Source organism: Bradyrhizobium sp. 164 (assembly GCF_023073715.1).
Classification (GTDB): domain Bacteria; phylum Pseudomonadota; class Alphaproteobacteria; order Rhizobiales; family Xanthobacteraceae; genus Bradyrhizobium.
Genome location: NZ_JADPKA010000014.1, coordinates 1 through 56,429 on the forward strand (window position 1 = coordinate 1; position 56,429 = coordinate 56,429).

Genomic DNA, 56,429 nt, shown 5'->3' on the forward strand with positions numbered 1-56,429 from the left:
CGTTGTTCGGCTCCTGCTCGAACTTCACCAATTGATTGTCGACGGTGTCCAGGCTCTCGCTGGTCTCCGTCAAAAACTCCCGCAACAGATCATCCATGAGGTACGCCTTACTGAGCTGGACTTCCGCGGCTGAGCCGCCCTTGGCATCGACAGAAGCCCTCTTTCGATCGTTAGACATCCCCTTTCACGGTCCCGTTAATTTCAGCCTCCGTGCTAATACGGATATTGAAGACAAGTTTGCCGTTCGGCGGCATGCCAGGGCACATTTCGGCAAAACCGGCACCGGGCCGCGACGGCGAAGGGCGTGAGGTAAAGGCGCCAATTACGGCGCACGGCGCGCGCGAGAAAGTCCTGTCCGTGAAGGCGATAGGCACGGCCTGCGTGAAATTGAATGGAGCCGGCGCGCGATCGCGCTCGCCCTCGCGAGGCTCGCTTCGTGCTTTGCCGAGATCCGCGAATTTCGCATATTCGGTAAACGAACCGTTACCCCATGGCCGGTGCGGCTCGTTCCGCGCTAACCAGCCGCGCGGACGAGTCGATCTCAGCGCCGGCGGGCGCCGCGCTGACGCACGTCTACTTTCCGCACGGCGTGTCCTCATGCCGACGCCGGACATCTTGTCCCAATTGCCAACATAGCCCGACGTGAACATGATGGAACTTACTCGCACAAGGAGCGATGGTTCAGAAGGCGAGGAGGCAGCTTTGGAAACGACGGGGCGCCCATCCAACGGTTTCCTGTCTGCGCTGTCGGCAGACGATTATGAGCTGATCCGCCCGCACCTGCGTGCGGTCGATCTGCCCCATGACGCGGTGCTGGTCGAAGCCGGCGAGACGCTCAAGCGCGCCTATTTTCCTCACCGCGGCGTCATCTCGCTGGTGGTGAAGCTCGCCAAGGGCGAGCATGTGCAGGTCGCGATGATCGGCCGCGACAGCCTGCTCGGGACACTCTCGACCATGGGCGATGCATGCGCGCTGAACACGGCCGTCGTGCTGATTCCCGGGGTCGCGTCCGTGATGGATCTCGACCGGCTGCGCGGCGCGGCCGACCAGAGCAGCAGCTTGCGGACCTTGCTCACGCGCCACGGTCTGGCGGTCTACGCGCAGGTCCAGCAGACCGCAGGCTGCAACGCCGCCCATTCGGTGGAGTCGCGGCTGTCGCGCTGCCTCCTGCACACTCACGACCTGTCGGGCGACTACCGGCTGCTGCTGACCCAGGAGGCCATGGCACAGATGATAGGGGCGCGGCGCAACAGCGTGTCGCTGGTCGCCAACACCTTGCAGCAGGCCAATTTCATCCACTACAGCCGCGGACACATCCAGATCATGAACCTGGACGGCCTGCGTCAGACCGCGTGCGAATGCTACGCCACCGTGAAGGCGCATTACGACCGGCTGCTCGGCCCGCGCTGACCCGCACGCGTGGTAAACCGACGGCTAATGCCGGCCTGCAAACAGGAGTCGTCCTGCTTCCGGAACTGAAATCTGGATGCCGTAGACATGGCGGGCCTCGCACCGATTCCGGCCCGCGCGGCATCGAATCGTGATCGAGGCAGGCCAGGCCATGTTTGAAGTGAGCGTCGCGCCGGCGCAGAATGTGCTCGATGGCGCGCCCGCGCGCGACCCGAATGCTTATGCGACGCTGGTGCGCGAAATCGGCGAGAACGGGGCCCGCGAGGTGCGTGCGGTGTTCTGGACCGAGACCTGCGCGCGCCTGCAACTGTTCCGCACGCTCTCGGGCGAGCAGCACCAGGCGAGGTTCGCGCGCGAAGCACATTCGTTGAAGAGTGCGGCCGGCACGTTCGGCTATGCCAGGCTGGCGGCGCTGGCGCTGCGGTTGGAGAAGTCAGCGCAGACGCTTCACGACACTGAACTCCGCGAGCTCCTGGACCTGATGGATGCGGCCTACGCCGCGGCGCGCGCGCAGGAACCGGAAGGCTAGAGCCATTTCCGTTCCGAGGGAATCGAAGCGGACGTTGTGTTCCTGGTTTGACGCGTTTTCTTGACGCGAACCGGCTCCACTTCGCTCGAAAACGCTGTAAACCACCCGCGCGTGTATTCCCGCCGTACTTCTACGGCTTGGAATTTTCACAGATGGCTAATCATAGCTGGCGATAGTCGCGAGAAACCAGGAGGGTTTCCATGTTCACCTACGAGACTGCGGACCAGAAGGAGGTCCGTCGCTTCCGCATCGCTCAGTTCAACGGCCGGATGGCGACCGTGAAGTCTGGCGGGTCGACGGTGACTGGCTTCGTGCGCTCGGTACTCGAGCAGGAATCGAGCATCCCTCCCCGCTGGACCATCACGATCATCCCGAACGCACCGAAGGACGAGCCCAAGCCGCTGCGGCCCGTATCGCGCACGCGCCCCTTCGCCGAAGACTATTTCTGAGCGGGATCGGCTTTCTCCCGGGCCGCGCCGCCGGCCGGGCACAAAGCGACCATCAACCTCAATCGATCGAATGCAGCAGCGCCGCACGGACGAGGTCCGCGGTGTTGCGCGCACCGAGCTTGCGCATCGCCTCGGCGCGGTGGCTTTCGAATGTACGTGGGCTGATCTGCATCCGAAGCGCGCCCTGCTTGTTCGAATAACCTTCGCTGATCAGCCTCAGCACCTCGCGCTCGCGCTTGGTCAGCCGCTTCTGGCCGGACAGGCCAATCAATTCGGCGCTAGGCACGCGTTGCGGCAGCGGCACGCGCGGGATCCGCGCTGCGGCGTCCCCGGTCCCGGATGGGGTCGGCAGGCCGCCCTTGTGAGGACCGGCAAGCTGCTTGACGAGGCCACAAACGCGCTCGGTCTGCGCCAGCGCATTCTCGACCACGCGCTGCAAATAGGCGCGATCGCCGGTGACGGGCGCGAGCTGATCGCTGTGATGCTTGATCTCGCCCATGTAGAGCAGGAGCGCAGTCAGGGGGCCGTTGAGCTCGCGGGCAATGGCGGCGGCCATTTCGTCGGCGGCCTTGGCACGGACGGCGTTCAGGCGGACGAAATCGAGCTCTTCAGCTGGAGCAGCGCTGCGTTCGTACCATTCCGACGGCCGCGAATCAGTGGCCGTATCATTCTGTGACGCCATGTCACTCGTTTAGCGGAACCGAGCCCGGTCTGTGATTAACTTTTTGCTCCGTAAGACTACGGTGATTTCGGCAGCTTTGCGCTAAATCCGCGGCATCGGCACAATTTATGCTTGCACGGCGCCGTCGCCGACCGCGCAGAGGTTGAGATTTCGCCTCAAATTCTGGAGCACGCGGGCGAAGAACCCTCAACCGGCACCTCCGCTCCTGCCAGTCCCCCGGATTTTACGGATTAATTAACGGCGACTTGCTTCTCTAAGCGAGGTTGAGAGCGCGCAAATGCCTCCACGCATTGGGCCCGCAAGCCTGCGGGAGACGCTGCGAAAGATTGCGTGCCATGAACGAGATCGATCGGCTGTCGGAATTCTTGCAGAGGCTGACGCCGATGTCGCGGAGCTGTCTGCTCAGCGAACTCGAGCGGCTTGAGCTGTGTGGCATCGACATGCCGGGCTCCGCCGACATTCAGTCCCGCTTGCGCGCCGAGTTTCGCAAGGACGGATCGGCCCATTCGCGCGCCACCAGCCCCTCGCGCTATTTCTTCGCGCCGCTCGAGCTCCTCCTGATCGATGGCGCACCCGAGCACGCCAATGCGGGGCGGATCTCACGCAACACCCTCACCCCGATCTGGGAGTGGATCTGCCGCGACCTGCTGCCGACCATGGCGCGCGACTACATCAAGGCGATCAACGACCAGATTGCCGCCAACAACCTGAAGGAAGTGCAGAAAATCGCATCGACCTTCCAGACCAAGGTCCTCAAGGTCCTCGAGAGCACCCTGGCGTCGGCGGACAGCACCCAGCTCGCACGCGCCAAGCTCGCGCAGTACACCGCATCGCGCACCGCCTTCGACGACGTGATGAAGATGCTGGACGTGCTGCGCGCCGGCGACGCGCTGCCGAAATTCAACGCGAAGCTGCCCGAACGGATCGCGAAGTTCGATGACAACCAGGTGGCCCAGATCACCTGGCAACTCGACGCCTTCGGGAAGTCCCATCCCCGCGCGCTGCCCTTCGCGCTGACACTGGTGGCAAGGCGCCTGAAGACGCCCTGGCAATTGGTACGCCTTGCCACCAAGGCCGCCGCGAGCAAGTCCGCCGCAGACGTCGCCGCCGCGCCCTATGCCTGCGTCGTCCCCATGGTGCTCGACCGCCTCGACGACAAGCGCCTCGCTCTTCGGGTCGCGCTCCGGCACAACCGCGTGCTGGTCGCCCGCGACCTGCTTGCCGAGATCTACGACACCGAATACGCGCTCAAGGTCCGCATCGACGGCATCGAACATTGCGATTGGGGCATCCGCCTCCAGCAATTGATGGACGCGATCGCGGCGCTGGTGTCCGCCGAGGTCAGCCGCTTCCCCGCCAATGTCGGCCACATTCTCGGATCGCGCCGGCTGCGCAGCCACGATACGTTGGGCGGCAAGTTGACCTATCTGGCCTGGAAGGGACGCGACGCCATGCAGGACGGCGCGGCGGCGTTTCGCAAATTGATCGGGCAGACCTGATATCGCGCAGTCATCAAAGCGCGAGAGGCTTTCGCGTTATCGGTGAGCGATCATGTCCTAATGCGCGCGCGGCAGGCAGAGGAAGCGATCGAGAAATCGCCCCGACAGCACGAATCTGAACCACCAATACATCATTCGCCGCATTGTCATTGCTGCAATCCTCGACAGCCCACCACCGGCTGGCGGAGCAATAGCGCAGGAGCAGCAATGCGCATGTGATGTGTTTCACATTTGGGTCGAACACGCGCGGACGCATCGTCGCAGAACTGTCACGAGCGAAGGTAGAACGTGCGCGCATCGCGCGAAAATGAGTTCCACGGCCACAGCTGTCGCTCCTATCCTCCGATGCAACGAAAGAACGAACCGTAAGGAGGTCGTGATGAGATCGAACCGATTGATCCTGACGATGGTGACGTTGCTCGTGAGTGCGCTCGCGCTCACATCGACGACGATGGCGCAAACGACGCCGCAAGGCGATGCTGCGCCGACCGCCGACAACGCGGTGCTGCTGACCGTCTTCTTCAAGCACGATCAATCCCGGCCGCTTCACGAGCTGAATACGCAACTCGAAAAGCAGGGCTTCTACAAGGCGTTTCCGCCGCCCGGCGTCGAGGTCTTGAGCTGGTATGTGATGATGGGCATTGGCCAGGTGATCACGCTGCGCCTGCCGGCGTCGCGGCTGCGCGAGGTCAACCGCGTGATCGAGGACACGGCATGGGGCCCTTACCGCACCGAATTCCATCCGACCTATGACTACAAGGCGGTTGGCGTGGCACAACACGAAAAAGCCGCCGGAAATTAATTCTCTAATCGCCCTGTCATTGCAGCGAACGGCTACGCAACCGCATCGCTCGATGCGTGGCATCGGCGAGCCGCGCTTCGATCGATCGCGCGGGAGAAATTCCGCATGCGCTGGCTGTCGTTGTCCGTGCGGTGCCTGAGTATGCAAATTCTTTTCGAAGATTCTGTCGACAAATTAGCTCGAATTGCAGCGCTTAACGTTACTCAGATAATTCAACAACGATGTGAAGCTCTCCTTATTTGAACCCACGCTCGCCGTTTAAGAAACTGTCACGGAACGGGAGTGGTATGAGATGAACGATGGGATTATTGAACTCGTCGGACGAAGGCCTGTGACCTTCGGACGGCGAAAGGTGACGCCGCGCGCCTGCGTGGCCGACAGCAAGCGCCACTTGCGTGCATTCCTCAGCGAGGTGCTCGAGGATCTGGGCTTCGTCACCAGCGAATGCGCCAGCGCGGACGAGCTGCAAACCATGCTCGCCACCGAATTGCCGGACCTGATCCTGCTCGGCGTCGCCACCGATGGCATCGAGCCGGGAAGATTCCTGGAGATTTTGGTGCGCGAGGCATTTGCGGGGAAGGTTCTCGCGGTCGGCGCCCGCGAATCGATCATCGTCAGGGCCGTGCGGCAGGTCGGCGAGGAATATGGCCTTGCGATGCTGCCGCCGCTGACCACCCCCTTTGCCGCGGAGACGCTGCGCGAGCGTGTCGCGATGCTGCTGCCGGAGGAGCCGGCGCCGAGCCCGGCCGTGCATGTCGGCGAGGCCTTGCATGCCGGCTGGCTGGAGCTCTGGTACCAGCCCAAGATCGACGCCCGCACGCTGATCCGCAGCGGCGCCGAGGCGCTGGTGCGAATGCGCCATCCGACCTGGGGCGTCGTGCCGCCGGCCTATTTCATTCCCGAGGAGCACGATCCGCATCTGCGTGACCTCTCGGAATTCGTGATCGAGCGCGCCATGCAGGACTGGCACTATCTGCTGGAGCAGCAGAGTCCGGTCGATCTCTCGATCAACCTGCCGGCGTCCTACCTGAAGGAGCCGCAGGCGGTGCGCGATCTCTGCCGCCGCATGCCGACGCATCCGGCCTTCGGCGGCTTGACGATCGAAATCGACAGCCAAGACGCGACCCGCGATCTCGACCACCTGACGGAGATCGCGCGCGAGGTGGGTCTGCACAATATCGGCCTCGCCGTGGACAATCTCGGCGCCGACTGGCCGGCGCTGATGGGCCTCGACAAGATTCCCTTCGTCATGCTGAAGGCGGACCGGCATTTCGTCACCGGCAGCGGCAATGACCGGCTGAAGCGCACGGTGTGCCGTCACATCGTCGAGCTCGCGCAGGGCTACGGCGCGCGCGTGGTCGCCGAGGGCGTCGAGAGCCGCACCGACCTCGTCGCCGCGAACGAGCTCGGCTTCGATCTCGTGCAGGGCTTTCTGTTCGGCAAGCCGATGCCGCTGAAGAAGTTCGCCCGCTCGACGCTGACGAAAACGGTGATGGAGTGAGCTCGTTCGCGGCTCGTATGTCGCTGGAGACGCGCGAGAATCGTCAAGCTCGCGCGTGTTCGCCGGTCTGCCTGGCCGGGCACTTACGCTATTGCGGCGCTGACATCGGTCGGCGACTGCACGGCGCCCGGCTCACCATGCGAGACGCGCGCCTCGGCTCGCTCGAGGTGAAGCGCGAAACCACTCGCCTCGGGAGGCTCGAGCCCGGCGCGCAGCTGCATGCTCGGAATCAGGTAATCGCCGCCGTTTTGGCGCCGATAGGGAATGGGCGAGGCCGTCGCAAGCGTTCTCATCCTCTCGCGCAAACGTTCGGCGATCGCTTCGAAACCGGCTTCGCCGAGCTTGTCGGCCTTGTAGACGACGAACGGCGGAAGGACGTCATAGCCGGGGTAATAGAGGATGCCGTGATTGATCGGAAACAGCAGGTCCTCGATCGGCCCGTTGATCCCCCGGGCCGAATAATGCTCCTGCCAGCCGCCGGCCGTCACGATCAGCATCGCGCGCTTGCCCGCTAGCGTGCCCTCGCCGTAGCGGTCGCCCCACCGCTTGTCGCTGTGCTCGCCGACGCCATACGCGAAGCCGTAGGCGAACACGCGGTCGACCCAGCCCTTGAGGATCGCCGGCATGCTGAACCACCACAGCGGGAATTGCAGAATCAGCACGTCTGCCCACAGCAGCTTCTCGATCTCGCGCTTGACGTCAGGAGTGAGTGTGCCGGCCTCGAAGGCCTGCTTGGATGCAGCGGCGGGCGCCAGCCGCGCGTCCGCTAGCAGTGACGGGAAGTCGGCGCGATCGACCTCCGATTTCCAGCCTTGGGCATAGAGGTCCGTCGCCCGCACCTCATGGCCCTGGGCCTCGAGCTCTCTGGCGGCAACATCCCGGAGCGAGCCATTGAGCGAACGCTGTTCGGGATGCGCAAAAACAATCAACACTTTCATGATCAGCACCATTCGTTGACGATGTCCCGCAGCTAGCGCGGCGGGCTGCAAACCGGTAGATGTCGGCAATGAATAGGATTATGCCGGAAAATGGATAAATCGGAGGTCACGCTCGAGCGCATGCGCAGTTTCGTGCGGGTCGCCGAGCGCGGAAACCTGTCGGCCGTCGCACGCGAGCTTGGGTTGGGCCAATCCACGGTGACACGGCACATCCGCGAACTGGAGCAAGCCGTCGGCGTGCCGCTGCTCACCAGGACCACGCGCAGGGTGACGATGACGGAGGAGGGGCGCCGCTACTATGCCGACTGCGTGCAGATCCTGCGCCTGGTCGAGCACGCCGGCGACGAGGCGCGCAGCACGCGCGATGCGCCCGCTGGAATGGTACGGATATCCTGCACTGCGGCCTTCGGCGTGCTCCACGTCAGCCGTTTCATCTTCGCGTTCCAGGACCGTTATCCGGACGTGTCGGTGGATCTCAGCCTGACCGACGAACGGATCGACCTTGTGAGGGAAGGTGTCGACGTCGCACTCCGTCTGGGGCCGCTTGCCGAGAGTTCGATGAAGCTCAAGTCCCTGGGACAGTCGCGGCGGGTGCTTGTCGCCGCACCGACCTATCTTGCCGAGTGTGGCAGGCCCGCGCGTCCGCAAGACCTCGCCAATCACCAGGCAATCAGGATGTCCGACATCGCCGGCAGCGATGTGCTTGTCCTGCAAGGACGTCGTGGCGGCCGCCATGCGGTCCCGTTCGCCGGACGGTTGCGCGTCGATCACGGACTTGCCGCGCGAGAGGCGCTCGCGGCGGGCCGCGGGATTGCACCCGCACATCTTTGGCTCGTCGGCGACCTTCTCGCGACCGGCCGACTCGAACACGTGCTTGCGGACTATTCGCCGCCTCCCGTTCCACTGAAGATGCTGATCGTGCCGGAGCGGTCCGGCGTCGCGCGGGTGCGGCTGCTGGTCGATTTTCTCGCCGAGCAGATCGCGCGAATCCCTGGGATCGAAAAATCGCCGGGCAGAAGGCAGAACTAGCTGGCCATCGTCACGCAAACCGCCGCGCGAAGAAGACGCAAACGACCACGAGGAGAGTCGCGGCGATCATGCTCCAGGCAACCGGCTCGTGCAGCAACAGGCCGGCAAGCGCGAGACCGAAGAATGGCTGGAGCTGCTGCAACTGGCCGACGCGGGCGATGCCGCCGAGCGCGAGCCCGCGATACCAGAAGATGAATCCGACGAACATGCTGAAGACGGAGACGTAGGCAAGCCCGACCCAGGCGGGCGCACTGACGCCGCTCCATGTCGGTGGCCAGGTCCAAATCACGACGGGCACCATCAGCGGCAGCGCGAGCAGCAGCGCCCAGGAGATCACCTGCCAGCCGCCGAGGCGGCGCGACAGCGCGGCGCCTTCGGCATAGCCGAGGCCGCACAAGATGATCGCAGCCACCATCAGAAGATCCCCGGTCAGCGAGCTTGAGCCGTCGTTCGACAGGGCAAAGCCCGCCACGGTCGCACTGCCGAGGACGGCGAACAGCCAGAACAGCGGCTGCGGCCGCTCACCGCCGCGCAATACGCCGAATATCGCGGTCGATAGCGGCAAGAGGCCGATGAAGACGATCGAATGCGCCGAGGTGATGTGCTGGAGCGCGAGCGCAGTCAGCAAGGGAAAGCCGACCACGACACCGATGGCGACGATGGCGAGCGAGGCGAGATCCTGCCTCCCCGGCCGCGCCTGACGGAGCAAGCCGAGCACGGCCAGGCCTATCAACGCCGCAATGACCGCGCGCGCGGATGTCAGGAACAGCGCGGAGAAGCCGCCGACCGCCACGCGCGTCGCCGGCAGCGAGCCGCTGAAGATGATGACGCCGAGAAGCCCGTTGCCCCAGCCGCTGCCGGAAGATTGCATTCCTGTCTCGCTTTTGGCTCGCGATCCTGGGGCATCGCAGATGACAAGGCCAGCGACAGTTCAGTACAATCTGGCGAAACTGTATGGATATGGAAGGCACTACACTTGGACAGCGACGCATCAGCGAGAGGGCGCAACGGAACGCGGACCGCAGACGTGATGAGCGCGATCCGGGCCAAGGTCGCGGGCCGCGCGCTCGGCGCCGGCGACCGCTTGCCGTCGATCCGCAGCCTTGCCGCGACGATGCGGGTTTCGCCTTCGACCGTCGTCGAAGCCTATGACCGTCTGGCTGCGGAAGGGTTGATCCGCGCCCGCCGCGGCTCGGGCTTCTACGTCTCGCCGGCGATTATGCCGCCGCTCGCATTGACCGAGGCCGAGCCGCGCCGCGACCGGGAAGTCGATCCGTTCTGGGTCTCGCGGCAGTCGCTCGACGCCGATGCAGTCGCGCCAAAGCCCGGCTGCGGCTGGCTTCCTCCGGAGTGGATGCCCGAAGCAGCGCTCCGACGCGCCACCCGCGCGCTGGCACGCACCGACGCCAGCCTATTGACCAACTACGGCAGCACGCGCGGTTTGCCGGCGCTGCGCCGGCTGTTGCTCACGCGCCTGGCCGAAGATGCGATCGAGGCATCGATCGACCAGCTCATGCTGACGGGGTCAGGCACGCAGGCGACCGACTTGATCTGCCGCTTCCTGCTCCGTCCCGGCGACACCGTGCTGGTGGACGATCCCTGCTACTTCAATTTTCGCGCCTTGCTGCGGGCGCATCAGGCAAGAATCGTCGGCGTGCCCTACACGTCATCGGGTCCTGATGTCGCAAGCTTCGAGCAGATCCTCGCCAGCGAGCGGCCGCGGCTGTACATCACCAATTCAGCGCTCCACAATCCGACCGGCGCGACGCTGTCGCTTCCGACCGCGCATCGGCTTTTGACCGCGGCCACCGCGCACGACCTCACTATCATCGAGGACGACATTTTCGGCGACTTCGAGCCGGAGCGGTCGCCGCGCTTGGCAGCGCTCGACGGGCTCAACCGCGTGATCCGCGTCGGCAGCTTTTCCAAGACGCTCTCCGCCTCGCTTCGCTGCGGCTATATCGCCGCGCGTGCCGACTGGATCGAGCATCTGGTCGATCTTCAAGTCGCAACCAGCTTTGACGGCCCGAGCCCGGTCGCGACGGAGGTCATCGCAACGGTGCTGGCCGGCGGCAGCTATCGCAAGCACATGGACGAGCTCAGGCAAAAGCTCATGCGCGCCCGGCGCGACGTCGCGCGTAAGCTTCAGGCGCTCAGCATCGAGCCATGGCTGATGCCGCGCGGCGGCTTCTTCCTGTGGTGCCGTCTCCGGGACAGCCAGGATGCTACGGCCGTTGCACGCGCGGCTCTCGAGGTGGATGTGGTGCTGGCACCCGGCAACGTGTTCAGCGTGTCGCAGACGGCGTCGCACTTCATGCGGTTCAACGTAGCGCAGATGAGCGATCCGCGAGTTTGGGACGTGATGCGGCGGGCGTTAAAGGCGGGTGGCGCGGCGTGACTTGGGCAGCCCCGTGTCAGTCAGGATCAGTTCGCCCGTCCAGCGATCCCTGCCCCTCCAACATTGACAGCGCGGACCGGACTCTCTCTCGGAATCAATACACCTTCTTCGTGCGGGCAACCGATAATTCCGTCGACCACCGCTATCGATGCGCACCGAATGCCGCTTAAGAAAACCGACAATTTCCGCAAGCGTGGTCTTATCCGACCGCACATCTGCGGATTCGAAAGCAAACGGCGCAACTCAGGCTCGGCTCCTTCAGCCCGGATGCAGGAGAGACAGCAACCTTGGAAGCGAACGTGTTGTCAGGACCGTAGAAGGCGATCGTCCGGACGGCAAAACCGCGCATGCGCTGGTTCGCTTTTCTTTCGCAGCCATTTGTCAGGACGCGGCCCGATCTTCATTGGCGTGACCAAATCCGCTCGCGGAATTCCTTGACCGGTACGCTCCGACGTCGCTGGATGAAATGGCGGAGAGGGAGGGATTCGAACCCCCGATAGGCTTGCACCTATGCCGCATTTCGAGTGCGGTGCATTCAACCACTCTGCCACCTCTCCTGAAGGTGCCGATAAGAGGTAGGAACCCCCTGTGGTCGGGGCGTGTAATAGGCGAGGATGGCCGGCCAGACAAGGCGCGAAAGGCGAAAATCCGCCGCCTGTTTCATCTCTTGGCCTGGAGCTCCGCTCCGGTGAATCGGAACGGAGCTTTAGATTTTAGTTTTGACGCGTTTTCTTGACGCCAACTGGTGTCACTTCGCTCGAAAACGCTGCTGCATTCCGAAAGGAACCGCCGTGGAGCATCTGACCGTCCCCGCCAATGGCGCCAATTTCCACCTGGTCCGCGCCGGGCGGGGCCAACCGCTGCTTTTGCTGCACGGTTGGCCGGAATTCTGGCTGACCTGGGAGCCGGTGATGATGCGGCTTTCGGACCGCTTCATGCTGATCGCGCCCGATTTGCGCGGCTTCGGTGACAGCGACAAGCCTGACGGCCCTTACGGGCCGGATGGCCACGCGGCGGACATGCTGGCGCTGATGGACCGGCTCGGCATCGAGCGATTCGGCGTCGTGGGTCATGACGTCGGTGGCGCCGTGATGCAGCCCCTGGCCCGGCGGGCACCGACGCGGCTCGCCGGGCTGCTCTTCTTCGATTTCGTCTATCCCGGCATCGGGCCGCGCATGGTGGCGCCCGACCGGCTCAACCACATCTGGTACCAGTCCTTTCACCAGATGGAGATGGCAGCCAGCCTCGTCGGCGCCAGCCGCGAGACCTGCCGGCTCTACATCGGCCACTTCCTGAAAGGCTGGGCGCACCGGAAGAGTGCTTTCGACGACGTGCTCGACGCCTTCGCCGACAACTTCCTCAAGGACGGCAATCTCGCCGGCGGCTTTGCGCATTATCGCGCCTCGCATGCCGGGCGCGTCGCGATGATGAAGGGTGAGGCGCCGCGCCTGCCGCCGATCAATGTGCCGACCTGCGTGCGCTGGGCCGAGCACGACCCGCTGTTTCCCTATGCCTGGACCGATCGGCTCGGGGAAACCTTCAGCGAGCTCGATCTGGCGATGTTTCCGGACGTGGGGCACTTCCCACATCGGGAAGATCCGGAGCGCGCGGCTGCGGAGATCGCGGCGTTCTTTCAGCGCATCGGCTGGAGCTGAATCAAGGGGAGCTCGTGCGATGATGGAGGTGCACTCCCTCTCCCGCTTGCGGAAGAGGGTCGGGGAGAGGGTGTTTCCGCAATGGGATTGTTGGATTGCTGAGGACGTCCCGACGCGGCGAGAACCCTCACCCGCCGCGCTCTGCGAGCGCGTCGGCCTCTCCCGCTTGCGGGAGAAGCGGGGGCAAGCCCGAGCTACGTCTGATCGCATATACTTCCAAAAACGGGGTGGGACCGCCAGACGCGGTAAACACTGGCGGTCCCGATGCCGCTCATTGAAATACTGGCCAGGAAGGGCGGCTTCGCCGGCCGAGTGAAGCGACGGTTCGACGGTAGCGCGCAGCCGGCATGGCGCAACGCAATCCGCCCCTTAACCTTGCCAGTCAAGGTTACTCCTTGTTGTCCTTGCCCTTTTTCTTCCCGTTCTCCGTGGAATCACGGTCTTTGCCGTTGCCGTTGTCCTTGCGGCGGTTGGTGAAGCGCGCATTGCCGAGCCCGGTGCCGATGGTGAGGACGCCCCAGCGGTCGACATCCTGCATGAACGGTACTTCCGAAAGGCCCTGAACCACGCCGTCATTGTGCATCAGGATCGCGGTGTCGTGCTCGCCGATCTGCGGGATGGCTTCGGTGAGGCTCGCCGGCAGGTTGAACTTGCTGCTCTCCCAATTGCCCGGGAGATTCTGCGCGCCCTTCTCGATGGAGCCGTCCGCGTTGATCACTCCGGGACAGGCGATGCCGATGAACGGCGCGAGCTTGAAGCCTTCGGCTTCGGCATCCTCGATGAGGCCTTCGAGCATCTTGACGAGCCGCTTCACCGCGGCCTCGCGGCTCGGCTCATCATCGGCATGGCGCCACAGATCGGATTTGAAGACGACGGCCTTGGACAGATCGGGCGCCTTCTTCCAGCGCGTCTCAACGATCCCGCAGCGGATGTTGGTGCCGCCGATATCGACCGCGAGGATGCTGTCATAGGCCTCGAAAATCCAGGACGGCGCAAGGTGCAGGGCTCCAATCAAGCCGGCGTCGTCAGGATCGAAGCGGATCGGCACCAGATCGACCTTGAAGCCTTCCGACTTGAGGATGATCTCGGCCCGGGCAATGGCGATTTCGCCGAGCCGGCTCGCACGAAAGCCGCCGCCGACCACGATGCACTCGGTCTTGGCCCAGGCCTTGGTCTTGAGGAACCGCCGCGTCACGTAGGCGAGCTCCTGCGCGAAATCCTCGATCGCGCTGTGCACGACGGCCGTGGCCTCGGTATCGTCGCCGACCAGAACGGCATCGAGGACCTTCTTGCTGATCTTGTCGGACGGTTCGTCGCCGAAGGGATCCTCGCCGCTCTTGCGAAGCGGTTTGCGCCACTCTTCAAGGATCTCGCGAAATGCGCCCTTGCTGGCGCGATCGCCCAGAAAGCCCTCGTCGTCCTTGATCTCGATGTTGAAGCTGTCGACGTCGACCGACGGCAGGCGGCTCGCCCCGTGCTGGGCGATGCCCGTCGTCTTGACCAGCTCGTCTGTTGCCATGATAGCCCTTGCCCGCGTGTTCGATTTGCGAGGACACAACGGGGAGGGAACTCGTTGGTTGCAAGCCGGCCGCAGATTCAGCCCAAGCACCGCAACGGGCCCAAAATCCTTCAAATCCTGGCCGTTTTCGGCGGTTTTCCTTGACTTGCGGCGTCCGGCGGCTATAAGTCCCACAACCGGCGCGGGGCGTTTCTCGCGCCGCTCGTTTTTGCGTGGGTTTTCAATGGGATAAGTCCCGCCCGCACAAAACTCGCATAAACCCGTAGCGACTGACAAAAAGCCGGCCCCGACGCTTCTCGTCGCGAGGCCGGGATTGAACACGAAGGAAAAAACGATGTTCGCAGTCATCAAAACCGGCGGCAAGCAATACCGCGTCGTGCCGGATGATGTTCTCGAAGTAGGCAAGATCGAAGGCGAAGTCGGCTCGATCGTGCAGCTGAATGACGTTCTGGTGGTCGGCGGCGACACGCCGGTCCTGGGCGTCCCGACGGTCGCAGGCGCGTCCGTTGCGGTCGAGGTGCTCGACCACAAGCGCGGACCGAAGGTCATCGCGTTCAAGAAGCGCCGCCGCAAGAACTCGCGCCGCAAGCGCGGCTACCGCGACGAGATCACGGTGCTGCGCGTCAGCGAGATCCTGACGGACGGCGCCAAGCCCACCAAGGGCCCGCGTCCGAAGAAGGAGAAGGTGGCCAAGGAGTCCGCACAGGAAGCCGCCGAATAAAAGATTTGATCACGCCAATTCACGAATTGATGCGTGAGAAATCGTGAAATGATTCCGTCAAGGAATTGATCTAGACATACGTAGGATTTCGGAGACGAGCCATGGCTCACAAAAAAGCAGGCGGTTCATCGCGTAACGGACGCGATTCGAAGGGCAAGCGCCTCGGCATCAAGGCGTTCGGCGGGGAGATCGTCACCCCCGGCAACATCATTGCGCGTCAGCGCGGCACCACCTGGCACCCCGGCCTTAATGTCGGCATGGGCACGGACCACACTTTGTTCGCCAAGGTCGAGGGTCGTGTTGCGTTCCAGGCCAAAGCCAACGGCCGCACCTTCGTATCGGTGCTCCCGATCGCTGAGGCGGCTGAATAGACGGTGGACCAAATTGGAGTCCGCCGGGTCCTGACCAAACCGGCGGAGTCCTAGAGATCAAGTGATCGAAGGCTCCAGGGGAGGCGGGAAACCGGCCTCCCCTTTTCTTTGACTTACTCACTTTGGAATTAGTGACTTTCCAGGAGCCGGACATGTTGCAGGATTTCTCGAGCGTGACCTTGCAGGAGGCGAGACCGAGCGTCGTCGCCACCGAGCGGCTGACGTTGCGGCGGCCGACACTGGCCGACGTCAGGACCATCGCGCGGCTCGCCAACGACCGCCGCATCGCAGAAAACACCCGCCGCCTCCCGCATCCCTATTCGCAGGATGACGCTGTTGAATTCATCCGCGCCACCGCCGCGCTCGGCAGCGAGACCGTATTCCTGATCGAGCACGATTCTGGGCCGATCGGCATGGTCGGCATCGACTGCTCCACACCGGACAATGCCGAGCTCGGCTACTGGCTCGGCGTCGAGCATTGGGGCCAGGGCTTTGCCACCGAGGCCGCGCGCGGCGCGATCGACTTCTTCTTCGAGGAGTTCGAGGACGACCAGCTCTATGCCGGCGCGCGCGTCACCAACCCGGCCTCGCGCAAGGTACTGGAGAAGTGCGGCTTCCAGTGGAGCGGCGTCCAGCTGCACCGCTTCCTGGCGCTTGGATCGTCCACGCCCGTCGATTGCTTCCGCCTGTCGCGCGGCGTGTGGGCGTCGCTCAAAAGCTGGAGCAGTGCAAGGCGGGTGAGGTAGTGGGCGAATCACCCTCCCCTGGAGGGGGAGGGTCGATCGCGCGAAGCGCGAGCGGGGGGTGATCTCCCCACTCGGGTAGCGTTCAATGCGGAGAGAGCGTCACCCCACCCCGCTACGCATTGCGCTTCGCTGCATGCGTAGCGACCCTCCCCCTCCAGGGGAGGGTGGGGATCAAGCCGGCGGATTCACTTCTGCGCTTTCACGCCCGAGATCGCGCTCCCGCAAGTAGATATAGAACCCGGCACCGATGATGATGGCTGCGCCGACGAGCGTTGCGACCTCAGGCACGTCGCCGAACACGACGAAGCCGAAGATCACGGCCCAGACGATCATCGAATATTGGTAGGGCACCACGACGCTGGCCGGCGCGAGCTTGAGCGAGCGGTTGACGCAGAACAGCGCGGTGACCGAGACGCATCCCGCCAGTGCGAAGATCAGGAGGCTGCCCGATGTCGGCGGCACCCAGTGAAATGCAGAGAGCACGGCCCCCAGCGAAAACGTGCCGATGAATTGCGAGGACGCCATCACGATGTCAGGCGTCTTGCGCAGGCTGCGCGTGATCAGCATCAGCGTCGCAAACGACAGGCTGCCGCCGAGCGCGATCAGCGCCGGCAGGCTTACGGTCTGCGCGGATGGCCGCAGCGCGATCAAGACGCCGCAGAAACCGATCAGGATCGCGGTCCAGCGCCGCCAGCCGACCCGCTCGCCCAGAAAGATCGCCGACATCGCGGTGACGAAGATGGGGCCGGCCAGATAATAAGTGATGACGTCGGCGAGCGGCAGATAGACGGTCGCGAGGAAGAAGGCGGCCACCTCCAGCGTCGACAGCACGACGCGAAACAGCTGCAGCCGCGGCCGCTCCAGCTCCAGGAATTGGCGACGCTGCCGCCAGATCAGCGGCGACAGCAAGAGCAGCGCCGCGCAGGCGCGCAGGAACAAGAGCTGCCCCACCGAATAGGTGCCGACCAGGAACTTGCCCATGGCGTCGCCGAACGAGAACAGGAAGATCGACAGCACCATCAAGGCGATGCCGGCGAGCCGTGCCGAGCGGTCGTCATAGGCGGAGAGAGACTTGAAGAAGGGCATTTGCGTCGTTTTAATCGCGTGGGCGCGCCGGACAAGTCCACCTCTGGTGAATTGAACGCATTGTCGCACTGCGCGGAGCGCGATAGGGATCATGCACCGGGTCCGTTCCGAATGGTGTAGCGCATGACCGACTTCGATCCCTCCCAGCACCGCATGATCCCCACGCAACGCTGGTTTGAGGATTTCGTCCTCGGCGAGCGCTTCGTGCTGCCCAGCCGCACCCAGACGTCCGCCGTGTTCGCGGCGTTCCAGACCGCGAGCGGCGACACTCATCCGGTGCACTACGACGTGGAATATTGCCGCAGCCGCGGCATGCCGCATCTGCTCGCCCACGGCTTTCAGACCTTGATTCACACCGCGCCAGGGGCCGGCCTGTTTCCGTTCATGGTCGAGGAGTCGCTGGTCGGCTTCCTCGAGCAATCAAGCCGGTTCCTCAAGCCCGTGTTCGCCGACGATACCATCTATCCCACGCTTGAAATCACCGAGCTGGTGCCGGGGCGCACGACCGGCGCCGTGACGCTCAGAAGCACCGTGTTCAACCAGCGCAAGGAGCTAGTGCTGGAGGGCACGCAGAAATTCCTGATCCGGCGGCGACCAGCGGGTTAAGCACGGGGCAAAATCGCCGAAATTCGGCCGATTGACGGAGAAGTTCGGGTTGCCGCGCGGGATCGGCTGGCCTACCTATGGCCCATGAAATTCCTCGACGAAGCAAAGGTCTATATCCGCTCCGGTGACGGCGGGAACGGCTGCGTGGCGTTCCGCCGCGAGAAGTTCATCGAATTCGGCGGCCCCTCCGGAGGCAATGGCGGCCGCGGCGGCAATGTCATTATCGAGGTCGCCGATGGCCTCAACACGCTGATCGACTATCGCTATCAGCAGCATTTTAAAGCCCAGAAGGGTGAGAATGGCTCGGGCTCGGACCGCCATGGCGCCAATGGCAAGAACATCGTGCTGAAAGTGCCGATGGGCACGCAGATCTTCGACGAAGACCGCGAGACGCTGATCCACGACTTCACCAAGGTCGGCGAAAGATTCGTCCTTGCCGAGGGCGGCAATGGCGGCTTCGGCAACGCGCATTTCAAGACCTCGACCAACCGCGCCCCACGCAACGCCAATCCCGGCCAGCCCGGCGAGGAGCGCTGGATCTGGCTGCGGCTGAAACTGATCGCGGATGCCGGACTCGTCGGCCTGCCCAATGCCGGCAAGTCGACCTTCCTCAGCAAGGTCAGCGCAGCAAAGCCGAAGATCGCCGACTATCCCTTCACCACGCTGCATCCGCAGCTCGGTGTCGTGAATGCCGACGGCCGCGAATTCGTGCTGGCGGACATTCCGGGTCTGATCGAAGGCGCGCATGAAGGCGCCGGTCTCGGCGACCGCTTCCTCGGCCATGTCGAACGCTGCCGCGTGCTGCTGCATCTTGTCGACGCGACCTGCGAACATGCCGGCAAGGCCTACAAGACGGTGCGGACCGAGCTCGATGCCTATGGCGGCCAGCTCACGGACAAGATCGAGATCGTCGCGCTCAACAAGATCGATGCGGTCGAGCCGGACGAATTGAAAAAGCAGAAGGACCGCTTGAAGCGCGCCGCCAAGAAGACGCCGCTGCTGCTGTCCGCCGTGACCGGCCAGGGCGTCAAGGAAGCGCTGCGCGCGCTGGCCGACGTGATCGGCGAGAACCCGGTCTCCGCCAAGGCCAAGAGCGCCGCCGAAGCGGAGCCGTGGTCGGCTTGAGGAGAGCGACGCGCTCCCTCCACACCTCTGCGCAGCGGGCCAACGTCCGACAAGAGAGCGGACCCCTCACCCGGCGCCGTAGCCGAAGCTTGCTTCGGCGTTCTGCTAAGTACGGCCGCCAAGGTCGGCCGATGCCGACCTCTCCCTTCGGGAGAGGTTTTCTTCGCGGCATCGATAGCGCAATATCCAGCAAACGAAGTCAGGAGCGAGACGCATGGCGGGCGCGAAGAACGTTCTCTGGATCATGTGCGACCAGCTTCGCTATGACTATCTCGGCTGCACCGGCCATCCCACGCTGAAGACGCCCAACATCGACGCCATGGCCAAGCGCGGCGTGCTCTTCACCAAGGCCTACGTGCAGTCGCCGATCTGCGGTCCGTCGCGGATGTCGTTCTACACCGGACGCTACATGCGCTCGCACGGCTCGCACTGGAATGGCTGGCCCTTGCGCGTCGGCGAGCCCACGCTCGGCGATCACCTCAACAAGATCGGCGTGCGCAACGTGCTGGTTGGCAAGACCCACATGGCGCCCGATCTGGAAGGCATGAAGGCGCTCGGCATCCCGCCGAAATCAGTCATCGGCGTGCATGTCTCCGAATGCGGCTTTGAACCTTACGAGCGTGATGACGGCCTGCACCCGACCGGTCGGCCGCGCCCGAAATACGATGAATATCTGCGCCAGCAGGGCTTTGAGGCTACTAATCCTTGGGAGCATTGGGCCAATTCCGGCGCGGCCGACGACGGCTCGTTGCAGAACGGCTGGCTGCTGGTGCATGCCGACAAGGCCGCGCGCGTGCCGGACGAGCACTCCGAGACGCCCTACATGACGCGGCGTGCGATGGACTTCATCACCGAGGCCGAGACCGATGGCAGCCCGTGGTGCCTGCATCTGTCCTACATCAAGCCGCACTGGCCCTATATCGCGCCAGAGCCCTACGCCAGCATGTATTCGACGTCAGACATGATTCCGGTGATCCGCTCCGAGCGCGAGCGCCAGAATCCGCATCCGGTGTTCGGCGCCTACATGGACATGCGCTACTCCCGCAACATGGCGCGCGACGATGCCCGCGAGAAAGTGATCCCGACCTATATGGGCCTGATCACCCAGATCGACGACCAGATGGGCGTGCTGATGAAGTTCCTGGAGGCGCGCGGCCTGTTGGAGACAACCATGATCGTGTTCACCTCCGATCACGGCGATTATCTCGGTGATCACTGGATGGGCGAGAAGGACCTGTTCCACGAGCAATCAGCGAAGATTCCGCTGATCGTGATCGATCCGTCGCAAGAGGCCGACGCCACGCGCGGCACACGTAGCGATGCACTGGTCGAGGCGATCGACCTCGCGCCGACCTTCCTCGACTATTTCGGTGGCAAGGTGCCGGGACACATTCTCGAAGGGCGTTCGCTGCTGCCGCTGCTGCGCGGCCGCACGCCATCAGATTGGCGCAGTGTGGCGTTCTCCGAATATGACTACGCCATGCAGGATGTGCGGCTGAAGTTGAACCAGCCCATCGAGCGCTGCCGCCTGTTCATGGTGTTCGACGGCCGCTGGAAATATATCCACGCCTCCGGCTTCCGCCCCATGCTGTATGACCTCGAAACCGATCCGGACGAATTTGTGGACCGCGGCGATGACCCCGGTTGCGCCGGCATCATCGCGCGGTTGCAGGCCGAGCTGTTCGACTGGGCGCTGCATCCGAACGACCACATCACGACGCCGCGCGAGAAGATCGCGGCCTATGCGGACAACCAGCTCCAGGTGAAGGGCGGCATTCTGATCGGCGTCTGGGACGAAGCCGAACTGGCGACGATCAAGGACGGCATTGCGCAGCGAGGGAAGCTCTAAGCCCCTCATGGTGAGGAGGCGCGAAGCGCCGTCTCGAACCATGCAGGCCTCGCTGCGACAGCGCGGGCCTTTCATCCTTCGAGACGCCGCTTTGCGGCGCCTCAGGATGAGGGATAGAGAGCGCGCTGCTCGCTCAGCTCGTCATGCCCGGGCTTGTGCCGGGCATCCACGTCTTGCGTCGAGCGCGGAAGCGCATGGATGGCCGAATCAATCCCGGCCATGACGGCGGGGTGCGTTGTGCGAGCAACGCCTTAATTCTCGATCCTGTATCCCGTCGCCTTCACGATCGGTTGCCATAACGCGATGCTTGCTGCGAGCTCTTTCGTCAAGCCTTCCGGTGTCGACCCGACCGGAATGAGCCCGATCGCCGTCAGCTTCTCCTTCACCTCGGGCTTGGCGAGCGCGGCGCGCGCGGCGGCGCCGAGCTTGCTCGCGAACTCCTGCGGGCTGCCCGCCGGAAGCCACATGCCGTACCAGGCGTCGGCGACAAGATCGATGCCGCTCTCCCTCAGCGTCGGAACGTCTGGTGCAAACGGCGATCGTTCCGCGCTCGCGACCGCGATGATCTTCACGCCCTTGGCACGATGTTGCGGCAGAGCATCGGCCAACGTGGTGATGCCGAACGAGATGTGGTCGCCGACGATGTCGTTGAGGATGGGTGCGCTGCCGCGATAGGGCACGCGGGTCAGGGGAATGCCGAGGTCCTTCTCGAGCTTGGAGCCCATGAAATGTGGGATGGTGCCATTGTTGGGCACCCCGAACGAGGTCTTGTCCGGATGCGCCTTCAGCCATGTCACAAAGCTCTTGAAATCAGTGGCGTCGACCGCCGGGTTGATCACCAGCGCAAATTCGAACCGCGCCAAGAGCGACACCGGCAAGAAGTCCTTCGCCGTGTCGAAGCTCGGCGTCGTCTCCACCATCGGCAGCAGATACATGGTCGGCCCCGTCGTCACCAGCACCATGCTGCCGTCGGGACTGCCGCCTTTGACCGCCTTGATGCCGATCAGCCCGTCGCCGCCGGTGCGGTTCTCGACCACGATGGTCCGTTGCAGCACCGGCGCCATCTCCAGCGCGATCAGCCGGCACAGCGTGTCGCCGCCTGCTCCCGCTGCGAACGGGAAGATGATCTTTGTGAGCCCGGCCTGCGCTTGCGCCCCACCCGCCTGCGCCAGCAGCGGCAGCCCGAGACATCCGGCCATGAATTTGCGGCGATCCATTCGTTTCCTCTTCGGCCCTTTATCGTTGACCGCAATTAGAGCCGGGCGGACGCCCGACACAAGGCCGACATTCGCCGTTTACCATGGCGGCTGCCTTGCGCCCGTCACCGTCCTGCTGCAAAAGCAGGGCTCATCGGCGCCGTCTGCTCCGCCGTTTTCCGAACAATCGCATCCAGCGCCAACACATCTACCCACATGGCCAGCCCCGAACTCAGTCAATTCCGCCGTATCGTCGTCAAGGTCGGCTCCGCGCTGCTGGTCGATTCCGACAGGGGTGAGGTGCGCGCGTCCTGGCTCGCGGCGCTGGCGGACGACATGGCCAAGCTGCACCGCGAGGGCCGCGATGTGCTGGTGGTCTCCTCCGGTTCGATCGCGCTCGGCCGCAGCCGCCTCAAATTGCCGCGCGGCCCGCTGAAGCTCGAGGAGAGCCAGGCCGCCGCCGCCGTCGGCCAGATTGCGCTGGCGCGAATCTGGTCGGAAGTGCTCGGCGCGCACGGCATCGAAGCCGGCCAGATCCTGGTGACGCTTCAGGACACTGAGGAGCGCCGCCGCTATCTCAATGCGCGCTCCACCATCGGCAAGCTGCTGGAATGGCGCGCCATCCCCGTGATCAACGAGAATGACACGGTGGCCACCAACGAGATCCGCTACGGCGACAATGACCGCCTTGCCGCGCGCGTCGCCACCATGGCGAGCGCCGACCTGCTGGTGCTGCTGTCCGACATTGATGGCCTCTACGATGCTCCGCCCAAGAACAACCCGAACGCAACACTCATTCCTGTGGTCGAGAGCATCTCCTCAGAGATCGAGGCGGTGGCCGGGGACGCCGAGTCCGAGCTATCGCGCGGCGGCATGCGCACCAAGGTCGAGGCGGCCAAGATCGCCACCACGGGCGGCACGCACATGCTGATCGCCTCCGGCAAGATCGAGCACCCCCTCCAGGCCATCGCCGATGGCGGCCGCTGCACCTGGTTTCTGACGCCGGCCAATCCCATCACCTCGCGAAAGCGCTGGATCGCGGGCACGCTGGAGCCGAAGGGCACGCTGACCATCGATGCGGGCGCGGTGACGGCGCTGCGCGCCGGCGCCAGCCTGTTGCCGGCCGGCGTGATCAAGGTCGAGGGCCAGTTCGCCCGCGGCGACGCCGTGATCGTGCGCGGTCCCGATGCCAGCGAGGTCGGCCGCGGCCTGATCGCCTATGACGCCGAAGTCGCCGAGCGGATCAAGGGCCGCTCGTCCCCGGACGTGATGGCGATCCTCGGCATCAGCGGGCGGTCGGAGATGATCCACCGCGACGACCTGGTGGTGGGCGGTTAAGGCCTTTGCCGTCAGGCCGGGCTTGTCCCGGGCATCGACGTTCTTCGAGCCGCAAAAGGCGTGGATGGCCGGGTCAAGCCCGGCCATGACATCGCGGTTGGGCCAATGGCCTTGTTGCACCAGTTCGCCGGGAGACCAGCCATACCGTCCCCGCCCTTCGCAGACGCAGGATTTCCGTGCTAGGACACCGCCTTAGCAGAAGGTTGACTCCCATGGCCGCCCCCCTCAAAGCCGTTGACGGCAATGCCGATCTCCAGGCGCTGATGTCCGATCTCGGTACCCGTGCCCGCGCAGCCGCGCGCGTGCTCGCGCTGGCGCTGCCGGAGCAGAAGAACCGGGCGCTGGAAGCCATGGAGCGGGCGATCCGCGGCAACGCTGCGGCGATCCTCGCCGCCAATGCCGAGGACGTCGCTGAAGCCCGCGCCTCCGGCAACGCGACCGCCTCCTTCATCGACCGCCTGACGCTGACGCCGGCGCGCGTCGCAGGGATGGCGGAGGGCATCAGCACCGTGCGCGGCATTGCCGATCCGATCGGTGTCGTTACTGAAAGCTGGCAGCGGCCGAACGGCATGACCATCGAGCGCGTGCGCGTGCCGCTCGGCGTCGTCGGTGTGATCTTCGAGAGCAGGCCGAATGTTGCGGCCGATGCCGGCGTGCTGTGCCTGAAGTCCGGCAATGCCGTGATCCTGCGCGGCGGCTCCGACAGTTTCCGCTCCTGCCGCGCCATCCATGAATGCCTGGTGCAAGGCCTGCGCGAAGCCGGCCTGCCCGAAGCCGCGATCACGCTGGTGCCGACGCGCGACCGCGCGGCGGTCGGCATGATGCTGTCAGGATTGAATGGCGCGATCGACGTGATCGTGCCGCGCGGGGGCAAGAGCCTCGTCGCGCGCGTCGAGCAGGAAGCGCGCGTGCCGGTGTTCGCGCATCTCGAAGGGGTCAATCACGTCTACATCGATGCCAGCGCCGACCTCGCCATGGCAAAATCGATCGTGCTCAACGCAAAAATGCGCCGCACCGGTGTCTGCGGCGCCGCCGAGACGCTGCTGGTCGATCGTGCGGGAGCCGCAAGGAGCCTGAAGCCGCTGGTCGAGATGCTGTTGGATGCCGGGTGCGAAGTGCGCGGCGACGATGCGGTGCAGAAGACCGACGCACGCGTAAAGCCTGCCAGCGAAGACGATTGGAATACTGAATATCTCGATGCGATCATCGCAGCGAAAGTGGTCGACGGCGTCGACGGCGCGATCGCGCACATCCGGAACCACGGCTCGCATCACACCGACGCCATCGTGAGCGCGGACGAGGTCGCCGCGAAGAAATTCCTGAGCGAGGTCGATTCCGCGATCGTGCTGCACAACGCTTCGACGCAGTTTGCCGATGGCGGCGAGTTCGGCTTCGGTGCGGAGATCGGCATCGCCACCGGCCGCTTCCATGCCCGCGGACCTGTTGGCGCCGAGCAGCTGACGAGCTTCAAATACCGGGTCCTCGGCACCGGGCAGACGCGGCCGTAGCCGCTCGGGGCGGGCATTGAGCAACAATTTCGTCGTGCCGCGCTTCGTGGCGCAAGCGATCCCGCCCTACACCCAGGGCATGCGCGTCGGCCTGCTCGGCGGCTCGTTCAATCCGCCGCACCAGGCCCATCGCGCAATCAGCCAATTCGCGCTGAAGCGATTACAGCTCGATCGCGTCTGGTGGCTGGTGACGCCAGGCAATCCGCTCAAGGAGAACGGCACGCTGCATGAGGTCGGCGCGCGCATGCAGGCGGCGCGTGACGTCGCGGCCGATCCCAGGATCGAGGTGAGCTGTCTCGAATCCGTCATTCGCACGCGCTACACTATCGACACGATCAACATCTTGCGCCGCCGTTTACCCGGCTTGCGCTTTGTCTGGATCATGGGCGCCGACAACCTCGCTCAATTCCACCGTTGGCAGGACTGGCGGCGGATCGCCGCCCAGGTGCCGATTGCGGTCATCGATCGCCCGCCGCAAAGTTTTCGTGCCCTCGCCTCTCCTGCCGCCAAGGCACTGGCGCGCTACCGCTTGCCCGAGAATAAGGCGGCACTGCTTGCGGATCGGCCGGCGCCGGCCTGGGTGTTCCTGACCGGATTGAAGCTGAATCTCTCGTCGACGGGCCTGCGGAACCCGGACGGGAGCTGGAAAGGTACGAAGTGAGAAAAGGTACGAAGTGAGACGGAGTGTGTGGATTTGAGGCTCTCTGGCATATTGAAACCCTTAACCCCACATGATGTAGTGTAACCGGTGAGCGCCGGATTCGGCGTTCGCGATACAGTGAAAGGAATGGTCCCTGGCCACATCTGTATTGTCCAAGTCTGTTTTACCCAAGGTTGCTAAGCCTACGCGTAAAACATCGTCCAAAGCTGCCTTGAAGGCGCAACCCGACGCCGACAAGACGCTGAGCCTGATCCTCTCCCGCCTCGAGGACATGAAGGCGGAAGAGACGGTCACAATCGACCTTCGCGGCAAATCGGCGTACTCCGACTACATGATCGTTACCACCGGCCGGGTTAACCGGCACGTTGGCGCGATCGCGGAAAACGTCACCAAAAGCCTCAAGGAAAACGGCATCAAGAACATCCATGTCGAGGGCTTGCCCAATTGCGACTGGGTGCTGATCGATTCCGGCGACGTGATCGTGCACGTGTTCAGACCCGAGGTCCGCGAGTTCTACAATCTCGAGCGATTGTACACGCAGGGCCCAGGGGCGGCGAAGGCGATCTAGAGGCCTGACGAGCCGATTTCGAATCGGCTGACGCGCATGCTAGCGTCGTGCGCGCGTCTGATGCGCGCGACCTTGAAAACACGACGCTGAAGCCATCATGCGTGTTGCTGTCATTGCGGTGGGCCGGCTGAAGCAGGGCCCCGAACGGGAGCTTGCCGATCGCTATTTCGAGCGGTTCGCCGAGGCCGGCCGCAAGCTCGGATTTCGCGACCTCTCGATTTACGAACTTGCGGAGAGCCGGGCGCGCGACGCAGCAACGCGGATGGCTGAAGAGGCCGCGGCGATCTCGGCCCATATTCCGGAGAAGGCGGTCCTGGTGGCGCTGGACGAGCGCGGTCAGAATCTGGACTCCACCGTATTCGCACGGCATCTGGCGCGCTGGCGGGACGAAGGCGCCGGACATACTATCTTCGTGATCGGAGGGGCGGACGGACTTTCGCCCGAATTGCGCCGTAAGGCCAAGCTCGCGATCGCGTTCGGCTCTGCGACCTGGCCGCACCAAATGGTCCGCGTCATGCTTCTGGAACAGCTTTATCGGGCCGCCACCATTCTGGCCGGCCACCCCTATCACCGCGCGTGATGCGCGCCACAACGAGCACCTTTGCCGACGAGATGCGTGCGCCGATTCTCAACCTGCTGCTGATCACTGGCCTCGCAGGCACAAGCCTCGCGCACGCTCAGACGGCGACGCCGCCGCAGACCGCGGCTGTCTCGCCCGATGTAATCAAGCAGCGCGAGCAGGAGCTCGAGGCCGCGCGCGCCAGGCAGAAGAGCGCGGAGGAAGCGCAGGCCAAGCTCAAGGCCGAGATCACCGCGCTCGGCCAGGACCGCACTCAACTCAATCAGCAGCTGATCGACACCGCCGCCAATGTGCGCACCGTCGAGACCAAGATCGACGAAGCCGAAGCCCGGCTGCGGACGCTGAACGGCCGCGAGCAACAGATGCGCGCCTCGCTCGATTCGCGCCGCGCCGACATCGTCGAAGTGCTGGCCGCCTTGCAGCGCGCCGGAAGGCGCACGCCACCCGCGCTGCTGGTGCGCCCCGAAGATGCGCTGCAGTCGCTGCGCACCGCGATGCTGCTGGGCGCCGTCGTGCCGGAGTTGCGCGGCCGCGCCGAGAAGATCGCCGGCGACCTCGGCGAGCTCGTCGCCCTGCGCAAGAACATCGCCACCGAACGCGACCAGCTCGCCCTCGACCGCGACCGGGTTCGCAACGACCAGAGCCGGCTCACTGCTTTGGTCGACGAGCGGCAGCGCCAGCAGGCGGCGCGGGAAAAGGACCTCGACGCCGAGAATTCGCGCGCGATCATGCTGTCAAAGCAGGTCGGCGATCTCCAGGGCCTGATCACCAAGATGGAGCAGGATCTGCAAAGCGCCGCCAAGGCCGCTGAGAAGGCGGCCGAAGCGGCAAAGCAGGCCGAGGCGAAGGCGGCCGCCAGCGCCAAGTCCGGCCCGGGCGCTTTCAAGGACCGGTCCCGGACCACGCCCGCGATTGCCTTCGCGTCGGCAAAGGGGCTCCTGCCTCTTCCGGTGAATGGTAACAAGATCAGGGACTTTGGTGGTTCCGACGGGATCGGCGGGGTCCAGAAGGGCATTTCACTGGCCACCAAGCCCGGCTCTCAGGTCACAACGCCGTGTGACGGCTGGGTGGTCTATGCCGGCCCCTTCCGCAGCTATGGACAACTCTTGATCCTCAATGCCGGGGGCGGGTATCATGTCCTGATCGCCGGGATGGAGCGCATTTCGGTCAACATCGGACAGTTTGTGCTCACGGGGGAGCCGGTCGCGACCATGGGGTCGACCTCTCAGGTCGCCTCCATTCTCGCCACTAACGCGAGTCAACCTGTGCTGTATGTCGAGTTCCGCAAAGACGGCACTCCAATCGATCCAGGCCCATGGTGGGCCGCAAATGAAGGCGAGAAGGTTCGCGGATGATGCGCAAGACTTCAGTAATCCTCCTCAGCGCGGCCACCGGCGCGGCGCTGACGCTGTTCGTGACCCAACCGCGCGCCGTGTTCATGGGCTCCAGCGCGCGAGCCGCCACCGCGGACACCTATCGCCAGCTCAATCTGTTCGGCGACGTCTTCGAGCGCGTGCGCTCCGACTATGTCGAGAAGCCCGACGACACCAAGCTGATCGAATCCGCGATCAGCGGCATGCTGACCGGCCTTGATCCGCATTCGAGCTACATGGACGCCAAGAGCTTCCGTGACATGCAGGTGCAGACCCGCGGCGAGTTCGGCGGCCTCGGCATCGAGGTCACGATGGAAGACGGCCTGATCAAGGTGGTCTCGCCGATCGACGACACACCGGCCTCGCGCGCCGGCATCATGGCCAACGATATCATCACCAATCTCGACGACGAGGCGGTGCAGGGCCTGACCCTGAACCAGGCGGTCGAGAAGATGCGCGGTCCGGTCAACACCAAGATCAAGCTCAAGATCATCCGCAAGGGCCAGGACAATCCGCTCGACGTCACCTTGGTGCGCGACAACATCCGCGTGCGCTCGGTGCGCGCGCGCGTCGAAGCCGACGACATCGCCTATATCCGCATCACCACCTTCAACGAGCAGACCACCGAAGGCCTGAAGCGCGAGATCGGCAATCTCTCGAACCAGATCGGCGACAAGCTGAAGGGCTACATCATCGATCTCCGTAACAATCCGGGCGGCCTGCTGGAGGAAGCGGTCACCGTCTCCGACTCCTTCCTGGAGAAGGGCGAGATCGTGTCGACCCGCGGCCGCAATGCCGAGGAGACCCAGCGCCGTACCGCGCATGCGGGCGACCTCACCAAGGGCAAGCCGGTCATCGTGCTGGTCAATGGCGGCTCGGCCTCGGCCTCCGAGATCGTCGCCGGCGCGCTGCAGGACCACAAGCGGGCGACCATCGTCGGCACGCGCTCGTTCGGCAAGGGCTCGGTGCAGACCATCATTCCGCTCGGAAGCGGCAACGGCGCACTGCGGCTGACCACCGCGCGCTACTACACGCCGTCGGGCAAGTCGATCCAGGCCAAGGGCATCGTGCCGGACATCGAAGTGCTTCAGGACGTGCCGGACGAGCTGAAGTCCCGCACCGACACCAAGGGCGAGGCGTCGCTGCGCGGCCACCTCAAGAACGATGGCGACGAGAAGACCGGCTCGCAGTCCTACGTCCCGCCGGACGCCAAGGACGACAAGGCGCTCAAGCTTGCCGACGATTTGCTCCACGGCATCAAGAACAGCGCCTCGGCCGCACCGACGCCGGGCGGCGACAAGGCCGCCGCCGACAAGCCCAAAGCGGCGAACTAGAATCGGCTCACACGAACTTCTTGCAAAGGGCGGCTGCAAAAGCCGCCCTTTTTGCTTGGAACTCCTGATGCCCCCGGCCGATCCCGGCCTGCCGCCGCTTGACCTCGGCGTGGTATCGTCGTTGCGAGTGATTCGGGATCGCGCATGACTGAAACGGCCGATGATCTGAGCGCCCCGCTCGGACAGGACAAGCCGCGCCGGAAACGCCGGCTGCGGCTGCCGTTTACGGCCATGCAGCTGCTTGCCGTCCTGCTTCTCCTGTTCCTGGTCACCTTTGCCGGCTTCGCCATCTTCAACAAGGATCCGCTCGGCGGCGAGCCGATGATGCGGATCGCGATCCGCGAGCCCAAGACAACGGACACAACAACGGACAAGACAGCGGACAAGGCTACCGAAGAGAAGCCGGCCGCCGCCGGCCACGGTCAGGACAGCAGGACCAAGGAGACGCCGAAGCAGGCCGCTCCCAGTGAGCAGAAGACCGTCACCATGATCGACGGCTCCACCGGCGCACGCCATGACGTCGTGATCGGCGCTGGCGAGGCCACCGACAAGGGCGGGGCGGCTTCGGCACCGCCGCCTGTTATGGCCGGGATCGAACCAAAACTGCTGGAGAAGTCGCGCTACGGCATGATCCCGGTGGTCGCCGGGGACTTGAAGCCGTTCAACGTCTACGCGGCCGATGCCGACCGCGCCAAGGCCGCAAAGATGCCGGTGGTCGCCATCGTGATCGGCGGCCTGGGGGTCGGCGCCGCCAAGACCACCGATGCGATCATGAAGCTGCCGCCTGCGGTGACGCTGGCCTTCACACCCTATGGGTCCGACCCTGGCAAGCTTGCCGAGCGGGCCCGCGCCCAGCGCCACGAGGTCTTCCTCCAGATCCCGATGGAGCCCTATGACTTCCCCGACAACGATCCCGGGCCGCAAACATTGCTGACCTCGCTCAGCACCGATCAGAACATGGACCGCCTGTACTGGCACCTGAGCCGGATGCAAGGCTATGCCGGCCTCACCAATTTCATGGGCGCTCGCTTCATCGCGACCGAGCCGGCGATGCAGCCGATCATCCGCGAAGCGGCCAAGCGCGGGCTCGGCTTCTTCGACGACGGCTCCTCACCCCGCAGTATCGCGTCCCAGGCCGCGGCCAACCAAGCGATGCCGTTCGGGAAGGGCGACATCGCGATCGACGTGGTGCCGACGCCGACCGAGATCGACCGCGCCCTGAACAAGCTCGAAGCGACGGCGCGCGAGCGCGGCGCCGCTGTCGGCACTGCCTCGGCCCTGCCCGTCTCGATCGAGCGCATCGGCGTCTGGACCAAGACATTGGGCGACCGGGGTATCCTTTTGGTGCCATTGACAACCGCGATGCTGAAATCAAAATCCAGCTAAATCAACGAATTGGTACGGCACGGGTGCCCGGCGGGCCGCATCAGGTCCTACCGACAACAGCATGCGAGGGGTCTGGCGGAATGGCGCGTTACGAGGATCTGCCCTACCGGACCTGCGTCGGTGTGATGCTGATCAACACGAAGGGGCTGGTGTTCATCGGCCGCCGCGCCGGCGGCATCGAGCATGTCGACGACGCCCATGTCTGGCAGATGCCGCAGGGCGGCGTCGATCCCGGCGAGGACACCTGGGAAGCCGCCAAGCGCGAGCTCTATGAAGAGACCAGCGTGCGCTCGGTCGAGCGGCTCGGTGAGGTGCCGGACTGGCTCACCTACGACATTCCGCGCACGGTGGCCGGGCGCACCTGGAAGGGCCGCTACCGCGGCCAGCGCCAAAAATGGTTCGCGGTGCGCTTCACCGGCAAGGATAGCGAGATCAATGTCGAAAAGCCCGGCGGTGGCGGCCACAAGGCCGAGTTCGTGAGCTGGCGCTGGGAGCCGATGAAGAACCTCCCGGGCTTGATCATCCCGTTCAAGCGTCCGGTCTATGAACGCGTGGTGATGGAATTTTCCGCGCTGGCGGATCAATAATTCGAGTTGCCGTTCCAGGTTCGGTGCTAATCCATCGCGCGGAGTGACAGCGAAAGATGCACGCGTGACGGAAAAGCCCTACCGCCCCAATGTGGGCATCGCCCTGTTCAACGCCAATGGCCGCGTGCTGATCGGCCACCGCTTCAAGGGCGACGGGCCCGAGATCATCCTGCCGGGACTCGACTGGCAGATGCCGCAGGGCGGCGTCGATGAGGGCGAGAATCTGCGCGATGCGGCGATGCGCGAGCTCTGGGAGGAGACCAACGTCGTCAGCGCCGACTATCTCGGCGAGACCGACTGGTTCACCTACGAATTCCCACCTTACGACGGACCGCAGACGCACCGGCTGGCGAAATTCCGTGGCCAGCGCCAAAAATGGTTCGCGCTGCGCTTCACCGGGCGTGACGACGAGATCGATCCGCTGACGCCGCGGAACGGCCAGCCGGCGGAATTCGACGCCTGGCGCTGGGAGCGCCTCGACCGCGTCGCCGACCTCGTGGTCCCGTTCCGCCGCGACGTCTACCGCGCCGTGGCACGGCAGTTTGCGGGGTTCGGAAACTAAAACTGCGAAAACAACCCCATGCACAGTAGCCGAGCACCTTCGGCGCGATGCACTGTGGTTAGTGTGAAGCCTTTGAAGTGTCGGGTAGAATCGGCAGCAAAGCGCAATCGAATGGTGAAGGTGCCGACATCGGCGCCATCGCCGCGTGGCACTCGGCGGCGTCATCGGTGCCTTCGCGATTTGCGTCGGCATTGGGCCAGCTAAACTAGGCGCGCACGGCGCGGTGCAGCAAAGCTTCAGCGCCCGCCACGGTGTGACGAGCGCTGAATCTGTTCACGAATTCTAGGCTTGAGCCCCGGAGCAGTGCCCCGGGGCTTAGTGCATAGCCGTGGAGTTGAGCTGGTGCTGGATGCTCTTGAAGTGGTCCAGCCGCTCGATGGCGTGATCGAGCTCGCTGCCTTCGTGCTCCTTCAGATTCTCTTCCATCTCCGCGATCGTCTCGGCGAACTGCGCACGATCGAGCTCGGCCAGCGACGTCGCGACGTCGGCGAGCACAGTCAGGCCCCTTTCAGAGACTTCGGCAAGGCCGCCGAGCACGATGACCTTCTCGTGCCTGCCGCCCGTGGTCACGGTGAGAATGCCGGGGCGGATCGCAGCGACGACCGGCGCATGTCCCGCCAGCACGCCGAAGTCACCCTCGACGCCGGGGATGTCGACCTGGTCGACCTCGCCCGAGAAGGCGAGCTTTTCCGGAGAGACGAGATCGAAGTGAAAGGTGGCCATGAGCTATCCGTTTTTTCCGCTTGTCACCCGCGGGCTTGGCCCGCGGGTCCATCCATCAAAACGCTCTCGATGGATCGCCGGGTCAAGCCCGGCGATGACGAGATGAGAATGCTTAAGCCGCTTCAGCGGCGAGCTTCTTGCCCTTCTCGACGGCTTCTTCGATGGTGCCGACCATGTAGAAGGCAGCTTCCGGCAGGTGGTCGTACTTGCCTTCCACCAGGCCCTTGAAGCCCTTGATGGTGTCGGCGAGGTCGACGAACTTGCCCGGCGAACCCGTGAAGATTTCGGCGACGTGGAACGGCTGCGACAGGAAGCGCTCGATCTTGCGGGCACGGGCCACCGTCAGCTTGTCCTCTTCCGAGAGCTCGTCCATGCCGAGAATGGCGATGATGTCCTGCAGCGACTTGTAGCGCTGGAGCACCTGCTGGACCTGGCGCGCGGTGTCGTAGTGCTCCTGACCGACGACGAGCGGCGAGAGCATGCGCGAGGTCGAGTCGAGCGGGTCGACCGCGGGGTAGATGCCCTTTTCCGAGATCGCGCGCGACAGCACGGTGGTGGCGTCCAAATGCGCGAACGAGGTCGCCGGCGCCGGGTCGGTCAAGTCATCGGCCGGCACGTAGATGGCCTGCACCGAGGTGATCGAGCCCTTCTGCGTGGTGGTGATGCGCTCCTGCAGCGCGCCCATATCGGTGGCGAGCGTCGGCTGATAACCCACCGCCGAAGGAATACGGCCGAGCAGCGCCGACACTTCCGAGCCGGCTTGCGTGAAGCGGAAGATGTTGTCGACGAAGAACAGCACGTCCTGGCCCTGGTCGCGGAAGTGCTCGGCGACAGTCAGACCGGTGAGGCCGACGCGGGCGCGGGCGCCCGGCGGCTCGTTCATCTGGCCGAACACCAGCGCGCATTTCGACTTCACGCTCGGATCCGGATTGTGCGGATCGGCGTTGACCTTGGATTCGATGAACTCGTGATAGAGGTCGTTGCCCTCGCGGGTCCGCTCGCCGACGCCGGCGAACACGGAGTAACCGCCGTGCGCCTTGGCGACGTTGTTGATCAGCTCTTGAATCAGCACGGTCTTGCCGACGCCGGCGCCGCCGAACAGGCCGATCTTGCCGCCCTTCGCATACGGGGCCAAGAGATCGACGACCTTGATGCCGGTGACGAGAATTTCAGCTTCGGTCGACTGATCGGTGTAGGTTGGCGCTTCCTGGTGGATGGCGCGCTTGCCTTCCGACTGGATCGGGCCGGCTTCGTCGATCGGCTCGCCGATCACGTTCATGATGCGCCCGAGCGTGCCGGCGCCCACCGGAACCGCGATCGGCTGGCCGGTGTCGGTCACTTCCTGGCCGCGCACCAGACCTTCGGTCACGTCCATCGCGATCGTGCGCACGGTGGACTCGCCGAGATGCTGCGCAACTTCGAGTACCAGACGGATATTGCCGTTCTTGGTTTCCAGCGAATTGAGAATGGCCGGGAGGTGGCCTTCGAACTGAACGTCGACGACGGCGCCCATGACCTGGGTGACGCGACCGACCGGGTTAGCTGCTGTAGCCATGAAGCTCTCCTTCGAAATTCTGTACTTGAACGACCGTCGTTTAATTGGTGCGTCAGAGCGCCTCGGCGCCGGAGATGATCTCGATCAGCTCCTTGGTGATCTGGGCTTGACGGGTTCGGTTGTAGATCTGGGTTTGCTTGCGGATCATTTCACCGGCGTTGCGGGTGGCGTTGTCCATCGAACTCATCTGCGCGCCGTAGAACGAGGCATTGTTTTCGAGCAGCGCGCGGAAGATCTGCACCGCGATATTGCGCGGCAATAGGCGGGAGAGGAGTTCGTCCTCCTCCGGCTCGTATTCATAGGATGTCGCCGGCGCGTTCGCCGCCTTTTCTTCCACGGTCAGCGGAATGATCTGCTGGGCGGTCGGGATCTGCGCGATCACCGAACGGAAGCGCGCGTAGAACAGCGTGCAGACGTCGAACTCGCCGTTGTCGAAACGCGCCAGAACCTTCTTGGCGATGTCCTCGGCATTGATGAAGCCGAGCTGGCGGACGCTGCGCAGATCCATGTGCTCGACGATCTGCTTGTCGAACAGGCGGCGGAGCTGCTCATAGCCCTTGCGGCCGACGCAGAAGAATTTCACTTCCTTGCCTTGCGCGATCAACGCCTGCGCGCGCTCGCGCGCCAGGCGCACGATCGAGGAGTTGAAGGCGCCGGACAGGCCGCGCTCGCCGGTGCAGACGAGCAGCAGGTGAACCTGGTCCTTGCCGGTGCCGGCCAGCAATGCCGGCGCGCCGGGCGAGCCCGCGGCGGCGCTGGCGATATTGGCGATCACTGCGCTCATCTTGTCGGCATAGGGCCGCGCCGCTTCGGCCGCTTGCTGGGCGCGGCGCAATCTCGACGCCGCGACCATCTGCATGGCCTTGGTGATCTTTTGCGTCGCCTTGGTGGAGGCGATGCGGACGCGCATGTCTTTAAGTGACGCCATTCTTCGTTCACCCCGGCGGTTCGACCCTTACGATCAAGCCGCTAGCCTATCCCAATCGTCATGCCCGGGCTTGTCCCGGGGCATCCACGTCTTCATAACCCACGCGAAGGCGTGGATTGGCCGGGACTTTAGATGCGAAGACGCGCTTCGCGCCTTAGCCCGGCCCTGACGGCCTTCTTATGCGAAAGACTTCGCGTAGCCCTCGACCACCGACTTCAGCTTGGCAGCGGTGTCGTCGGAGAGATCGCGGCTGTCGCGGATCACGTTGAGGATGTCGATGTGCTTGCCGCGCAGCAGCGAGAGCAGGCCGTCCTCGAACGCGCGCACCTTGTTGAGCGGCAGCGGATCGAGGTAACCGTTGGTGCCGGCCCAGATCACGCAGACCTGCTCTTCCATCTTCAGCGGCGAGAACTGCGGCTGCTTCAGGAGCTCGGTGAGACGCGAGCCGCGGTTGAGCAGGCGCTGGGTCGAGGCGTCGAGGTCGGAGCCGAACTGCGCGAACGCCGCCATTTCGCGGTACTGCGCGAGCTCGCCCTTGATCTTGCCGGCGACCTTCTTGGTGGCCTTGGTCTGAGCCGAGGAGCCGACGCGCGACACCGACAGACCGACGTTCACCGCAGGACGGATGCCCTGGAAGAACAGATCGGTTTCCAGGAAGATCTGGCCGTCAGTGATTGAGATGACGTTGGTGGGAATGTAGGCCGACACGTCGTTGGCCTGGGTTTCGATGACCGGCAGCGCGGTCAGCGAGCCCGAGCCCTGGTCCTTGTTCAGCTTCGCCGCGCGCTCGAGCAGGCGGGAGTGCAGATAGAACACGTCACCCGGATAGGCTTCGCGGCCCGGCGGGCGGCGCAGCAGCAGCGACATCTGGCGGTAGGCGACGGCCTGCTTGGACAGATCGTCATAGATGATGACCGCGTGCATGCCGTTGTCGCGGAAGTACTCGCCCATGGTGCAGCCGGTGAACGGCGCGATGTACTGCATCGGTGCCGGATCCGAGGCGGTGGCGGCGACGACGATCGAGTATTCGAGCGCGCCCTGCTCTTCCAGCACCTTCACGAACTGGGCAACGGTCGAACGCTTCTGGCCGACCGCGACGTAGACGCAGTACAGCTTGATGTTCTCGTCCGGCTGCGCATTGAGCGGCTTCTGGTTCAGGATGGTGTCGAGCGCGATCGCGGTCTTGCCGGTCTGGCGGTCGCCGATGATCAGCTCGCGCTGGCCGCGGCCGATCGGGATCAGCGCGTCGATCGCCTTGAGGCCGGTCGCCATCGGTTCGTTCACCGACTTGCGCGGAATGATGCCGGGCGCCTTGACGTCGACACGCATGCGCTTGTCGGCCTGGATCGGGCCCTTGCCGTCGATGGGATTGCCGAGCGCGTCGACGACGCGACCGAGCAGGCCCTTGCCGACCGGCGCGTCCACGATGGCGCGGGTGCGCTTGACGGTCTGGCCTTCCTTGATCTCGCGGTCGGCACCGAAAATAACGACACCAACGTTGTCGGTCTCCAGATTCAGCGCCATGCCGCGGGTGCCGTTCTCGAACTCGACCATTTCACCGGCCTGGACGTTGTCCAGACCGTAGACGCGGGCGATACCGTCGCCGACGGACAGCACCTGTCCGACTTCGGAGACTTCAGCTTCCTGGCCGAAATTCTTGATCTGGTCCTTGAGGATCGCGGAAATTTCCGCGGCGCGGATGTCCATCAGCCTGCCTCTTTCATCGCGTGCTTGATCGAATTGAGTTTGGTGCGAAGCGAACTATCAACCATGCGGCTGCCCAGCTTGACGACAAGGCCACCGATGATCGAGGGATCGACTTTCACGTTCAGCGCGACGTCCTTGCCGGTCACCGACTTCAGGGCAACCTTGAGGGCGTCGAGATTCTTGCCCGAGAGCGTTTCCGCGACGGTGACATCGGCCGTCGTCTCGCCCTTGAACTTGGCGACGAGGGCGCGGTAGGCGCGGATGACGTCCGACACCGTGAACAGGCGGCGGTTGGCGGTCAGCACCTTCAGGAAATTGGCGGAGATGCCGGCGATGCCGGCCTTGGTCAGGACGGCCGACAAGGCCCTGGACTGGGTGTCAGCCGCGAACACCGGGCTGCGGACGAGGCGATTGAGATCGGCGCTCTCGGTCAGCAGGGCCTCGAATTTCTCAAGATCGGCTTTGACTTCGTCGACCACTTTCTGGTCGCGGGCCAGTTCGAACAAGGCCGTTGCATAACGGCCGGACACACCGGAAACGGACGTATCTTCTGCAGCCACAGACGCGCTCTTTTTGCTGTCAAACTCGCAAGGGAAAAACCGTCGCCACGAAGCGGCGCCTAGCGATCCAAGCCCTTGGAATTCAAGCGGGACTTCGATTTTTCGAACAGCACGGGAGGTGCCGGGCTCGTTAAAATCGCGGCTTTGCTAACATAGCAGGCGCGCAGGTGCAACATGACGCCAAATTAAAGGCATGAGGATCTGTCGCCAGTTCGTCGCACGCCACGATGGCGTGACGATGAGCTCCCGCATCACGGAATTGCCGTGAGCCTCGCGGCGGCTCGGCACCCATTCGTTCCTGCCCTTAGCGCATACCGGCCATGAACACGGATCGCTAAGGCGTGAATCCCGCCGCGTCAGTTCCATGAGCCGAATACTTACCCAATTCTAAACGCTGGCGGAAATGACTTCATTTTACAGTATTCCCAAGTAATCGATTAGTTAATGAATTGATAAACAAAGGATTGCGGAACATCGACCGAATATCGGCACAGGTAACAAGATGTTTCATGACGACACAGAGCGGATTTACTGCCCAATTCACGCCGCATTGCGAAAGGAAACGCCATACCGCTCACAAACTGATGGGGGCTCCACTAGCCACATATGTGGCAATACTAGCTTAGGGACCACTAAATGCTGTCTTTGAAGACGCTGGGCTTTGCGACCCGGCCGCGCACGGCGATCGCTTTTGTTGCCGCAACTCTCTTCATCGGTGGAACTGCCACCGAGGCTTCCGCCAAATCCAGACATCACCGGCATCACCATCATCATCACCGCCACCACGCCCAGAACGATACCAACGCGAGCTCCGATTGGCGCAACGCCAATGCGTCGATGACGCCGTCGTCGGGCACGGGCCGCAGCTTCTCCGGCATCGCCTCCTATTATGGCAACGAATCCGGCAGCAAGACTGCTTCGGGCCAGCGCTTCAACCAGAACGCCATGACCGCCGCGCACCGTTCGCTGCCGTTCGGCACCAAGCTGCGCGTCACCCATGGCGGGCAGAGCGTCATCGTCACCATCAATGACCGCGGCCCGTTCATTCGCGGCCGCGTGCTCGACCTCTCCACCGGCGCTGCCCGCGCCATCGGCCTGACCGGCGCCGGCGTCGGCCGCGTCACCGCGGAAGTCGTCTCCTAACGCGCGAACCAGCGCCTCATCTCAGCCGCGCAGTTTTCATCAGTTTGATGCGCGCGTGAAGCAAGCCCGCGGTCTTGGGGGACCGCGGGCTTTTTTGTTGGCGTCGCCGTCATTCTGGGGCGCGCAACGAGGGTGGAGGCGCGCACCCCTCCCGCGCCGTCATTGCGAGCGCAGCGAAGCAATCCAGAAAATTTTCTGCGGGAAGACTCTGGATTGCTTCGTCGCTTCGCTCCTCGCAACGACGTGGAAAGAGTGCGCACAGCGCCTACAAAAAGCTCTGCGGATCGACGTCGACCTCGAGCTTGAGATTGCCCGTCGGCTTCGGGCACACGGCGAGCCAGTTCCGCAGATAATCCGACAGATCGAAGCCGCGCGCCGATTTCACCAGGATGCGGAAGCGGTAGCGGCCCTTGATGACCGCGAGCGGTGCTTCCGCCGGCCCCAGCACCACCACGCGCTCGTCTCGTGGCGCCAGCGCCACCAGGCAGCGGCCAAAGCCTTCCGCGCTCGGCCGGTCGCCTGCCGAGATGATCAGGCTGGCGAGCCGGCCGAACGGCGGATAGAGCGTCTTCTCGCGCAGGTCGATCTCGCTGTCGTAAAAGGCCTCGCGGTCGCAGGCGATCAGCGCCTTCATCACGGGATGATCGGGCTGGTGGGTCTGGAGATAGCCGACGCCGCGGCCCTGCTCGCGTCCGGCGCGGCCTATCACCTGGTTGAGCAATTGCCAGGTGCGCTCTGCCGCGCGCGGGTCGCCGTTGGAGAGGCCGAGATCCGCATCGACCACGCCGACCAGATTGAGCCGCGGGAAATTGTGCCCCTTCGCGACGAGCTGCGTGCCGATGATGATGTCGACACGACCCTCCGCGATCTCGGCAAGCTCGCTGCGCATCGTCTCGATCGAGGTGATGAGATCGCTCGACAGCACCATGGTGCGCGCGTCCGGGAACAGCGCGGCCGCCTCCTCCTGCAAGCGCTCGACACCTGGGCCGACGGCGACCAGCGATTCCTCCGCAGAGCAGTTCGGGCAGACGTGCGGGCGCGGCATCGAGAAACCGCAGTGATGACAGACGAGGCGCTGACGAAAGCGGTGATCGACCAGCCAGGCATCGCAGATGGTGCAGGCGAAGCGATGGCCGCAGGCACGGCACAGCGTCAGCGGCGCATAGCCGCGGCGATTGAGGAACAAGAGAGCCTGCTCGCGCCGCTCGATCGCGATCTTGATCTCGCCCGCAAGCCGGGGCGAGATGAAGCGGCCGCGCGCCGGCGGCTCGCGGCGGAGATCGATCGCCTCGATATGCGGCATGTGCTGGCCGCCGAAGCGCGAGGGCAGCGCGATGCGCTGATAGCGGTTCTTGCGCGCATTGACCTCGGACTCGACCGAGGGCGTCGCGGAGGCCAGCACGACCGGTATTTTGGCGATATGCGCGCGCACCACCGCCATGTCGCGGGCGTGGTAATGCACGCCATCGTCCTGCTTGTAGGCCTGGTCGTGCTCTTCGTCGACGACGATGAGGCCGAGATTGGCATAAGGCAGGAACAGCGCCGAGCGCGCGCCGACCACGACCGGCGCGCTGCCCGCGGAGATCGCCGCCCAATTGCGCGCACGGGTGCGCGGCGTCAGCTCCGAATGCCACTCCAGCGGCCGAACGCCGAAGCGCTGCGCGAAGCGGTCGAGGAATTGGCCGGTGAGCGCAATCTCCGGCATCAGGATCAGCGACTGTTTTCCGCGACGAATGGCTTCCGCCACGGCTTCGAAATAAACCTCGGTCTTGCCCGAGCCGGTGACGCCGTCGAGCAGCGCGACGTGGAAGGTGCCGTTGGCCGCGAGCGCGCGCATCGTATCGACCGCCGCGCGTTGGAGCGGTGTGAAATCCGGCCGGCCAAAATCCGGATCGGGTGCCGGCGGCGGCGGAGGCGGCGGCATCGGTTCGACCGTGAGCGTGCCTTCGTCGACGAGGCCGTCGATCACGCCGGCCGAGACGCCCGCTTCCTTGGCGGCCTCGGACTTGCCGTGCAGCAGCCGGTCCGACAGCACCGCAATCAGGCGCTGCCGCGCCGGCGTCAGGCGCTTCGGCGGATCGCCAACCAGCCGCACGCCGGCGCGCATCCGTTCAGGGCCGAGATTTTCGCCCATGCGCAGGCACATGCGCAGCACCATGCCGCGCGGGCTCAGCGTGTAATTGGCGACCCAATCGACGACCGCGCGCAGCTCGCCCTTCAAAGGCGGGATGTCGAGCTTCTCGCTGACGTCCTTGAGACGGTTATGCAGGCGCGGATCGGGATTGGCGTTTTCGGCCCAGACCACGGCCAGTACCTCGCGCGCCCCGAGCGGCACGCCGACGAGATCGCCGGCCTTCAGCTCCATCCCGCGCGGCACCTTGTAGGAATAGGTCTGGTCGAGCGCGACCGGCACCAGCACGTCGACCATGCGGGTCGCAGTGGCGGGGGCGGACGTGCTGCGCGACGAATGATCCATGAGCTGGCTTGGAGGGAGAATCGGAACCTTAGGACGCCTCAAGGCTAGCGCCCTGGGGCGGCCTTAGCGAACGATAAACGGGTGTGATGCGATATACTGTGCGGAATCACCACGTCCAGAGTGCATGAGCAAAGCGGCCGCCCCATCCATCGAACTCGCCAGCGCCGATCCCTCGGTCGCGCAAGAGATGGCGCGCTGGCTGTCGCATCTCGGCGCCGAACGGCGGCTGTCGCCGAAGACGCTGGAGGCCTATGGCCGCGACTTGCGGCAATGCCTGGATTTCCTCTGCTCCCATTGGGGCGAGCGCGTCACGCTTGAGCGCTTCGCCGCGCTGGAAGCCACTGATGTGCGCGCCTTCATGGCGATGCGCAGGGCCGACGATATTGCCGGTCGCTCGCTGATGCGCGCGCTCGCAGGCCTGCGCTCGTTCGGCCGCTTCCTCGAGCGCGAAGGCAAGGGCAAGGTCGGCGCGCTCTCCGCGATCCGCGCGCCGAAAGTCGCAAAAAGCCTGCCAAAGCCGCTGCCGATGGCGTCGGCCAAACGGCTTGCCGATGCCGACGAGCGCGCCGGCGAGGAACGCGAGACCTGGATTCTGGCGCGCGATGCTGCGGTGATGGCGCTGCTGTATGGCTCGGGCCTGCGCATCTCCGAAGCGCTCGGCCTGAAGCGTCGCGAGGTGCCGCGACCGGGCGAGGGCGACGTGCTCGTCGTCACCGGCAAAGGCAACAAGACCCGCATGGTGCCGGTGCTGCAAAACGTGCTCGCGCTGGTGCAGGAATACGTTGCGATGTGCCCGTATCCGCTGCCCCCCGAGGGCCCGATCTTCGTCGGCGCGCGCGGCGGGCCCTTGAGCCCCCGCATCATCCAGCTCGCGATGGAGCGGCTGCGCGGCGCGCTCGGCCTGCCCGACAGCGCCACCCCGCACGCGCTCCGCCATTCCTTCGCCACGCATCTGCTCTCGCGCGGCGGCGATCTGCGCGCGATTCAGGAATTGCTCGGCCATTCCTCGCTCTCGACCACACAGGTGTATACCGGCATCGATTCCGAGCGGCTGCTCGAAGTCTATGCCAGCGCGCATCCGCGGCGCTGACACACTGACGTCATAACGTGCTTGCCTCTTGCGCGGCGCACGCGGTTCGGTCAATCGTGGGGAACCGAGGCAGGAGGGACATCATGAGCGCACATGAAAGCATGGAGCATGCCGAGCACGCTGAACACGCGTCCGGCTCGAACAAGAAGATCGCGCTCCTGATCGCGGTTCTGGCGCTGTTCCTGGCGATCTCGGAAACGCTGGGCAAGGGCGCCCAGACCGAATCGATCAGCAAGAACGTCGAGGCTGCCAATCTCTGGGCGTTCTTCCAGGCCAAGAGCATCCGCCGCACCGTGGTGGTGACCGCGGCAGAACAGGGCAAGCTGACGCTGGGCGGCACGACCGACGAGGCCATGAAGGCGACGGTGCAGAAACAGGTCGACGACTGGACCAAGACCGCGCAGCGCTACCGCTCCGAGCCCGAGACCGGCGAGGGCACCGAGCAGCTCGCCGAGAAGGCCAAGCATGCCGAGCACGATCGCGACGAGGCGACCGCGAAGTACCATCACTTCGAGCTGGCCTCGGCCGCCTTCCAGATCGGCATCGTGCTGGCCTCGGCCACCATCATCACCGGCATGTTCGCGCTCGCCTATGTCAGTGGCGTGCTGACGATTGCCGGTCTGATCATGACCGCGCTCGGCCTGTGGTGGCCGCATCTATTGCATTTGCATTGAGGGCGGCGCGTGACGATGGCGCAGCGAATCCGTCGCCACACATTCCGCTGTCATGCCCCGGCTTGCCGCCTTGGCTAAAGCTCCGGCCGGCCGAGTACCCTTGTGGCCCCGGCGTAGCCTTGGCGGAGACGGGACCGGGCCATCCAGTACGCCGCGACGTCTCGGTTCAATCACCGACGTCTCTGGATACTGGATTGCCCGCCTTCGCGGGCAATGACAGTGAGTCTGTGGAGATGGCACCGAATATGAGGCGAGCAGCTATCGCGCTTCGTGCACGCTTTTGCGGAAGCGCTGGATCAGGCGGAGAGTGCGGGAGGACCATCCCTCGCCGTTGCCGGCGATCAGCTCGCGGATGCGCCGCTTGACCGGGTCGACCAGCGCGGCGGCCTTGGCGCGCACCTTCAACACCAGTTCGTAGAGCCGCTCGAACCAGTGCATCTCCAACAGTTTGGGGCGCGTCACGTCGAACACGAAGGCGGTGACGCCGAGGCCGAGCATCTTCGCGAAGACGATGGTGAACACCGCGCTCGTCCAGTATTCGTGCGCGAGCAGCCACAGGCCGACCAGCTTGAGCGGAAACAGCGGGATGATCGGGACCGCAAACACGATCAGCGTCATGGCCGGCGATAGCGCATCGACGCGCTCCGTCAGCCATTGCTTGAAGCGCGCGAGCGGGATCGCCGCGACGACTTTTGCAACGATCGGCTCGAGATGGTCCCACAGCCAGGCTTCGATCAGGAAGACGATCGCAAGCAGGACCCAGACCGGTTGAAGAAGGCGGCGCAGCATGTGTTGTCCCGCCCGATTCGGCTCGGGCCTTGGACTACATATGGATGGCCCGCTTGCCGACCGCAAGCGCGGCTTCCTTGACCGCTTCCGAGCGGGTCGGGTGGGCGTGGCAGGTGCGGGCGAGATCCTCCGCACTGCCACCAAACTCCATGAGAACGCACGCTTCATGGATCATTTCGCCGGCTTCGCGGCCGATAATGTGCACGCCGAGCACGCGATCGGTCTTCGCATCTGCGAGAATCTTCACAAAGCCGTCAGTGGTCTGGTTGACCTTGGAGCGACCGTTGGCGGTAAAGGGAAACTTGCCGACGGTATAGGCGACGCCGGCCTGCTTCAGTTCCTCCTCGGTCTTGCCGACGGAGGATACTTCCGGCGTGGTATACACGACGCCCGGAATGACTTCGTAGTTCACGTGGCCGGCCTGGCCCGCAATGATCTCTGCAACCGCAACGCCTTCATCCTCGGCCTTGTGCGCGAGCATCGGGCCTGCAACCACGTCGCCGATGGCGTACACGCCCCTCAGGCTGGTGGCGAAGTGCGGATCGATCTGGACGCGGCCGCGTGCGTCGAGCGCGACACCGGCTTCCTTCAGGCCGAGCCCGTCAGTGTAGGGCGTGCGGCCGATGCAGACCAGAACGACATCGGCCTCGATGGTCTCGGCGGCACCGCCGGCGGCCGGCTCGATTTTCGCGAGCAATGCCTTGCTGTTGGCTTCGACGCCGGTGACCTTCGAACCCAGCTTGAATGCAAATCCCTGCTTTTCAAGGATCCGCTGGAATTGCCGTGCGACCTCGCCGTCCATGCCGGGCAGAATGCGATCGAGGAATTCGACCACCATGACTTCGGATCCGAGCCGGCGCCACACAGAGCCAAGTTCGAGCCCGATCACGCCCGCACCAATAACCAGCAATCTGCCGGGCACCTTGTCCAGCGACAGCGCGCCGGTCGAGGACACGATGCGCTTCTCGTCGATCTCGATGCCCTTGAGACGCGCGATGTCCGAGCCGGTGGCGATCACGATGTTTTTGGTCTCGACTGTCTGCGACTTGCCGTCGGCGGAGACTTCGACCTTGCCGGTCCCCAAAATCTTGCCGGTGCCCTGGAGCACGTCGATCTTGTTCTTCTTCATCAGGAACTCGACGCCCTTGACGTTGCCGTCGATGCCCTGCTGCTTGAAGTTCATCATCGCCGGCAAATCGAGCTTCGGCGCGGAAACGCTCACGCCCATTTTCGCGAAGGAATGGCCGGCTTCCTCGAACATCTCGGACGCGTGCAGCAGCGCCTTGGAGGGCATGCAGCCGACATTGAGGCAGGTGCCGCCGAGGGTAGCGTTCTTTTCGACCACGGCGACTTTCATGCCGAGCTGGGCTGCACGCACCGCGCAGACATATCCGCCCGGTCCGGTGCCGATGACGACGAGATCGTAGGTAGCCATGAGAGAAAGTCCCGTAGGTTTAGCGTGATGAGCGTGATGAGAATGTGTCAGCGCCCGCCGGACACATCGAGAATGGCGGAGGTGACGTAGGAGGCCTCGTCCGAGATCAGCCAGACGATGGCGTTGGCGATTTCCTCGGCGGTGCCGACGCGCTTCATCGGCACCAGATGGGCCAGGCGATGGGCGCGGTCGGGCTCGCCGCCGGCGGCGTGGATTTCGGTGTCGATCAGGCCGGGGCGGATCGCGGCGACGCGGATGCCTTCGCCTGCGACCTCATAGCCGAGGCCGACGGTGAAGGAATCGACCGCGCCCTTGGACGCGGCGTAATCGACGTAGGTGTTGGGTGCTCCGAGCTTTGCCGCGACGGATGACAGGTTGACGATGACACCGCCCTTGCCGCCGTGCCTGGTCGACATCCGCTTCACCGCCTCGCGCGCGCAGAGAATGGAGCCGGTGACGTTCACGGCCATCACGCGCTGGATGCGTTCGGCCGACATCTCGTCGACGCGCACGCCGCTCTTGCCGACGATGCCGCCATTGTTGACGAGCGCGCCGAGCGTGCCGAACTTGTCGGCTTGCTTGAACAGTTCGAGGATATCGCTTTCCTCCGCGACATCGCATTTCACGGCGATGGCACTGCCGTTACCAGCCTCGATCTGCGCGACCACCTCGTCCGCGGCAATCTTGTTGCTGGCATAGCCGACCACGACGCGGAAGCCGCGCGCGGCCGCCGCAAGCGCGGTCGCCCGCCCGATGCCGCGGCTGCCGCCGGTAATGACAACGACCTTATCCGTCATGCGCGCCTCCATGGTTCGACACGCGCCGCCGCGAATGGCGACGGCGCTCGCAGAGCAACGGGAATCAGAGATCGAGCACCAGGCGTGCCGGATCTTCCAGGCTCTCCTTGACGCGGACCAGGAAGGTCACGGCTTCCTTGCCGTCGATGACGCGGTGATCGTAGGACAGCGCCAGATACATCATCGGGCGGACCTCGATCTTGCCGCCGACGACCATCGGCCGCTCCTGGATCTTGTGCATGCCCAAAATGCCGGACTGCGGCGCGTTCAGGATCGGGGTCGACATCAGCGAGCCGTAGATGCCGCCATTGGTGATGGTGAAGGTGCCGCCCTGCATCTCGTCGATCTTGAGCTGGCCGTCGCGGGCACGGCGGCCGAAATCGGCGATGCTCTTCTCGATGTCGGAGATCGACTTGTGGTCGCAGTCGCGCACCACGGGCACGACGAGACCCTTGTCGGTGCCGACGGCGACGCCGACGTGGTAGTAGTTCTTGTAGATCAGGTCGGTGCCGTCGATCTCGGCGTTGACGGCGGGAATGTCCTTCAGCGCCTGCACGACGGCCTTAGTGAAGAAGCCCATGAAGCCGAGCTTGGCGCCATGCTTCTTCTCGAACGCATCCTTGTAATGGGCACGCAGCGCCATGACGTTGGTCATGTCGACCTCGTTGAAGGTCGTGAGCATGGCGGCGGTGTTTTGCACGTCCTTGAGGCGGCGCGCGATGGTCTGGCGCAGGCGGGTCATCTTGACGCGCTCTTCGCGGGCGGCGTCATCGGCCGGCGACGGCGCGCGCACCTGCACGGCGGCGGCGGGTTGGTTGACCGGGGTCGGCGCGGACGCCGCACGCTCGATCGCGGCGAGCATGTCGCCCTTGGTGACGCGGCCGTCCTTGCCGGAGCCCGGAACGGTCGAGGCATCGATGCCGGTCTCGGCCGACAGCTTGCGCACCGAGGGGGCGAGCGGCGCATCGGCCGGCGGCGCTTTCGCGGCCGAGGCTGCTGCAGGAGCGGCGGCAGCGGCCGCAGGAGCAGCAGCGGCGGGCTTCGCGGCAGCAGCGGCCGGCTTTGCAGCACCTGCGCCTTCCGTGATCTGACCGAGCAGCGCACCGACTGCAACGGTCGCGCCATCGGCGGCGATGATCTCGCTCAGCGTGCCGGCGGAGGGCGCCGGGACCTCGATGGTGACCTTGTCGGTCTCGAGCTCCACCAAGGGCTCGTCCACGGCGACGGGGTCGCCGGCCTTCTTGAACCAGCGGCCGATGGTGGCCTCGGTGACGGATTCGCCGAGCGTCGGCACACGAATTTCAGTCATGGTCTTTTCCTTAAGGAGATCGCCAATGCGGTCATAAGTGCGGATGTCATCGCCTGCGAAAAGCAAGCCAGCCAGCAAACCGGGCGTGCGTATGCTGCACGGACGACACGGCGTACTGGATGCCCCACCCCAGTACGCAGTCGCGCACGAGGCGGGGCATGACACAGTTCAAAAAGTTCAGCTCAGTGCTTCGTCCAGGAACGCCTTCAGCTGCGCCTGATGCTTGGACATCAGACCCGTGGCGGTCGCGGCCGAGGCGGCACGACCGACATAACGCGGACGCCGGCTCGCGCCGTTCACCTGGTTCAGCACCCATTCCAGATAGGGCTCGATGAAGTGCCAGGCTCCCATGTTGCGGGGCTCTTCCTGGCACCAGATCACTTCGGCCTTCTTGAAGCGAGACAGCTCGGCCACCAGCGCCTTCAGCGGCACCGGATAGAGCTGCTCGACGCGCATCAGATAGATGTCGTCGATTCCGCGTTTCTCGCGCTCCTCATAGAGGTCGTAATAGACCTTGCCGGAGCAGAGCACGATGCGGCGGATCTTGTCGTCAGGGACGAGCTTGATCGCCTCGTTCGGCAGCATCTGGGCGTCATCATAGAGGATGCGGTGGAAAGTCGTGCCCTTCGCCAGCTCCTCGAGACGCGACACCGCCCGCTTGTGGCGCAGCAGCGATTTCGGCGTCATCATGATCAGCGGCTTGCGGATCTCGCGGTGGAGCTGACGCCGCAGCACGTGGAAGTAGTTCGCCGGCGTGGTCGGATAGACCACCTGCATGTTGTCTTCGGCGCACATCTGCAAATAACGCTCGAGACGTGCCGAGGAGTGCTCCGGTCCCTGGCCCTCATAGCCATGCGGCAAGAGGCAGACGAGACCGGACATGCGCAGCCATTTGCGCTCGCCCGAGGAGATGAACTGGTCGAACACGACCTGCGCGCCGTTGGCGAAGTCGCCGAACTGGGCTTCCCACAGCGTCAGCGTGTTCGGCTCCGCGAGCGAATAGCCGTATTCGAAGCCGAGCACGGCCTCTTCAGACAGCAGCGAGTTGATGACCTCGTAATGGCCCTGCTCGGTGCCCAGATGGTTGAACGGCGTGTAGCGGCTCTCGTCTTCCTGGTCGATCAGGACGGAGTGACGCTGCGAGAACGTGCCGCGCTCGGAATCCTGTCCGGACAGGCGGACGTGATGGTGTTCGTGAAGCAGCGTGCAGAACGCCAGCGCCTCGCCGGTCGCCCAGTCGATGCCGACGCCGTTCTCGATCGCCCTGGCGCGATTTTCCAGAAAACGCTGAATGGTGCGGTGGACCCGGAAGCCGTCCGGCACCTTGGTGATCTTCCGGCCGATGTCTTTGAGGATTGGCAGGTCGACGCCGGTGACGCCGCGGCGCGCATCCTCTTCCTGGTCGGCGATCTTGAAGCCCGCCCATTTGCCGTCGAGCCAGTCGGCCTTGTTCGGCTTGTAGGACGTGCCGGCCTCGAACTCGGCATCGAGCCGGGCGCGCCAGTCGGCCTTGGCCTTGTCGACCTCGCCCTCGGTGATCACGCCTTCGCTGATCAGACGCCGCGAGTAGAGCTCCAGCGTCGAGGGATGGGCGGCAATCCTCTTGTACATCACCGGCTGGGTGAAGGCCGGCTCGTCGCCCTCGTTATGGCCATGCCTGCGGTAGCAGAACATGTCGATAACGACGGGCTTGTGGAATTTCTGCCGGAACTCGGTAGCAACCTTGGCCGCGAACACGACCGCTTCCGGATCGTCGCCGTTCACGTGGAAGATCGGCGCATCGATCATCTTCGCCACGTCTGACGGGTAGGGCGACGAGCGCGAGTAACGCGGATAGGTGGTGAAGCCGATCTGGTTGTTGACGATGAAGTGCACGGAGCCGCCGGTGCGGTAGCCCTTCAGGTCCGACAGACCGAAGCATTCGGCAACGACACCTTGGCCAGCGAACGCCGCGTCGCCGTGCATCAGCAGCGGCATGACGGAGATGCGCATATCCGGCGGATCGCCGTGCTGGTCCTGCTTGGCGCGGACCTTGCCGAGCACGACGGGATCGACGATCTCGAGATGCGAGGGGTTCGCCGTCAGCGACAGGTGGATGCGGTTGCCGTCGAACTCGCGGTCCGAGGAGGCGCCGAGGTGATACTTGACGTCCCCGGAGCCTTCGACTGCATCGGGATTGGCCGAGCCGCCCTTGAATTCGTGGAACAGTGCACGGTGCGGCTTGCCCATCACCTGGGTCAGCACGTTGAGGCGGCCGCGATGCGGCATGCCCAGCACGATCTCCTTCACGCCGAGATTGCCGCCACGCTTGATGATCTGCTCCAGCGCGGGAATCAGCGATTCACCGCCGTCGAGGCCGAAGCGCTTGGTGCCGGTGAACTTGGTGTCGCAGAATTTCTCGAAGCCTTCGGCTTCGATCAGTTTCATCAGGATGGCGCGGCGACCTTCGCGGGTGAACGAGATCTCCTTGTCCGGCCCCTCGATGCGCTCCTGGATCCAGGCCTTCTGCGCGGCATTGCTGATGTGCATGAACTCGACGCCGAGGGTCTGGCAGTAGGTGCGCTCGCAGATCGCGGTGATCTCGCGCAGCGTGCCGTATTCGAGACCGAGCACGTGATCGAGGAAGATCTTGCGGTCGAAATCGGCTTCGCTGAAGCCGTAGGTGCGCGGGTCGAGCTCTTCGCGATTGCGCGGGGCTTCGATGCCGAGCGGATCGAGCTTGGCATGGAAGTGGCCGCGCATGCGGTAGGAGCGGATCAGCATCAGGGCGCGGACGGAGTCGCGCGTGGCCTGGAGCAGGTCGGCGGAAGATAGGCCGCCCCCCTTGGCCTGCGCCTTGGCGGCGATCTTGTTGCCGACCGATTTCTCGACCTCGGCCCAGTTGCCGTCGAGAGCGGAGGTCAGCTCGTCTTGCGGGGTCAGCGGCCAGTTGGCGCGCTCCCAGGAAGGACCTTCGGCGTTCTTGCTGATGTCGCCGGGCTGGTCATTCAGGCTCTTGAAGAACTCCTGCCACTCGGGGTCGACCGAGGACGGATCCTTCTGGTAGCGGGCGTAGATTTCGTCGATGTAGGTGGCGTTGGTGCCCTGCAAAAAGGATGAGAGGGCAAAGGCTGCGTTCGCGTCCTGGCGAGACATACTGGAGTTCCTGGCGATTTCGGTTCGCGCATAACAAACGGCGCTGGCGCCGAGCTCCCGGCAGAGGCTCGGCGCGACAGGCACCCTTTACCCTATTTGCTGCGAAACTTCGCCCGGAAAAATACGAAGAAGTGAATTACCCCTTCAACTTTTCGGCAAGCGTATGACCAAGGCGTGCGGGCGACGGAGAGACCAGGATTCCGGCCGATTTCATCGCTTCGGTCTTGGAACCGGCGTCGCCCTTGCCGCCCGAGATGATCGCGCCGGCGTGGCCCATCCGGCGGCCGGGAGGTGCGGTGACACCGGCAATGAAGCCGACCATCGGCTTGTTGCGGCCGCGCTTGGCCTCGTCCTTGAGGAACTGGGCGGCGTCCTCCTCGGCGGAACCGCCGATCTCGCCGATCATGATGATCGACTCGGTCTTGGGATCGGCGAGCAGCATTTCCAGCACGTCGATGAACTCGGTTCCCTTAACCGGGTCGCCGCCGATGCCGACGGCAGTGGTCTGGCCGAGGCCCTCCTGGGAGGTCTGGAACACGGCTTCATAGGTCAAAGTGCCGGAGCGGGAGACGATGCCGACGCTGCCGGTCTTGAAGATGTTGGCCGGCATGATGCCGATCTTGCACTCGCCCGCGGTCATGACGCCCGGGCAGTTCGGCCCGATCAGGCGCGACTTGGAACCGATCAGCGAGCGCTTCACCCGCACCATGTCGACGACCGGAATGCCTTCGGTGATGCAGACGATCAGCGGAATCTCGGCATCGATGGCTTCGCAGATCGCGTCCGCCGCGCCCGGCGGGGGCACGTAGATCACCGACGCATCGGCGCCGGTCTTCTCACGCGCCTCGCGCACGGTATCGAACACCGGCAGGCCCAGATGCGTCGCGCCGCCTTTACCCGGCGAGGTGCCGCCGACCATCTTGGTGCCATAGGCAATCGCGGCCTCGGAATGGAAGGTGCCGTTCTTGCCGGTAAAGCCCTGGCAGATGACCTTGGTGTTCTTGTCGATCAGGATGGACATGAGGTCTGCTTTCGCGAACTAACGAGTGAGAGGTCAGTGGATGCGGCGGTAGACGCCGGTGAGCACGTCGGCCCAGCCTTCCGCGTCCGGCGAGAACTGGATCTTCAACGAATAGGAATTGTCGTCGATGATCTCGTAGACGTGGCGCGCATTGCCGCGGAGCGAGCCGCGCACCAGCGTCAGGGTCTTGCCGACCCAGCCGCCGGAGGCGGGCGAGGGCGGCGTGTAGCCGAGCGAGTCGTACCAGAACAATTTGTAGGTCCGATCGTCGCGGTCGTAGGTGAAGATGCCGTGAGTGGCGAAGACCTGCTTGCCGTCGCGCATCTGGACCGAGTCCTGGATCAGATAGAACCCGTTGAGCTCCAACCGCGCGACGACGTGAGAGGTGGCCGGTCCGCCCTCCGTCCAGCGCGACGGGAAGACCATCTCTTCACCATCCCATTCGCCGGCAAACGCGGCGAGGCGCGCGTGCTCGGGGAGCGGAGATGATGCGGCGAGATGGTCCTGGGCCATGACCTTAGCCTCCCTTGACGGCCTTCACGATCTTCTGCGCGGCGTCGTCGAGATTGTCGGCCGGCACCACATTCAGGCCGGATTCACGGATGATCTTCTTGCCGAGCTCGACATTGGTGCCTTCGAGGCGCACCACCAGCGGCACGCTGAGACCGACCTCGCGGACGGCGGCTGTGACGCCCTCGGCGATCACGTCGCACTTCATGATGCCGCCGAAGATGTTGACCAGAATGCCCTTCACGTTGGGGTCCGCGGTGATGATCTTGAAGGCGGCCGCGACCTTCTCCTTGCTGGCGCTGCCGCCGACGTCGAGGAAGTTGGCCGGCGACATGCCGTAGAGCTTGATGATGTCCATCGTCGCCATGGCGAGACCGGCGCCGTTGACCATGCAGCCGATGTTGCCGTCGAGGGTGACGTAGTTCAGGTCGTATTTCGACGCCTCGATTTCCTTGGCATCTTCCTCGGTCTCGTCGCGCAGGGCGAGCACCTCGGGATGACGGAACAGCGCGTTGTCGTCGAACGAGACCTTGGCGTCGAGCACGCGGAGCTGGCCCTGCTTGGTCACGACCAGCGGGTTGATCTCCAGCATCGACATGTCCTTGGCGACGAAGGCGGCGTAGAGCTGCGCGGTGAGCTTTTCGGCCTGCTTGGCGAGATCGCCTGATAGCTTCAGCGCCTTCGCCACCGTGCGGCCGTGATGGCCCATGACGCCGGTCGCGGGATCGACCGAGAAGGTGACGATCTTCTCAGGGCTGTTGTGCGCGACCTCCTCGATGTTGACGCCGCCCTCGGTCGACACCACGAAGGAGACGCGCGAGGTCTCGCGATCGACCAGGATCGAGAGGTAGAATTCCTTGTCGATGTCGGAGCCGTCCTCGATGTAGAGGCGGTTGACCTGCTTGCCGGCGGGACCGGTTTGCACGGTCACCAGCGTCGCGCCCAGCATCTGCTTGGCGAATTCGGAGACCTCGGCGGCCGACTTGGCGATGCGGACGCCGCCCTTGTCGCCGGCGCTGGCTTCCTTGAATTTGCCTTTACCGCGGCCGCCGGCATGGATCTGGCTCTTCACGACCCAGACCGGACCCGGCAGCGCCTTGGCGGCGGCTTCCGCGTCGGCCGGCTTGAGGACGGGCACGCCCTTGGAAATTGGCACGCCGAACTCATTCAGCAGCGCTTTGGCCTGGTACTCATGAATATTCATATGGTCGCTCCCTGAACCCGCGGGCGGTGACCTCAAGGGCCCACCTCAGTCTTGTGGCTGGCATACCATATACCACAGGAACTGCAACCCGGATTCTTTGACTTCGAGATCTCTGGACTGCCGAACCGGAAAGCCCGGCACGATGCGCGGGCCCCGGAAACGGAACCGCCGAAGACCGGTTTTCGGACTTCGGCGGGAATTGCTGGCGCTTAGCGGCCGAGAAGATCGGGGGCGATCTTCTTGCAGGCGGCGACGAGGCCCTGCACCGCGCCGACCGACTTGTCGAAGGCCTCGCGGTCCTTGCCGGCGAGTTCGATCTCGACCACGCGCTCGACGCCCTTGGAGCCGATCACGACGGGCACGCCGACATACATATCCTTCACGCTGTACTCGCCGTTCAGGTAGGCGGCGCAGGGCAGCACACGCTTCTTGTCCTTCAGATAGCTCTCGGCCATGGCGATCGCGGACGCCGCCGGGGCGTAGAAGGCCGAGCCGGTCTTGAGCAGATTGACGATCTCGGCGCCGCCGTTGCGGGTGCGGTCGACGATCTCGTCGAGACGCGCCTGCGAGGTCCAGCCCATCTTGACGAGGTCGGGCAGCGGGATGCCGGCGACGGTGGAGTACTTCACCAGCGGCACCATGGTGTCGCCATGGCCGCCGAGCACGAAGGCGGTGACGTCCTCGACGGAGACGTTGAACTCATCGGCCAGGAAGTAGCGGAAGCGTGCCGAATCCAGCACGCCGGCCATGCCGACGACCTTCTTGTGCGGCAAGCCCGAGGCCTTCTGCAGTGCCCAGACCATCGCGTCGAGCGGGTTGGTGATGCAGATGACGAAGGCGTCGGGGGCGTACTTCTTGATGCCGGCGCCGACCTGCTCCATGACCTTGAGGTTGATGGAGAGGAGGTCGTCGCGGCTCATGCCGGGCTTGCGCGGCACGCCGGCGGTGACGATGCAGACCTTTGCGTTGTCGAGCGCCTCGTAGGAGTTCGCACCGGCATAATGCGCGTCAAAACCGTCGACCGGGGAGGACTGCGCAATGTCGAGCGCCTTGCCCTGCGGCACACCCTCGGCGATGTCGAACATCACGACGTCGCCCAGTTCTTTCAGGCCGATGAGGTGAGCCAGCGTTCCGCCGATCTGACCGGAGCCAATCAAAGCAATCTTGTCGCGCGCCATGTGAGCCTGTCCTTTAGACACGTAAGGAGGGAAAACTGAGACGGGTGGTTATCCCTTTCGCCTCCCCCGTTCAAGTCGGTGGATGCCCAATTGTCGAGCTTGCCGCGATTCCGGCCAGCAGCCTCTAAGCCGTCATTCCGGGGCGCCTGCGCCATTGCGCGGGCGAACCCGGAATCTCGAAATTGTAGCGCGAGATTCCGGGTTCGCGCTGGCGCGCGCCCCGGAATGACCGGAGGATAGAAATAGGACTTAAGTCTCTACCAGACCCTTGGTCGAGCCGCTGGCGGTGGAATCTTTGCGGCCGTGAGGCAACGCCAGATAGGATTCCGAGCTCATCTCGATCAGGCGTGACGCGGTCCGGTTGAACTCGTTGGCCTCGTTGCCTTCGGTCGCAAGGTACAGCGCGATCGGGTTGGCATCGGCCGAGGCCATCAGCTTCACCGCATTGTCATAGAGCGTGTCGATCAGCGTGATGAAGCGCTTGGCGGCGTTGCGCTGAGAGACGTCCATCACTGGAATATGGTCGACCAGGATGGTGTGATAGTCCTGCGCGAGCCTGAGGTAGTCCGATGCCCCAAGCGGCTTCTCGCAGAGATCGGCGAACGAGAATCGCGCGATGCCATGGGCCGAGCATGGTACGTGCAGGATGCGTCCCTTGATTGAGATGTCGCGCGGCTTGCATCTGGCGCCGCCGCTCATCTTCGACCAGGCGCGGTCGAGCGCGGCATCCGCATCGGCATCTGCCGGTGTCAGCCACATCGGCACGCCCTGAAGCTTCTCCAGGCGGAAATCGGTGCGCGCGTCGAGCCGCGCAACGTCCATGTGATCGGTGATCTGCTTGATGAAGGGCAGGAACAGCGACCGGTTCAGGCCGCCCTTGTAGAGATCGTCGGGCGCGACGTTCGAGGTCGCGACCACGACGGTGCCGAGCTCGAACAATTTTGCGAACAGACGGCCGAGGATCATCGCGTCGGCGATGTCGGTGACGTGGAATTCGTCGAAGCAGAGCAGCCAGCTCTCCTCGAAGATCGCACTCGCGGTTAGCGCGATGACGTCGCCGTCGGCGATCTCGCCGCGCGCGATGCTCTGGCGATAATCGTAGATGCGCTCATGCGCCTCCGCCATGAACTCGTGGAAATGCGCGCGGCGCTTGTGCTCGACCGAGGAATGCTGAAAGAACAGGTCCATCAGCATGGTCTTGCCGCGGCCGACCTCGCCATGGATGTAGAGTCCGCGCGGCGCCTCGTCCTTGTCGCTGCTGAACAGGCGGCTGAGCAGACCCTGCTTGCGCGCGGGCTTGTAAGCCGCGAGCCGCTGGTCGAGCGCTGCATAGGCTTCGGCGATTTCGGCCTGCGCGGCATCAGGCTCGATCGCCCCGGAGGCGATCTGGGCTTGATAGGCTTCGCGGAATGAGGAACTGGGGGTCGAGAGCATGGCCCTTTCCGCCAGAGAAGGACGGAAATTGCAAGCCGTGAATTGGTGGACGGGGTATGCGGATTCGTGTCCCGGACGCGCTGGGCCGGGACCCACTGTTTCGTTCATCGCCAAATTTCGTTCAACGCGGAGCGCGGGGCCCCGGCTCTACGGCCGGGGCACAAGAGCGACCTACGCACACAGCTCGTAGGCGTCCTCGACGACATACGGGCCGCCGCCGGTGGAGGCGCGGGATGAGAAGAGAACAAAACGCTCCGCCATGAACGCCTTGCTCGGGAAGTAGCCGCGCAGCGAGAGATAGTCGGCAACGTCGCGATCGGAGGCGTCGTGCAGCCGGGCCAGCGTGACATGCGGGATGAACTTGCGGCCTTCAGGGTCGAGACCGATCCGCTGCATCATCCGTTCGAGCTCGGCCTGCAATTCCATCAGCGGCTTGCTCGGCGCGATCGTCGCAACGACTGCCCGCGGTTTGCGGCCGCCAAAACTCGTGAGGCCCTGCACCTTCACCTCGAACGGCTTGCGGTCGACGCGAAACAGCATCGAGGCGATCTCGTTGGCGGAGACACCGTCGATATCGCCGATGAAGCGCAAGGTGACGTGATAATTTTCGGGATCGATCCAGCGGGCGCCGGGAAGGCCGCCCCTCAAGTTGGAAAGCGACTGGCCGATCTCGGCCGGAATTTCCAGACCCGTGAACAAACGCGGCATCGTTTCGCACTCCCGATGCTTGGGTACAGCCCTCAAGGCAAGGAC

At 64.3% G+C, this 56,429-nt stretch carries 51 protein-coding genes and 1 tRNA gene; 28 read left to right on the forward strand and 24 right to left on the reverse strand.

The window, feature by feature from the left end; all coding sequences use genetic code 11:
- The first annotated feature begins 702 nt into the window (after positions 1 to 702).
- The 3 genes from IVB01_RS04865 (at position 703) to IVB01_RS04875 (ending at position 2,388) form a co-directional block, all read left to right on the forward strand.
- Positions 703 to 1,410: a Crp/Fnr family transcriptional regulator gene (locus IVB01_RS04865; RefSeq protein WP_247279923.1), complete on the forward strand. Its 708-nt coding sequence runs from the start codon at positions 703 to 705 to the stop codon at positions 1,408 to 1,410.
- Between the two features lie 151 nt (positions 1,411 to 1,561).
- On the forward strand, positions 1,562 to 1,939 hold the full coding sequence (locus IVB01_RS04870; protein ID WP_247279924.1) for an Hpt domain-containing protein: 378 nt from the start codon (positions 1,562 to 1,564) through the stop codon (positions 1,937 to 1,939).
- A gap of 200 nt (positions 1,940 to 2,139) precedes the next feature.
- A complete protein-coding gene (locus IVB01_RS04875) occupies positions 2,140 to 2,388 on the forward strand; it encodes a hypothetical protein (RefSeq protein ID WP_247279910.1) in 249 nt (82 codons plus the stop codon).
- 58 nt (positions 2,389 to 2,446) lie between these two features.
- Here IVB01_RS04875 and IVB01_RS04880 read toward each other — a convergent pair whose 3' ends face one another.
- On the reverse strand, positions 2,447 to 3,070 hold the full coding sequence (locus IVB01_RS04880; protein WP_247279911.1) for a helix-turn-helix transcriptional regulator: 624 nt from the start codon (positions 3,068 to 3,070) through the stop codon (positions 2,447 to 2,449).
- Positions 3,071 to 3,405: 335 nt separating this feature from the next.
- Here IVB01_RS04880 and IVB01_RS04885 point away from each other — a divergent pair, with 335 nt between their 5' ends.
- From IVB01_RS04885 to IVB01_RS04895, 3 genes are all read left to right on the forward strand, one after another.
- Positions 3,406 to 4,569: a hypothetical protein gene (locus tag IVB01_RS04885; RefSeq protein ID WP_247279912.1), complete on the forward strand. Its 1,164-nt coding sequence runs from the start codon at positions 3,406 to 3,408 to the stop codon at positions 4,567 to 4,569.
- A 379-nt stretch (positions 4,570 to 4,948) separates the two neighbouring features.
- Positions 4,949 to 5,371 (forward strand): hypothetical protein, encoded by a 423-nt coding sequence (locus IVB01_RS04890; protein WP_247279913.1) that lies wholly within the window; start codon positions 4,949 to 4,951, stop codon positions 5,369 to 5,371.
- 292 nt (positions 5,372 to 5,663) lie between these two features.
- The gene (locus tag IVB01_RS04895; RefSeq protein ID WP_247279914.1) at positions 5,664 to 6,872 is read left to right on the forward strand and encodes an EAL domain-containing response regulator; all 1,209 of its coding nucleotides are present in this window, start codon (positions 5,664 to 5,666) and stop codon (positions 6,870 to 6,872) included.
- A gap of 83 nt (positions 6,873 to 6,955) precedes the next feature.
- On the opposite strand, the gene IVB01_RS04900 is transcribed toward IVB01_RS04895, so the two are convergent.
- The gene (locus IVB01_RS04900) at positions 6,956 to 7,810 is read right to left on the reverse strand and encodes an NAD(P)H-dependent oxidoreductase (RefSeq protein WP_247279915.1); all 855 of its coding nucleotides are present in this window, start codon (positions 7,808 to 7,810) and stop codon (positions 6,956 to 6,958) included.
- 90 nt (positions 7,811 to 7,900) lie between these two features.
- On the opposite strand from IVB01_RS04900, the gene IVB01_RS04905 reads away from it, so the two are divergent.
- The gene (locus IVB01_RS04905; RefSeq protein ID WP_247494283.1) at positions 7,901 to 8,839 is read left to right on the forward strand and encodes a LysR family transcriptional regulator; all 939 of its coding nucleotides are present in this window, start codon (positions 7,901 to 7,903) and stop codon (positions 8,837 to 8,839) included.
- Positions 8,840 to 8,849: 10 nt separating this feature from the next.
- Here the strand turns inward: IVB01_RS04905 and IVB01_RS04910 are convergent, their stop codons facing one another.
- Positions 8,850 to 9,710, reverse strand: coding sequence for a DMT family transporter (locus IVB01_RS04910; RefSeq protein WP_247279917.1), 861 nt, complete (start codon positions 9,708 to 9,710; stop codon positions 8,850 to 8,852).
- 159 nt (positions 9,711 to 9,869) lie between these two features.
- On the opposite strand from IVB01_RS04910, the gene IVB01_RS04915 reads away from it, so the two are divergent.
- Positions 9,870 to 11,237, forward strand: coding sequence for a PLP-dependent aminotransferase family protein (locus IVB01_RS04915; RefSeq protein WP_247279918.1), 1,368 nt, complete (start codon positions 9,870 to 9,872; stop codon positions 11,235 to 11,237).
- Between the two features lie 467 nt (positions 11,238 to 11,704).
- Here the strand turns inward: IVB01_RS04915 and IVB01_RS04920 are convergent.
- A tRNA-Ser gene (locus IVB01_RS04920) sits at positions 11,705 to 11,794 on the reverse strand.
- A gap of 234 nt (positions 11,795 to 12,028) precedes the next feature.
- Between IVB01_RS04920 and IVB01_RS04925 the strand changes: the two genes are divergently transcribed.
- A complete protein-coding gene (locus IVB01_RS04925; RefSeq protein WP_247279919.1) occupies positions 12,029 to 12,892 on the forward strand; it encodes an alpha/beta hydrolase in 864 nt (287 codons plus the stop codon).
- A 388-nt stretch (positions 12,893 to 13,280) separates the two neighbouring features.
- Here IVB01_RS04925 and IVB01_RS04930 read toward each other — a convergent pair whose 3' ends face one another.
- Entirely contained in the window at positions 13,281 to 14,411 is a 1,131-nt protein-coding gene (locus tag IVB01_RS04930) for an ROK family protein (protein WP_247279920.1), read from the reverse strand.
- 334 nt (positions 14,412 to 14,745) lie between these two features.
- Between IVB01_RS04930 and rplU the strand changes: the two genes are divergently transcribed.
- The 3 genes from rplU (at position 14,746) to IVB01_RS04945 (ending at position 16,249) form a co-directional block, all read left to right on the forward strand.
- Positions 14,746 to 15,132: a 50S ribosomal protein L21 gene (rplU, locus tag IVB01_RS04935; protein ID WP_247279921.1), complete on the forward strand. Its 387-nt coding sequence runs from the start codon at positions 14,746 to 14,748 to the stop codon at positions 15,130 to 15,132.
- 101 nt (positions 15,133 to 15,233) lie between these two features.
- Positions 15,234 to 15,503, forward strand: a complete 270-nt coding sequence (rpmA, locus tag IVB01_RS04940) for a 50S ribosomal protein L27 (protein WP_018643862.1) — start codon at positions 15,234 to 15,236, stop codon at positions 15,501 to 15,503.
- 152 nt (positions 15,504 to 15,655) lie between these two features.
- Positions 15,656 to 16,249, forward strand: a complete 594-nt coding sequence (locus IVB01_RS04945; protein WP_247279922.1) for a GNAT family N-acetyltransferase — start codon at positions 15,656 to 15,658, stop codon at positions 16,247 to 16,249.
- 171 nt (positions 16,250 to 16,420) lie between these two features.
- On the opposite strand, the gene IVB01_RS04950 is transcribed toward IVB01_RS04945, so the two are convergent.
- Positions 16,421 to 17,335 carry a DMT family transporter gene (locus IVB01_RS04950; protein ID WP_247281215.1) on the reverse strand — a complete coding sequence of 305 codons (915 nt, stop codon included), beginning with the start codon at positions 17,333 to 17,335 and terminating at the stop codon, positions 16,421 to 16,423.
- Between the two features lie 123 nt (positions 17,336 to 17,458).
- On the opposite strand from IVB01_RS04950, the gene IVB01_RS04955 reads away from it, so the two are divergent.
- From IVB01_RS04955 to IVB01_RS04965, 3 genes are all read left to right on the forward strand, one after another.
- Positions 17,459 to 17,941 carry a MaoC family dehydratase gene (locus tag IVB01_RS04955; protein ID WP_247281216.1) on the forward strand — a complete coding sequence of 161 codons (483 nt, stop codon included), beginning with the start codon at positions 17,459 to 17,461 and terminating at the stop codon, positions 17,939 to 17,941.
- An 84-nt stretch (positions 17,942 to 18,025) separates the two neighbouring features.
- Positions 18,026 to 19,066, forward strand: coding sequence for a GTPase ObgE (gene obgE, locus IVB01_RS04960; RefSeq protein ID WP_247281217.1), 1,041 nt, complete (start codon positions 18,026 to 18,028; stop codon positions 19,064 to 19,066).
- 214 nt (positions 19,067 to 19,280) lie between these two features.
- On the forward strand, positions 19,281 to 20,915 hold the full coding sequence (locus IVB01_RS04965; protein WP_247281218.1) for an alkaline phosphatase family protein: 1,635 nt from the start codon (positions 19,281 to 19,283) through the stop codon (positions 20,913 to 20,915).
- A gap of 251 nt (positions 20,916 to 21,166) precedes the next feature.
- Here the strand turns inward: IVB01_RS04965 and IVB01_RS04970 are convergent, their stop codons facing one another.
- The gene (locus tag IVB01_RS04970; protein ID WP_247281219.1) at positions 21,167 to 22,132 is read right to left on the reverse strand and encodes a Bug family tripartite tricarboxylate transporter substrate binding protein; all 966 of its coding nucleotides are present in this window, start codon (positions 22,130 to 22,132) and stop codon (positions 21,167 to 21,169) included.
- Between the two features lie 195 nt (positions 22,133 to 22,327).
- On the opposite strand from IVB01_RS04970, the gene proB reads away from it, so the two are divergent.
- From proB to IVB01_RS05020, 10 genes are all read left to right on the forward strand, one after another.
- Positions 22,328 to 23,449 (forward strand): glutamate 5-kinase, encoded by a 1,122-nt coding sequence (gene proB, locus IVB01_RS04975; protein ID WP_247281220.1) that lies wholly within the window; start codon positions 22,328 to 22,330, stop codon positions 23,447 to 23,449.
- 212 nt (positions 23,450 to 23,661) lie between these two features.
- Positions 23,662 to 24,957, forward strand: a complete 1,296-nt coding sequence (locus tag IVB01_RS04980; protein ID WP_247281221.1) for a glutamate-5-semialdehyde dehydrogenase — start codon at positions 23,662 to 23,664, stop codon at positions 24,955 to 24,957.
- Positions 24,958 to 24,973: 16 nt separating this feature from the next.
- Positions 24,974 to 25,618: a nicotinate-nucleotide adenylyltransferase gene (locus IVB01_RS04985; RefSeq protein WP_247281222.1), complete on the forward strand. Its 645-nt coding sequence runs from the start codon at positions 24,974 to 24,976 to the stop codon at positions 25,616 to 25,618.
- Positions 25,619 to 25,829: 211 nt separating this feature from the next.
- Positions 25,830 to 26,186: a ribosome silencing factor gene (gene rsfS / locus IVB01_RS04990; protein WP_024338888.1), complete on the forward strand. Its 357-nt coding sequence runs from the start codon at positions 25,830 to 25,832 to the stop codon at positions 26,184 to 26,186.
- A 97-nt stretch (positions 26,187 to 26,283) separates the two neighbouring features.
- Positions 26,284 to 26,766, forward strand: a complete 483-nt coding sequence (gene rlmH / locus IVB01_RS04995) for a 23S rRNA (pseudouridine(1915)-N(3))-methyltransferase RlmH (protein WP_247281223.1) — start codon at positions 26,284 to 26,286, stop codon at positions 26,764 to 26,766.
- A gap of 32 nt (positions 26,767 to 26,798) precedes the next feature.
- A complete protein-coding gene (locus tag IVB01_RS05000; RefSeq protein ID WP_247281265.1) occupies positions 26,799 to 28,121 on the forward strand; it encodes a peptidoglycan DD-metalloendopeptidase family protein in 1,323 nt (440 codons plus the stop codon).
- Positions 28,118 to 29,473, forward strand: a complete 1,356-nt coding sequence (locus IVB01_RS05005) for a S41 family peptidase (protein ID WP_247281224.1) — start codon at positions 28,118 to 28,120, stop codon at positions 29,471 to 29,473. The genes IVB01_RS05000 and IVB01_RS05005 overlap by 4 nt, the downstream gene beginning before the upstream one ends.
- A 144-nt stretch (positions 29,474 to 29,617) precedes the next feature.
- Positions 29,618 to 30,859 (forward strand): divergent polysaccharide deacetylase family protein, encoded by a 1,242-nt coding sequence (locus tag IVB01_RS05010; RefSeq protein WP_247281225.1) that lies wholly within the window; start codon positions 29,618 to 29,620, stop codon positions 30,857 to 30,859.
- A gap of 80 nt (positions 30,860 to 30,939) precedes the next feature.
- On the forward strand, positions 30,940 to 31,446 hold the full coding sequence (locus IVB01_RS05015; RefSeq protein WP_247281226.1) for an RNA pyrophosphohydrolase: 507 nt from the start codon (positions 30,940 to 30,942) through the stop codon (positions 31,444 to 31,446).
- Positions 31,447 to 31,510: 64 nt separating this feature from the next.
- On the forward strand, positions 31,511 to 32,008 hold the full coding sequence (locus IVB01_RS05020; RefSeq protein ID WP_247281227.1) for an RNA pyrophosphohydrolase: 498 nt from the start codon (positions 31,511 to 31,513) through the stop codon (positions 32,006 to 32,008).
- A 315-nt stretch (positions 32,009 to 32,323) separates the two neighbouring features.
- Here the strand turns inward: IVB01_RS05020 and IVB01_RS05025 are convergent, their stop codons facing one another.
- From IVB01_RS05025 to IVB01_RS05045, 5 genes are all read right to left on the reverse strand, one after another.
- Entirely contained in the window at positions 32,324 to 32,731 is a 408-nt protein-coding gene (locus tag IVB01_RS05025) for a F0F1 ATP synthase subunit epsilon (protein ID WP_247281228.1), read from the reverse strand.
- Between the two features lie 112 nt (positions 32,732 to 32,843).
- Positions 32,844 to 34,286: a F0F1 ATP synthase subunit beta gene (gene atpD, locus IVB01_RS05030; protein ID WP_247281229.1), complete on the reverse strand. Its 1,443-nt coding sequence runs from the start codon at positions 34,284 to 34,286 to the stop codon at positions 32,844 to 32,846.
- Positions 34,287 to 34,338: 52 nt separating this feature from the next.
- Positions 34,339 to 35,214 carry a F0F1 ATP synthase subunit gamma gene (locus IVB01_RS05035; RefSeq protein WP_247281230.1) on the reverse strand — a complete coding sequence of 292 codons (876 nt, stop codon included), beginning with the start codon at positions 35,212 to 35,214 and terminating at the stop codon, positions 34,339 to 34,341.
- A gap of 177 nt (positions 35,215 to 35,391) precedes the next feature.
- Complete coding sequence (atpA, locus tag IVB01_RS05040) at positions 35,392 to 36,921, reverse strand: F0F1 ATP synthase subunit alpha (RefSeq protein ID WP_247494284.1); 1,530 nt, start codon at positions 36,919 to 36,921, stop codon at positions 35,392 to 35,394.
- A complete protein-coding gene (locus IVB01_RS05045; RefSeq protein ID WP_247281232.1) occupies positions 36,921 to 37,481 on the reverse strand; it encodes a F0F1 ATP synthase subunit delta in 561 nt (186 codons plus the stop codon). The genes atpA and IVB01_RS05045 overlap by 1 nt, the downstream gene beginning before the upstream one ends.
- Positions 37,482 to 38,117: 636 nt before the next feature.
- Here IVB01_RS05045 and IVB01_RS05050 point away from each other — a divergent pair.
- A complete protein-coding gene (locus tag IVB01_RS05050; protein WP_247281233.1) occupies positions 38,118 to 38,624 on the forward strand; it encodes a septal ring lytic transglycosylase RlpA family protein in 507 nt (168 codons plus the stop codon).
- A 265-nt stretch (positions 38,625 to 38,889) separates the two neighbouring features.
- Here the strand turns inward: IVB01_RS05050 and IVB01_RS05055 are convergent, their stop codons facing one another.
- Positions 38,890 to 41,100, reverse strand: coding sequence for a primosomal protein N' (locus IVB01_RS05055; protein ID WP_247281234.1), 2,211 nt, complete (start codon positions 41,098 to 41,100; stop codon positions 38,890 to 38,892).
- Between the two features lie 124 nt (positions 41,101 to 41,224).
- Between IVB01_RS05055 and IVB01_RS05060 the strand changes: the two genes are divergently transcribed.
- Both IVB01_RS05060 and IVB01_RS05065 read left to right on the forward strand, forming a co-directional pair.
- Positions 41,225 to 42,190 carry a tyrosine recombinase XerC gene (locus tag IVB01_RS05060; RefSeq protein ID WP_247281235.1) on the forward strand — a complete coding sequence of 322 codons (966 nt, stop codon included), beginning with the start codon at positions 41,225 to 41,227 and terminating at the stop codon, positions 42,188 to 42,190.
- Positions 42,191 to 42,273: 83 nt separating this feature from the next.
- Positions 42,274 to 42,864, forward strand: a complete 591-nt coding sequence (locus tag IVB01_RS05065) for a DUF4337 domain-containing protein (RefSeq protein WP_247281236.1) — start codon at positions 42,274 to 42,276, stop codon at positions 42,862 to 42,864.
- Positions 42,865 to 43,122: 258 nt separating this feature from the next.
- Here the strand turns inward: IVB01_RS05065 and IVB01_RS05070 are convergent, their stop codons facing one another.
- The 11 genes from IVB01_RS05070 to thpR form a co-directional block, all read right to left on the reverse strand.
- Positions 43,123 to 43,653 carry a hypothetical protein gene (locus tag IVB01_RS05070; RefSeq protein ID WP_247281237.1) on the reverse strand — a complete coding sequence of 177 codons (531 nt, stop codon included), beginning with the start codon at positions 43,651 to 43,653 and terminating at the stop codon, positions 43,123 to 43,125.
- Positions 43,654 to 43,687: 34 nt separating this feature from the next.
- Complete coding sequence (gene lpdA / locus IVB01_RS05075; protein ID WP_247281238.1) at positions 43,688 to 45,088, reverse strand: dihydrolipoyl dehydrogenase; 1,401 nt, start codon at positions 45,086 to 45,088, stop codon at positions 43,688 to 43,690.
- A gap of 47 nt (positions 45,089 to 45,135) precedes the next feature.
- Complete coding sequence (locus IVB01_RS05080) at positions 45,136 to 45,885, reverse strand: SDR family oxidoreductase (RefSeq protein WP_247281239.1); 750 nt, start codon at positions 45,883 to 45,885, stop codon at positions 45,136 to 45,138.
- Positions 45,886 to 45,949: 64 nt separating this feature from the next.
- Complete coding sequence (gene odhB / locus IVB01_RS05085) at positions 45,950 to 47,194, reverse strand: 2-oxoglutarate dehydrogenase complex dihydrolipoyllysine-residue succinyltransferase (protein WP_247281240.1); 1,245 nt, start codon at positions 47,192 to 47,194, stop codon at positions 45,950 to 45,952.
- A gap of 177 nt (positions 47,195 to 47,371) precedes the next feature.
- A complete protein-coding gene (locus tag IVB01_RS05090; protein WP_247281241.1) occupies positions 47,372 to 50,329 on the reverse strand; it encodes a 2-oxoglutarate dehydrogenase E1 component in 2,958 nt (985 codons plus the stop codon).
- Between the two features lie 136 nt (positions 50,330 to 50,465).
- A complete protein-coding gene (sucD, locus tag IVB01_RS05095) occupies positions 50,466 to 51,350 on the reverse strand; it encodes a succinate--CoA ligase subunit alpha (RefSeq protein WP_247281242.1) in 885 nt (294 codons plus the stop codon).
- 33 nt (positions 51,351 to 51,383) lie between these two features.
- Complete coding sequence (locus IVB01_RS05100; protein WP_247281243.1) at positions 51,384 to 51,863, reverse strand: DUF1579 family protein; 480 nt, start codon at positions 51,861 to 51,863, stop codon at positions 51,384 to 51,386.
- A gap of 4 nt (positions 51,864 to 51,867) precedes the next feature.
- The gene (gene sucC, locus IVB01_RS05105; protein WP_247281244.1) at positions 51,868 to 53,064 is read right to left on the reverse strand and encodes an ADP-forming succinate--CoA ligase subunit beta; all 1,197 of its coding nucleotides are present in this window, start codon (positions 53,062 to 53,064) and stop codon (positions 51,868 to 51,870) included.
- Between the two features lie 209 nt (positions 53,065 to 53,273).
- Positions 53,274 to 54,242: a malate dehydrogenase gene (gene mdh, locus IVB01_RS05110; protein ID WP_247281245.1), complete on the reverse strand. Its 969-nt coding sequence runs from the start codon at positions 54,240 to 54,242 to the stop codon at positions 53,274 to 53,276.
- A 249-nt stretch (positions 54,243 to 54,491) separates the two neighbouring features.
- Positions 54,492 to 55,676, reverse strand: a complete 1,185-nt coding sequence (gene zapE, locus IVB01_RS05115) for a cell division protein ZapE (protein WP_247281246.1) — start codon at positions 55,674 to 55,676, stop codon at positions 54,492 to 54,494.
- Between the two features lie 171 nt (positions 55,677 to 55,847).
- Positions 55,848 to 56,384 (reverse strand): RNA 2',3'-cyclic phosphodiesterase, encoded by a 537-nt coding sequence (thpR, locus tag IVB01_RS05120; protein ID WP_091893084.1) that lies wholly within the window; start codon positions 56,382 to 56,384, stop codon positions 55,848 to 55,850.
- Positions 56,385 to 56,429 lie beyond the last annotated feature (45 nt).

What these genes read in the sequence shown, in the direction of transcription:
- IVB01_RS04870 (WP_247279924.1), top strand. Translation starts at nt 1,562, where the DNA reads ATGTTTGAAGTGAGCGTCGCGCCGGCGCAGAATGTGCTCGATGGCGCG.
- IVB01_RS04875 (WP_247279910.1), top strand. Translation starts at nt 2,140, where the DNA reads ATGTTCACCTACGAGACTGCGGACCAGAAGGAGGTCCGTCGCTTCCGC.
- IVB01_RS04880 (WP_247279911.1), bottom strand. Translation starts at nt 3,070, where the DNA reads ATGGCGTCACAGAATGATACGGCCACTGATTCGCGGCCGTCGGAATGG.
- IVB01_RS04885 (WP_247279912.1), top strand. Translation starts at nt 3,406, where the DNA reads ATGAACGAGATCGATCGGCTGTCGGAATTCTTGCAGAGGCTGACGCCG.
- IVB01_RS04890 (WP_247279913.1), top strand. Translation starts at nt 4,949, where the DNA reads ATGAGATCGAACCGATTGATCCTGACGATGGTGACGTTGCTCGTGAGT.
- IVB01_RS04895 (WP_247279914.1), top strand. Translation starts at nt 5,664, where the DNA reads ATGAACGATGGGATTATTGAACTCGTCGGACGAAGGCCTGTGACCTTC.
- IVB01_RS04900 (WP_247279915.1), bottom strand. Translation starts at nt 7,810, where the DNA reads ATGAAAGTGTTGATTGTTTTTGCGCATCCCGAACAGCGTTCGCTCAAT.
- IVB01_RS04905 (WP_247494283.1), top strand. Translation starts at nt 7,901, where the DNA reads ATGGATAAATCGGAGGTCACGCTCGAGCGCATGCGCAGTTTCGTGCGG.
- IVB01_RS04910 (WP_247279917.1), bottom strand. Translation starts at nt 9,710, where the DNA reads ATGCAATCTTCCGGCAGCGGCTGGGGCAACGGGCTTCTCGGCGTCATC.
- IVB01_RS04915 (WP_247279918.1), top strand. Translation starts at nt 9,870, where the DNA reads ATGAGCGCGATCCGGGCCAAGGTCGCGGGCCGCGCGCTCGGCGCCGGC.
- IVB01_RS04930 (WP_247279920.1), bottom strand. Translation starts at nt 14,411, where the DNA reads ATGGCAACAGACGAGCTGGTCAAGACGACGGGCATCGCCCAGCACGGG.
- rplU (WP_247279921.1), top strand. Translation starts at nt 14,746, where the DNA reads ATGTTCGCAGTCATCAAAACCGGCGGCAAGCAATACCGCGTCGTGCCG.
- rpmA (WP_018643862.1), top strand. Translation starts at nt 15,234, where the DNA reads ATGGCTCACAAAAAAGCAGGCGGTTCATCGCGTAACGGACGCGATTCG.
- IVB01_RS04945 (WP_247279922.1), top strand. Translation starts at nt 15,656, where the DNA reads ATGTTGCAGGATTTCTCGAGCGTGACCTTGCAGGAGGCGAGACCGAGC.
- IVB01_RS04950 (WP_247281215.1), bottom strand. Translation starts at nt 17,335, where the DNA reads ATGCCCTTCTTCAAGTCTCTCTCCGCCTATGACGACCGCTCGGCACGG.
- IVB01_RS04955 (WP_247281216.1), top strand. Translation starts at nt 17,459, where the DNA reads ATGACCGACTTCGATCCCTCCCAGCACCGCATGATCCCCACGCAACGC.
- obgE (WP_247281217.1), top strand. Translation starts at nt 18,026, where the DNA reads ATGAAATTCCTCGACGAAGCAAAGGTCTATATCCGCTCCGGTGACGGC.
- IVB01_RS04965 (WP_247281218.1), top strand. Translation starts at nt 19,281, where the DNA reads ATGGCGGGCGCGAAGAACGTTCTCTGGATCATGTGCGACCAGCTTCGC.
- IVB01_RS04970 (WP_247281219.1), bottom strand. Translation starts at nt 22,132, where the DNA reads ATGGATCGCCGCAAATTCATGGCCGGATGTCTCGGGCTGCCGCTGCTG.
- proB (WP_247281220.1), top strand. Translation starts at nt 22,328, where the DNA reads ATGGCCAGCCCCGAACTCAGTCAATTCCGCCGTATCGTCGTCAAGGTC.
- IVB01_RS04980 (WP_247281221.1), top strand. Translation starts at nt 23,662, where the DNA reads ATGGCCGCCCCCCTCAAAGCCGTTGACGGCAATGCCGATCTCCAGGCG.
- rlmH (WP_247281223.1), top strand. Translation starts at nt 26,284, where the DNA reads ATGCGTGTTGCTGTCATTGCGGTGGGCCGGCTGAAGCAGGGCCCCGAA.
- IVB01_RS05000 (WP_247281265.1), top strand. Translation starts at nt 26,799, where the DNA reads ATGCGTGCGCCGATTCTCAACCTGCTGCTGATCACTGGCCTCGCAGGC.
- IVB01_RS05005 (WP_247281224.1), top strand. Translation starts at nt 28,118, where the DNA reads ATGATGCGCAAGACTTCAGTAATCCTCCTCAGCGCGGCCACCGGCGCG.
- IVB01_RS05010 (WP_247281225.1), top strand. Translation starts at nt 29,618, where the DNA reads ATGACTGAAACGGCCGATGATCTGAGCGCCCCGCTCGGACAGGACAAG.
- IVB01_RS05015 (WP_247281226.1), top strand. Translation starts at nt 30,940, where the DNA reads ATGGCGCGTTACGAGGATCTGCCCTACCGGACCTGCGTCGGTGTGATG.
- IVB01_RS05025 (WP_247281228.1), bottom strand. Translation starts at nt 32,731, where the DNA reads ATGGCCACCTTTCACTTCGATCTCGTCTCTCCGGAAAAGCTCGCCTTC.
- atpD (WP_247281229.1), bottom strand. Translation starts at nt 34,286, where the DNA reads ATGGCTACAGCAGCTAACCCGGTCGGTCGCGTCACCCAGGTCATGGGC.
- IVB01_RS05035 (WP_247281230.1), bottom strand. Translation starts at nt 35,214, where the DNA reads ATGGCGTCACTTAAAGACATGCGCGTCCGCATCGCCTCCACCAAGGCG.
- atpA (WP_247494284.1), bottom strand. Translation starts at nt 36,921, where the DNA reads ATGGACATCCGCGCCGCGGAAATTTCCGCGATCCTCAAGGACCAGATC.
- IVB01_RS05050 (WP_247281233.1), top strand. Translation starts at nt 38,118, where the DNA reads ATGCTGTCTTTGAAGACGCTGGGCTTTGCGACCCGGCCGCGCACGGCG.
- IVB01_RS05055 (WP_247281234.1), bottom strand. Translation starts at nt 41,100, where the DNA reads ATGGATCATTCGTCGCGCAGCACGTCCGCCCCCGCCACTGCGACCCGC.
- IVB01_RS05060 (WP_247281235.1), top strand. Translation starts at nt 41,225, where the DNA reads ATGAGCAAAGCGGCCGCCCCATCCATCGAACTCGCCAGCGCCGATCCC.
- IVB01_RS05065 (WP_247281236.1), top strand. Translation starts at nt 42,274, where the DNA reads ATGAGCGCACATGAAAGCATGGAGCATGCCGAGCACGCTGAACACGCG.
- IVB01_RS05070 (WP_247281237.1), bottom strand. Translation starts at nt 43,653, where the DNA reads ATGCTGCGCCGCCTTCTTCAACCGGTCTGGGTCCTGCTTGCGATCGTC.
- lpdA (WP_247281238.1), bottom strand. Translation starts at nt 45,088, where the DNA reads ATGGCTACCTACGATCTCGTCGTCATCGGCACCGGACCGGGCGGATAT.
- IVB01_RS05080 (WP_247281239.1), bottom strand. Translation starts at nt 45,885, where the DNA reads ATGACGGATAAGGTCGTTGTCATTACCGGCGGCAGCCGCGGCATCGGG.
- odhB (WP_247281240.1), bottom strand. Translation starts at nt 47,194, where the DNA reads ATGACTGAAATTCGTGTGCCGACGCTCGGCGAATCCGTCACCGAGGCC.
- IVB01_RS05090 (WP_247281241.1), bottom strand. Translation starts at nt 50,329, where the DNA reads ATGTCTCGCCAGGACGCGAACGCAGCCTTTGCCCTCTCATCCTTTTTG.
- sucD (WP_247281242.1), bottom strand. Translation starts at nt 51,350, where the DNA reads ATGTCCATCCTGATCGACAAGAACACCAAGGTCATCTGCCAGGGCTTT.
- IVB01_RS05100 (WP_247281243.1), bottom strand. Translation starts at nt 51,863, where the DNA reads ATGGCCCAGGACCATCTCGCCGCATCATCTCCGCTCCCCGAGCACGCG.
- sucC (WP_247281244.1), bottom strand. Translation starts at nt 53,064, where the DNA reads ATGAATATTCATGAGTACCAGGCCAAAGCGCTGCTGAATGAGTTCGGC.
- mdh (WP_247281245.1), bottom strand. Translation starts at nt 54,242, where the DNA reads ATGGCGCGCGACAAGATTGCTTTGATTGGCTCCGGTCAGATCGGCGGA.
- zapE (WP_247281246.1), bottom strand. Translation starts at nt 55,676, where the DNA reads ATGCTCTCGACCCCCAGTTCCTCATTCCGCGAAGCCTATCAAGCCCAG.
- thpR (WP_091893084.1), bottom strand. Translation starts at nt 56,384, where the DNA reads ATGCCGCGTTTGTTCACGGGTCTGGAAATTCCGGCCGAGATCGGCCAG.